The organism is Streptomyces plumbidurans, assembly GCF_019857225.1.
Lineage (GTDB): Bacteria > Actinomycetota > Actinomycetes > Streptomycetales > Streptomycetaceae > Streptomyces > Streptomyces plumbidurans.
This window is the reverse complement of sequence record NZ_JAFJSY010000016.1, coordinates 115,344-171,409: the sequence shown is the minus strand read 5'-3', so window position 1 is coordinate 171,409 and position 56,066 is coordinate 115,344. Positions and strand designations below refer to the sequence as shown.

At 70.5% G+C, this 56,066-nt stretch carries 51 protein-coding genes and 2 pseudogenes (2 of these 53 cut by a window edge); 26 read left to right on the top strand and 27 right to left on the bottom strand.

The features are described 5' to 3' along the window. The 3 genes from paaD to JYK17_RS13720 all read left to right on the top strand — a co-directional run. Positions 1-301, top strand: partial view of a 1,2-phenylacetyl-CoA epoxidase subunit PaaD gene (paaD, locus tag JYK17_RS13730; protein ID WP_128800992.1) — the 3' portion only. Its footprint begins 215 nt before the window's first position; 301 of the gene's 516 nt are visible here — the last part of the coding sequence; its start codon lies off the left edge, out of view; its stop codon occupies positions 299-301. Then, a complete protein-coding gene (paaE, locus tag JYK17_RS13725; RefSeq protein ID WP_128800991.1) occupies positions 301-1,419 on the top strand; it encodes a 1,2-phenylacetyl-CoA epoxidase subunit PaaE in 1,119 nt (372 codons plus the stop codon). Before paaD ends, paaE begins: the two co-directional genes overlap by 1 nt. Positions 1,420-1,508: 89 nt before the next feature. Next, entirely contained in the window at positions 1,509-2,279 is a 771-nt protein-coding gene (locus JYK17_RS13720; RefSeq protein ID WP_222810461.1) for a transglutaminase-like domain-containing protein, read from the top strand. Between the two features lie 31 nt (positions 2,280-2,310). Here the strand turns inward: JYK17_RS13720 and JYK17_RS13715 are convergent, their stop codons facing one another. The 4 genes from JYK17_RS13715 to JYK17_RS13700 form a co-directional block, all read right to left on the bottom strand. Then, the gene (locus JYK17_RS13715) at positions 2,311-4,023 is read right to left on the bottom strand and encodes a DEAD/DEAH box helicase (RefSeq protein WP_222810460.1); all 1,713 of its coding nucleotides are present in this window, start codon (positions 4,021-4,023) and stop codon (positions 2,311-2,313) included. Positions 4,024-4,126: 103 nt separating this feature from the next. Next, entirely contained in the window at positions 4,127-4,330 is a 204-nt protein-coding gene (locus tag JYK17_RS13710) for a cold-shock protein (protein ID WP_108014296.1), read from the bottom strand. A 155-nt stretch (positions 4,331-4,485) separates the two neighbouring features. Beyond that, positions 4,486-5,325, bottom strand: a complete 840-nt coding sequence (locus JYK17_RS13705) for a class I SAM-dependent methyltransferase (RefSeq protein ID WP_222810459.1) — start codon at positions 5,323-5,325, stop codon at positions 4,486-4,488. 13 nt (positions 5,326-5,338) lie between these two features. Further along, complete coding sequence (locus JYK17_RS13700; protein WP_108014294.1) at positions 5,339-5,701, bottom strand: DoxX family protein; 363 nt, start codon at positions 5,699-5,701, stop codon at positions 5,339-5,341. An 82-nt stretch (positions 5,702-5,783) separates the two neighbouring features. Here JYK17_RS13700 and JYK17_RS13695 point away from each other — a divergent pair, with 82 nt between their 5' ends. Further along, positions 5,784-6,638 (top strand): LysR family transcriptional regulator, encoded by an 855-nt coding sequence (locus tag JYK17_RS13695; protein WP_108014293.1) that lies wholly within the window; start codon positions 5,784-5,786, stop codon positions 6,636-6,638. Between the two features lie 99 nt (positions 6,639-6,737). On the opposite strand, the gene JYK17_RS13690 is transcribed toward JYK17_RS13695, so the two are convergent. After that, a complete protein-coding gene (locus JYK17_RS13690) occupies positions 6,738-7,127 on the bottom strand; it encodes a winged helix-turn-helix transcriptional regulator (RefSeq protein WP_108014292.1) in 390 nt (129 codons plus the stop codon). 114 nt (positions 7,128-7,241) lie between these two features. On the opposite strand from JYK17_RS13690, the gene JYK17_RS13685 reads away from it, so the two are divergent. Next, entirely contained in the window at positions 7,242-7,985 is a 744-nt protein-coding gene (locus JYK17_RS13685; RefSeq protein WP_222810458.1) for an alpha/beta fold hydrolase, read from the top strand. Here JYK17_RS13685 and JYK17_RS13680 read toward each other — a convergent pair. The 4 genes from JYK17_RS13680 to JYK17_RS13665 all read right to left on the bottom strand — a co-directional run bounded on the left by JYK17_RS13680 (position 7,975) and on the right by JYK17_RS13665 (position 12,430). Continuing rightward, entirely contained in the window at positions 7,975-8,874 is a 900-nt protein-coding gene (locus JYK17_RS13680) for a carbohydrate ABC transporter permease (protein ID WP_108014290.1), read from the bottom strand. The two genes, JYK17_RS13685 and JYK17_RS13680, sit on opposite strands and share 11 nt — an antisense overlap. Beyond that, complete coding sequence (locus JYK17_RS13675) at positions 8,871-10,034, bottom strand: carbohydrate ABC transporter permease (RefSeq protein ID WP_108014289.1); 1,164 nt, start codon at positions 10,032-10,034, stop codon at positions 8,871-8,873. Before JYK17_RS13675 ends, JYK17_RS13680 begins: the two co-directional genes overlap by 4 nt. 7 nt (positions 10,035-10,041) lie before the next feature. Further along, positions 10,042-11,286: a sugar ABC transporter substrate-binding protein gene (locus JYK17_RS13670; RefSeq protein WP_222810457.1), complete on the bottom strand. Its 1,245-nt coding sequence runs from the start codon at positions 11,284-11,286 to the stop codon at positions 10,042-10,044. 85 nt (positions 11,287-11,371) lie between these two features. After that, a complete protein-coding gene (locus JYK17_RS13665; protein WP_108014287.1) occupies positions 11,372-12,430 on the bottom strand; it encodes a LacI family DNA-binding transcriptional regulator in 1,059 nt (352 codons plus the stop codon). 115 nt (positions 12,431-12,545) lie between these two features. Here JYK17_RS13665 and JYK17_RS13660 point away from each other — a divergent pair, with 115 nt between their 5' ends. Next, positions 12,546-14,675, top strand: a complete 2,130-nt coding sequence (locus JYK17_RS13660) for an amylo-alpha-1,6-glucosidase (protein WP_222810456.1) — start codon at positions 12,546-12,548, stop codon at positions 14,673-14,675. Positions 14,676-14,713: 38 nt separating this feature from the next. Here the strand turns inward: JYK17_RS13660 and JYK17_RS13655 are convergent, their stop codons facing one another. Genes JYK17_RS13655 through JYK17_RS13645 form a run of 3 tightly spaced genes read right to left on the bottom strand, consistent with a single transcriptional unit; the run spans position 14,714 to position 18,070 of the window. After that, positions 14,714-16,075: an MFS transporter gene (locus JYK17_RS13655; protein WP_108014285.1), complete on the bottom strand. Its 1,362-nt coding sequence runs from the start codon at positions 16,073-16,075 to the stop codon at positions 14,714-14,716. Between the two features lies 1 nt (position 16,076). Next, positions 16,077-17,018 (bottom strand): amidohydrolase family protein, encoded by a 942-nt coding sequence (locus tag JYK17_RS13650; protein WP_108014284.1) that lies wholly within the window; start codon positions 17,016-17,018, stop codon positions 16,077-16,079. Between the two features lie 26 nt (positions 17,019-17,044). After that, a complete protein-coding gene (locus JYK17_RS13645) occupies positions 17,045-18,070 on the bottom strand; it encodes an amidohydrolase family protein (RefSeq protein WP_108014283.1) in 1,026 nt (341 codons plus the stop codon). Between the two features lie 175 nt (positions 18,071-18,245). On the opposite strand from JYK17_RS13645, the gene JYK17_RS13640 reads away from it, so the two are divergent. The 3 genes from JYK17_RS13640 to JYK17_RS13630 are packed head-to-tail and all read left to right on the top strand — an operon-like array spanning position 18,246 to position 21,313. Beyond that, positions 18,246-18,908: a response regulator transcription factor gene (locus JYK17_RS13640; RefSeq protein ID WP_108014282.1), complete on the top strand. Its 663-nt coding sequence runs from the start codon at positions 18,246-18,248 to the stop codon at positions 18,906-18,908. A gap of 3 nt (positions 18,909-18,911) precedes the next feature. After that, positions 18,912-20,321 carry a sensor histidine kinase gene (locus tag JYK17_RS13635; protein ID WP_108014281.1) on the top strand — a complete coding sequence of 470 codons (1,410 nt, stop codon included), beginning with the start codon at positions 18,912-18,914 and terminating at the stop codon, positions 20,319-20,321. Continuing rightward, a complete protein-coding gene (locus tag JYK17_RS13630; RefSeq protein ID WP_108014280.1) occupies positions 20,318-21,313 on the top strand; it encodes a TAXI family TRAP transporter solute-binding subunit in 996 nt (331 codons plus the stop codon). The genes JYK17_RS13635 and JYK17_RS13630 overlap by 4 nt, the downstream gene beginning before the upstream one ends. Before the next feature lie 28 nt (positions 21,314-21,341). Here JYK17_RS13630 and JYK17_RS13625 read toward each other — a convergent pair whose 3' ends face one another. The 7 genes from JYK17_RS13625 to mdlC form a co-directional block, all read right to left on the bottom strand. Further along, positions 21,342-22,196 carry a DMT family transporter gene (locus JYK17_RS13625; RefSeq protein WP_108014279.1) on the bottom strand — a complete coding sequence of 285 codons (855 nt, stop codon included), beginning with the start codon at positions 22,194-22,196 and terminating at the stop codon, positions 21,342-21,344. Between the two features lie 125 nt (positions 22,197-22,321). After that, positions 22,322-22,735, bottom strand: coding sequence for a peptidase inhibitor family I36 protein (locus JYK17_RS13620; RefSeq protein ID WP_234548338.1), 414 nt, complete (start codon positions 22,733-22,735; stop codon positions 22,322-22,324). Between the two features lie 20 nt (positions 22,736-22,755). Beyond that, complete coding sequence (locus JYK17_RS13615) at positions 22,756-23,130, bottom strand: peptidase inhibitor family I36 protein (protein ID WP_108014278.1); 375 nt, start codon at positions 23,128-23,130, stop codon at positions 22,756-22,758. 128 nt (positions 23,131-23,258) lie between these two features. Next, entirely contained in the window at positions 23,259-24,482 is a 1,224-nt protein-coding gene (locus JYK17_RS13610) for an FAD-dependent monooxygenase (RefSeq protein WP_108014277.1), read from the bottom strand. Between the two features lie 74 nt (positions 24,483-24,556). Then, the gene (locus JYK17_RS13605; protein WP_222810455.1) at positions 24,557-25,822 is read right to left on the bottom strand and encodes an MFS transporter; all 1,266 of its coding nucleotides are present in this window, start codon (positions 25,820-25,822) and stop codon (positions 24,557-24,559) included. Positions 25,823-25,873: 51 nt separating this feature from the next. After that, positions 25,874-27,328, bottom strand: coding sequence for a benzaldehyde dehydrogenase (locus JYK17_RS13600; protein ID WP_108014275.1), 1,455 nt, complete (start codon positions 27,326-27,328; stop codon positions 25,874-25,876). 130 nt (positions 27,329-27,458) lie between these two features. Further along, the gene (gene mdlC / locus JYK17_RS13595) at positions 27,459-29,039 is read right to left on the bottom strand and encodes a benzoylformate decarboxylase (protein ID WP_222810454.1); all 1,581 of its coding nucleotides are present in this window, start codon (positions 29,037-29,039) and stop codon (positions 27,459-27,461) included. A gap of 101 nt (positions 29,040-29,140) precedes the next feature. On the opposite strand from mdlC, the gene JYK17_RS13590 reads away from it, so the two are divergent. Further along, a complete protein-coding gene (locus JYK17_RS13590; protein ID WP_222810453.1) occupies positions 29,141-30,073 on the top strand; it encodes a LysR family transcriptional regulator in 933 nt (310 codons plus the stop codon). Between the two features lie 47 nt (positions 30,074-30,120). Here the strand turns inward: JYK17_RS13590 and JYK17_RS13585 are convergent, their stop codons facing one another. Further along, positions 30,121-31,092: a threonine ammonia-lyase gene (locus JYK17_RS13585; RefSeq protein WP_108014272.1), complete on the bottom strand. Its 972-nt coding sequence runs from the start codon at positions 31,090-31,092 to the stop codon at positions 30,121-30,123. A gap of 138 nt (positions 31,093-31,230) precedes the next feature. Between JYK17_RS13585 and JYK17_RS13580 the strand changes: the two genes are divergently transcribed. From JYK17_RS13580 to JYK17_RS13570, 3 genes are all read left to right on the top strand, one after another. After that, positions 31,231-31,659, top strand: a complete 429-nt coding sequence (locus tag JYK17_RS13580; RefSeq protein ID WP_108014271.1) for a glutaredoxin domain-containing protein — start codon at positions 31,231-31,233, stop codon at positions 31,657-31,659. Positions 31,660-31,672: 13 nt separating this feature from the next. Then, entirely contained in the window at positions 31,673-32,557 is an 885-nt protein-coding gene (locus tag JYK17_RS13575; RefSeq protein WP_108014270.1) for a GNAT family N-acetyltransferase, read from the top strand. 65 nt (positions 32,558-32,622) lie between these two features. Further along, positions 32,623-33,594, top strand: a complete 972-nt coding sequence (locus tag JYK17_RS13570) for an asparaginase (protein ID WP_222810452.1) — start codon at positions 32,623-32,625, stop codon at positions 33,592-33,594. Positions 33,595-33,828: 234 nt separating this feature from the next. Here the strand turns inward: JYK17_RS13570 and JYK17_RS13565 are convergent, their stop codons facing one another. Continuing rightward, positions 33,829-34,545, bottom strand: a complete 717-nt coding sequence (locus tag JYK17_RS13565; RefSeq protein ID WP_222810451.1) for an HpcH/HpaI aldolase family protein — start codon at positions 34,543-34,545, stop codon at positions 33,829-33,831. Continuing rightward, a complete protein-coding gene (locus JYK17_RS13560) occupies positions 34,542-35,246 on the bottom strand; it encodes a GntR family transcriptional regulator (RefSeq protein WP_128800973.1) in 705 nt (234 codons plus the stop codon). Before JYK17_RS13560 ends, JYK17_RS13565 begins: the two co-directional genes overlap by 4 nt. A gap of 98 nt (positions 35,247-35,344) precedes the next feature. Here JYK17_RS13560 and JYK17_RS13555 point away from each other — a divergent pair. Continuing rightward, a pseudogene (locus tag JYK17_RS13555) lies at positions 35,345-35,659 on the top strand (VOC family protein); the annotation flags it as partial. 153 nt (positions 35,660-35,812) lie between these two features. On the opposite strand, the gene JYK17_RS13550 reads toward JYK17_RS13555, so the two are convergent. The 4 genes from JYK17_RS13550 to JYK17_RS13535 form a co-directional block, all read right to left on the bottom strand. Further along, a complete protein-coding gene (locus tag JYK17_RS13550; protein ID WP_108014266.1) occupies positions 35,813-36,514 on the bottom strand; it encodes a flavodoxin in 702 nt (233 codons plus the stop codon). Between the two features lie 97 nt (positions 36,515-36,611). After that, positions 36,612-37,463 carry an aldo/keto reductase gene (locus JYK17_RS13545; RefSeq protein ID WP_108014265.1) on the bottom strand — a complete coding sequence of 284 codons (852 nt, stop codon included), beginning with the start codon at positions 37,461-37,463 and terminating at the stop codon, positions 36,612-36,614. A gap of 38 nt (positions 37,464-37,501) precedes the next feature. After that, on the bottom strand, positions 37,502-38,530 hold the full coding sequence (locus JYK17_RS13540) for a zinc-binding dehydrogenase (RefSeq protein WP_181362570.1): 1,029 nt from the start codon (positions 38,528-38,530) through the stop codon (positions 37,502-37,504). 64 nt (positions 38,531-38,594) lie between these two features. Then, complete coding sequence (locus JYK17_RS13535; protein WP_108014263.1) at positions 38,595-39,572, bottom strand: aldo/keto reductase; 978 nt, start codon at positions 39,570-39,572, stop codon at positions 38,595-38,597. Between the two features lie 215 nt (positions 39,573-39,787). Between JYK17_RS13535 and JYK17_RS13530 the strand changes: the two genes are divergently transcribed. The 6 genes and pseudogenes from JYK17_RS13530 to JYK17_RS40990 form a co-directional block, all read left to right on the top strand. Continuing rightward, complete coding sequence (locus JYK17_RS13530) at positions 39,788-40,690, top strand: helix-turn-helix transcriptional regulator (RefSeq protein ID WP_108014262.1); 903 nt, start codon at positions 39,788-39,790, stop codon at positions 40,688-40,690. A gap of 84 nt (positions 40,691-40,774) precedes the next feature. Further along, entirely contained in the window at positions 40,775-42,268 is a 1,494-nt protein-coding gene (locus JYK17_RS13525) for a site-specific integrase (RefSeq protein WP_234548340.1), read from the top strand. 77 nt (positions 42,269-42,345) lie between these two features. Beyond that, complete coding sequence (locus tag JYK17_RS13520) at positions 42,346-44,130, top strand: hypothetical protein (protein ID WP_222810450.1); 1,785 nt, start codon at positions 42,346-42,348, stop codon at positions 44,128-44,130. Beyond that, entirely contained in the window at positions 44,127-46,241 is a 2,115-nt protein-coding gene (locus JYK17_RS13515) for a hypothetical protein (RefSeq protein WP_108014260.1), read from the top strand. Before JYK17_RS13520 ends, JYK17_RS13515 begins: the two co-directional genes overlap by 4 nt. Then, on the top strand, positions 46,238-46,657 hold the full coding sequence (locus JYK17_RS13510; protein ID WP_108014259.1) for a hypothetical protein: 420 nt from the start codon (positions 46,238-46,240) through the stop codon (positions 46,655-46,657). The genes JYK17_RS13515 and JYK17_RS13510 overlap by 4 nt, the downstream gene beginning before the upstream one ends. 39 nt (positions 46,658-46,696) lie before the next feature. Beyond that, a pseudogene (locus tag JYK17_RS40990) lies at positions 46,697-46,819 on the top strand (VOC family protein); the annotation flags it as partial. A 130-nt stretch (positions 46,820-46,949) separates the two neighbouring features. On the opposite strand, the gene JYK17_RS13505 reads toward JYK17_RS40990, so the two are convergent. Next, complete coding sequence (locus JYK17_RS13505) at positions 46,950-49,553, bottom strand: PA14 domain-containing protein (protein WP_108014258.1); 2,604 nt, start codon at positions 49,551-49,553, stop codon at positions 46,950-46,952. Between the two features lie 157 nt (positions 49,554-49,710). Between JYK17_RS13505 and JYK17_RS13500 the strand changes: the two genes are divergently transcribed. The 6 genes from JYK17_RS13500 to JYK17_RS13475 form a co-directional block, all read left to right on the top strand. Then, positions 49,711-50,724, top strand: a complete 1,014-nt coding sequence (locus tag JYK17_RS13500; protein ID WP_108014257.1) for a LacI family DNA-binding transcriptional regulator — start codon at positions 49,711-49,713, stop codon at positions 50,722-50,724. A gap of 144 nt (positions 50,725-50,868) precedes the next feature. Beyond that, a complete protein-coding gene (locus JYK17_RS13495; protein ID WP_108014256.1) occupies positions 50,869-51,966 on the top strand; it encodes an ABC transporter substrate-binding protein in 1,098 nt (365 codons plus the stop codon). Position 51,967: 1 nt separating this feature from the next. Further along, complete coding sequence (locus tag JYK17_RS13490) at positions 51,968-53,485, top strand: sugar ABC transporter ATP-binding protein (RefSeq protein WP_222810449.1); 1,518 nt, start codon at positions 51,968-51,970, stop codon at positions 53,483-53,485. Further along, the gene (locus JYK17_RS13485; RefSeq protein WP_108014254.1) at positions 53,478-54,440 is read left to right on the top strand and encodes an ABC transporter permease; all 963 of its coding nucleotides are present in this window, start codon (positions 53,478-53,480) and stop codon (positions 54,438-54,440) included. The genes JYK17_RS13490 and JYK17_RS13485 overlap by 8 nt, the downstream gene beginning before the upstream one ends. A 23-nt stretch (positions 54,441-54,463) precedes the next feature. After that, positions 54,464-55,468 carry an ABC transporter permease gene (locus JYK17_RS13480; protein WP_234548533.1) on the top strand — a complete coding sequence of 335 codons (1,005 nt, stop codon included), beginning with the start codon at positions 54,464-54,466 and terminating at the stop codon, positions 55,466-55,468. Between the two features lie 128 nt (positions 55,469-55,596). After that, positions 55,597-56,066, top strand: the beginning of a protein-coding gene (locus JYK17_RS13475; RefSeq protein WP_504739971.1) for a TIM-barrel domain-containing protein. Its footprint extends 2,674 nt past the window's final position; the window shows 470 of its 3,144 coding nt (coding positions 1-470); its start codon is at positions 55,597-55,599; its stop codon lies off the right edge, out of view.

Genomic DNA, 56,066 nt, shown 5'->3' with positions numbered 1-56,066 from the left:
CGCGGGCTACGAGCGCGTGGAGGTGCGTACGGTCCTGGATCCCCCGTGGTCCACGGACTGGATCACCGCCGAAGGCCGCCGCAAGCTCGCCGAGCACGGCATCGCACCGCCCGGACCGGCACCGCGCCCGTCGGCCGGACCGGTGCCGCTGGTCCTGTCCACCACCCGGCGCGCGGTCCCGTGCCCCCGCTGCGGTGCGACGGACACCGAGGAGACCTCCCGCTTCGGCGCCACCTCCTGCAAGGCGCTGTGGCGCTGCCGCGCCTGCCGGGAACCGTTCGAGTACGTCAAGGAGATCTGATGGAAGACCTGCCGGCATCCGGCACCGCCGCTCCCTCGCCGGTGCGGCGAGCCCGTCGTCGTCCGGCCTTCCATGCCCTGCGGGTCGCGGACGTGCAGCGGTTGTGCGAGGACGCGGTCGCGGTGAGCTTCGACGTCCCCACTGAACTGACCGAGGAGTTCGCCTTCGAGGCGGGCCAGTCGCTCACCCTGCGCCGCGAGATCGAGGGCCGGGACGAGCGGCGCTCGTACTCCATCTGCGCTCCGGCGGGCTCCCGGCCACGGATCGGGGTCCGGGTGGTGCCCGGGGGCCTGTTCTCCTCGTGGCTGGTGAACGACGTAAGGCCCGGCGACACCGTCGAGGTGATGGGCCCGGTCGGCGCCTTCACCCCCGACCTGACCACGCCGGGACACCATGTGCTCATCGCGGCCGGTTCGGGCGTCACGCCCATGGTCTCCATCGCCGAGTCCGTCCTCGCCGCCGACGACCACTCCCGCGTCACGCTGTTCTACGGCAACCGCCGCACCGACTCGGTGATGTTCGCCGACGAGCTCGCGGACCTGAAGGACCTGTATCCCTCCCGGTTCCAGCTCGCGCACGTGCTGTCCCGGGAACCGCGCGAGGCCGAGCTGCTCAGCGGCCGCCTGGACGCCGCCCGCCTGAGCGCGCTCATCGACGGCCTGGTCGACGTCTCCGAGGCCGACCACTGGTGGCTGTGCGGCCCCCACGGCATGGTCCTGGACGCCCAGAAGGTCCTGGCGGAGCTGGGGGTGCCCGAGGACCGGGTTCACCAGGAGCTGTTCTTCGCGGGCGAGGAGCCGTTCGCGCCGGTGCTGCACGAGGAGGGCAGGGCCGACGGTCCTGTCAGCCAGGTCACGGTCGTCCTGGACGGCCGCTCCACCACCTCCGCGCTCTCCCGCGAGTCCACCATCCTGGACGCCGCCTCCCGCGTACGCCCCGACCTCCCGTTCGCCTGCAAGGGCGGAGTCTGCGGCACCTGCCGGGCCCGCATCACCGACGGCGAGGCGGACATGCGCCGCAACTACGCGCTGGAGACCGCCGAGGTCGGCGCCGGTTACGTACTGACCTGCCAGTCGTTCCCCGTGTCGGAGGCGCTGACGGTCGACTACGACTCCTGACGTTCCGCAGCATTGTTGAACGTGTTCAAAACCTCTGTCATGATGCGTCGCACAGATGCACGGGAATCGCGTCGGCGAGAGGACCAGTCATGACGAGCTCGCTTCTCATGCCACGAGGCCGCGTCCGCGCGGGCGTGGACTCGCGGCAGGAGGCGGTGGGGGACACGGCGCCGACGCGGATCCTCGACTGGCAGCATCCGTACGTCACCTCGATGCGACGACGGGTCGGCATGACGGCGGACGTGGGGGACGCGGCGGATCGGGCGCGCCGGACAGCGGACCTGCGCCGGGCCCACCAGTGGATCGCCAAGGCCGTGCAACCGGTCTACTCGGTCCAGGACGAGCGGCCCGTCTCGCAGATACTGCGCCGCGGCCGCGGCTCGTGCAGCCAGCGGCTGGCCGTACTGGAAGCCGTCGCGCGGGCATCGGGAGTGCCGACGCGGGTGCGGGGGCTGCTGGTGGACGGCACGTTCTGGTACCCGCGCTTCCCGCGCCTGCACCAGCTCGTCCCGCACCAAGTGGTCCTGGCCTGGCCGGAGTTCCGGATCGACGCCACGTCCTGGCTGACGGTCTCCGAACTCTTCGGCGGACTCGACGAGTTGAGCGAGAGCGCCGGCGGCGGCTTCACGAACACCGGCAGCGAAACCCTCTTCGAGGCGCTGTCCCGCACCGCCATCGACTGGGACGGCACCACCCTCTGCCCGGCCACGGGCCCCGCCTGCGACCTCTCGGCCTACGTCCTGTCGGACCTCGGCCACTTCGACTCCCGCGACGCCCTCTTCACCCACCACGGCCAAACCCTCTGCCCCATGGCCCGCCTGATAGCCGAACCGGTAGTGGGCCACCGCGCCGCAAGCTGAACCTGCTTGCGGACGCGCGGCGCAGCGGGCTCTAGGTGGCGGAGGTCCGGCGTCCGCCGCCTCGGCGGTCGGAGCCTCGGCCGCCGGCCGCGCCGGCGCCGCCCGTGTTTCCTCCGGACGTGGCGCGTCGGCTCGAGCCGCGGGTGGCCTTGCCGGAGGCGCCGCCCGCTGCCGTGCCGTTCGTGGCCTGGCGCTCCGCGCCACGGCCACCTGCGCCGACGGCACCGCCCTTGGCTCCTGCGGACCTGGCCCGGCGGGTGGGAGTGCCGGTGGCTTCGCCCTTGGCTGTTGCACCCTCGGGGGATCGGCGGCCCGAGCCGCGGCTGCCCGTAGCGGGGGCCGCGGGGGTCCCTGTTCCGCTGCCGTTGCGGCGACGGGCGGATCGCCTGCTCGGGGTGGTACCCGGCTTGCGAGCGGGGCGGGACGTCTTCGGGGGCTCCTGCTGGGGGACCTCGATGGTGACGGCGACGCCGGACGGCTCGCGGGCGCCGGTGATGGTGGCCAGTTCCGTGTCGCTCGATGTGACGCGGGCCGTCCTGGGGCGGATGCCCGCGTCCGACATGAGCCGGGTCATGTCCCGCTTCTGCTCGGGCAGGACGAGCGTGACCACGCTGCCTGAGCCTCCGGCGCGGGCCGTGCGGCCGCCCCGGTGGAGGTAGTCCTTGTGGTCGGCGGGGGGATCGACGTTCACGACGAGGTCGAGATCGTCGATGTGTATGCCCCGGGCCGCCACGTTCGTCGCCACCAGCGCGGTGACCTGGCCGTTCTTGAACTGTTCCAGGGTGCGGTTGCGCTGCGGCTGGGAGCGTCCGCCGTGCAGCGCCGCCGCGCGCACGCCGACGGCCAGGAGCCGCTTGGCGAGCCGGTCGGCGGATCTCTTGGTGTCGAGGAAGAGGAGCACCCGGCCGTCTCGGGCCGCGATGCGTGTGGTGACGGCTTTCTTGTCGGTCTCGTCCAGCACGTGGAGCACATGGTGCTCCATGGTGGTCACCGCTCCCGCGGACGGATCCACGGAGTGCGCCACCGGATCGGTCAGGAACCGCTGCACGAGACGGTCGATGTTGCGGTCCAGGGTGGCCGAGAAGAGCATCCGCTGCCCGTCGGCCCGCACCTGCTGGATCAGCTTGGTGATCTGCGGCAGGAACCCCATGTCGGTCATCTGGTCGGCTTCGTCCAGCACCGTGATGCGTACGTCGCCGAGGACGCAGTCCCCGCGATCCACCAGGTCGTTGAGCCTGCCGGGGGTCGCCACGAGCACCTCGACGCCGCGCCGCAGCGCACCGGCCTGCTTGGTGATGGAAAGCCCGCCGACCACCGTGGCCAGCCGCAGGTTCACCGCCGTCGCGTACGGCGTCAGCGCGTCCGTCACCTGCTGCGCCAGTTCCCGGGTCGGCACCAGTACCAACGCGAGGGGCGCCCTGGGCTCGGCACGCAGTCCGGCCGTGCGGGCCAGCAGCGCCAGCCCGAACGCGAGGGTCTTGCCGGAACCGGTGCGCCCCCGGCCCAGCAGATCACGGCCGGCGAGCGAGTTGGGCAGGGTGGCTGCCTGGATCGGGAAGGGAGTGGTCACGCCCTGCGCGACCAGGGTCTTCAGCAGTCCCGCGGGCATGTCCATACCGGCGAAGTCCTCGACGGCGGGAAGTGCGGGCGTCGTACTTTCCGGCAGCCGGAATTCCCGTTGCGACGACGCGGACGGCTGGGGTGACGAGACGCGTCGGTTCGGCTTCTGGGACCTGCGGGACATGCGGTTGTCTGCCTTCCTGGAAACAGCGCAAACCTGGGAACAGCACAAACCGGGGTCCGCACCGTGACGGTGCGGACCCCGGTGAGCGGATACGCGTCCGCGATCAGGCGGGAACGATGTTCTCCGCCTGCGGGCCCTTCTGGCCCTGCGTGACGTCGAAGGACACCCGCTGGCCGTCCTGCAGCTCACGGAAGCCCTGGGAGGCGATGTTCGAGTAGTGGGCGAAGACGTCCGGGCCGCCGCCGTCCTGCTCGATGAATCCGAAACCCTTTTCGGAGTTGAACCACTTGACGGTTCCCTGTGCCATGACATTCTCCTTCTTATGGCAGAGGCCCCATCCGGAAATGCCGGAAACAAATAATGCGCCTGAAGGATAAACATTCCCGTCAGGCGCACATAGGTTCATGGGTACCACAACTGCAACGTGTGAAACCCTAGCACAATCCCGCCGACGATGCGTGGTCAGCGCTCTCCGGCCCGGAAAAGCGTGAGGTTGAACATCCCGTGCAGCAGCCGGTCGGCCAGAGGCAACAGCAGCCGGAAACGCAGGGGGAGTCCGGCACGGAACGCGCGAGGCGGCCGGGTGACGGAAGCCGCCTCCACCACGCTCATCCCCAGCTTCTCCAACGACCGCGGGTCCTCGCAGGACCAGGCCCACCGGGCCTCCATCTCCTTGCGGACCGCCTGCTCGTGCTGCTTCTCCAGCAGCCGCTGCGGATAGGTGTCCAGGGCCACCAGCGCGCCGGGGAACCGCTGTGCGATGCGGGTGAGCGCCCGGGCCGCCTCGTCCTCCGGGAGATAGACGAGTACGCCCTCGGCGACGAAGAAGTAGGGGCCGGGGCCTTCCTCCACCGTGCGCAGCCATTCCTCGTCCAGCACGGACGCCGCGACCGTACGGCGGCGCTCGCTGTCCGTGAAGTACCTCCGGCGCAGTGCGATCGTGTCCGGAAGATCGAGGTCGACCCAGTGCACCGTGCCGTTGTCCACCCGCTCGAACCGGGTGTTGAGCCCCGTGCCGATCTCGACGACCGTCCCCGCCGGATGCTCGGCGAGGAACGCCCGCACCCAGTGGTCGACGATCGCCGTGCGCAGAACCGTGATCGACGAACCGGGCCCGGGCCCGTACTTCTCCACGGGATAGTCGATCTCGTCGATCATCTCCACGGCCTTCGGATCCCGCAGCAACGGTCGCCTCTTGGCCGTCTCCCGGGCCCGCGCGGCCAAGGGGACGAACAGCGTTTCCTGTACGGCGCCGAGCTCCACCGGATGCTTCCCGCCGCTCGCGTTGCTGGTTCCAGGCATGGTGACCATTAGTTCACAGCCATGCCGTCGACAGCCAGGCGGTCACGGCAGCGGCGAGCAGGAGCGTGATGTTGAGGGCGATCTGCCGGTCCCCGCGGCGCGCGTGCACCCGGGTGGCGCCGATCTGCAGCACCACGAACCCGATGGCGGCGACCAGGGACAGCCAGGCCGCGATTTTGGTCAGGGGCGGGAGGATCAGCCCGATCGCGCCGAGCACCTCGATGACTCCGATGGCCCTGACGGCGGGCATCGGTGTGCTGTCCACCCAGGCCATCATCGGCAGGAGCTGCTCACGGCTCCGGACGACCTTCACGCCACCGCCGTAGAGGTAGAAGAGGGCGAGCAGGCCGGCGATGATCCAGTACGCGACGTTCATGACTCCCGATTGCACTGCCGCAGGGCCGCGGGTGTCCAAGACCCGTTCCGGGGCCCCGATACCGTACGGGTATCGTCGCTGTATGGAGCTACGTTCGCTGCGCTATTTCGTCGCGGTCGCCGAGGAACTCCATTTCGGCCGGGCCGCCGCCCGCCTCCATATGAGTCAGCCGCCGCTGAGCCGCGCGATCAAGCGGCTGGAGGCCGAGATCGGCGCCGCGCTGTTCGACCGGTCCGCCGCGGGAGTGGGGCTCACCCCGGTGGGGTCGGTGCTGCTCGACGAGGCGCGGGCGCTGCTCGACCACGCCGAGCGGGCACGCGTACGGGTCGCCGCTGCGGCCGGCGCCGCGACCCTCACGGTCGGCTTCCTGGGCGACAGCACCGACCCCGCGGCGACACGGCTGGCCGCCGCCTACCGCCGCCGGCACCCGCACGTGGAGGTCCGTATCCGCGAGACCGACCTGACGGATCCCCTGTGCGGTGTGCACGCGGGACTGGTCGACGTCGCCCTCACCCGCGGACCGTTCGACGAAACCGGCCTGACCGTAAGGGAGTTGCGTACCGACCCGGTGGGCGCGCTGCTGCGTGCGGACGATCCGCTGGCCCGCCGGGACGTGCTCGAACTCGCCGACCTGGCCGACCGGCGCTGGTTCGTCTTCCCCGAAGGCACCGATTCCCGTTGGCAGTTGTACTGGAACGGCGGGCAACCGCGCGAAGGCCCGGTCGTGCGCGCCGTCCAGGAGTGCCGGCAGTCGGTTCTCTGGAACGGCACGGTCGGCATGACGCTCCTGAGCCACCAACCGGCCCAGGGGCTCGTCGTGGTCCCGGTGGTCGACATGCCGCCCAGCCGCGCGGTGGTGGCATGGAAAGAGGGCGACACCGATCCGCTGATCCGCTCGTTCGTCGAGACCGCGAGCGCGGCCTACGGCTCCGGGTGATTTGAGCGGCGTCGCAATGTCCGCAGGGCCTCGACCGGGTGACGGTCTGTCAGGCTCAACTCGATGCCGGGATACGCCTGCGGGTCAAGATAGGAAATATCAATCCGGGACACGGTCGCGGGCATCGTATGTGGCGCGGGCGGCGTCGATGTGGGCCAGGTGCTCGATGCTCCACTTCAGCAGGGGCGCGGTGGCCTCGCGGAGCGTTCTGCCCATCGGAGTGAGTTCGTAACTGACGTGCGGCGGCATGACGTTGCGGACGGTCCGGGTGAGGATTCCGTCGCGTTCCAGACCGCGCAGGGTGACGGTGAGCATGCGCTGGCTGATGCCGTCGATGGCCCGCTTGAGTTCGGTGAAGCGGCGCGGGCCCTGGCTGAGGTTGCGTACGACGAGCAGGGACCACTTGTCCCCGACGATGTCGAGCACCTCGCGGGTCCGGCAGGCGTCCTGCTGCTCGCCGGATCCCGGCGCGCTCTCCGCTGTGCTCATGGTTACCTCCTGGGAACCGGGGCACCGAAAAGTGCCTTATTGATCTATGCGCGGCAGGTGCACCACGATGAGGACGGTTCTCAAAGAGTACCGAGGAAGGAAAGGTAACCGTCCATGTCGACGTATCTTCTGGTGCACGGAGCCTGGCACAGCGGCCGGTGCTGGGAGCGGGTCGTCCCGCTGCTGGAGTCGGCCGGGCACCGGGTGTTCGCACCGTCGCTGACCGGCTACGGCGAGCGGGCCCATCTGCTCGGCCCCGAGGTCGGACTCGACACGCATGTCGAGGACGTCGTCGCACTGATTGGCGAGCAGCAGCTGACCGATGTGGTCCTCGTGGGACACAGCTACGCGGGGCTGGTCATCTCGTCCGTGGCCAACGAGATCCCCGAGCGGATCGCGGAGCTGGTGTACCTCGACGCCATGTTCCCCCGGCACGGCGAGACGGCAGTCGACGTCCAGCCCATCACCCAGCAGCTGATCGATCTCGCCGCACAGTCCGACAGCGCATGGCGCATACCGCCGCTGCCCGAACGGCCCGCCCCCTTCGGTCTGTTCGGGGTCACTGACCCGGCGGACCTCGCATGGCTGCGCTCGATGCTCTCGGACCAGCCGGTGCGCTGCCTGCAGCAGCCGGTGCGGCTGGACAACCCGGCCGCCGACGCGATCCCGCGCACCCACATCCACTGCGTCGGCGGACAGCCGGAGGGCATCACCCGGCGGCCCGTACCGCCGGTACAGCCCAACGGCACACCGGCCCAGGTGTGGGAGCTGCCGACCGGGCACGACTGCATGATCACGATGCCGGCGGAGCTGAGCGACCTGCTGCTGAAGCTCGCCCCCGAACGGGCTATTCCTTGACCGCCCCGGCGTTGGCGCCTTGGACGAAGTAGCGCTGGAAGCAGAAGAACAGGGCGGCGACGGGGAGCGTGGCCAGGAGGGCCGCGGCCAGTTTCAGCGGGTACTGCGTGCCGCCGCCGAGACCACCGGAGACAAGGCGGGCTAGGCCGGTCGTGAGGGTCTCGTACCGACTGGACTGGGTGGCCACGAGGAAGTGCGTGAACTCGTTCCAGGAGCCCTGGAAGGAGAGCACGGTGAGGGTCAGCAGCGCGGGCCGGGCCATGGGCAGGACCACCGACCAGAAGATGCGGAAGACACCGGCGCCGTCGACCCGGGCGGCCTCTTCCACCTCACGCGGGATCGACTCGAAGAACTGCTTCATGATGAAGATCCCCGCCGCGTCGACCAGCAGCGGCAGGATCATGCCGGTGTAGGTGTCGAAGAGGCCGAAGGTGTTGAGGACCAGGAACTTGGGGATCAGCAGGGCCACTCCGGGCACCGCCATCACCGAGAGCACGAAGGCGAACAGCACGCCGCGGCCGCGGAAGCGCAGCCGGGCCAGGGCGTAGCCGGCCATCGAGTCGAACAGCACCCGCCCGGCGGTGACGACGACGGCGACGAAGGCGGAGTTGCCCAGCCAGCGCAGGAAGGGCACCCCCTCACCGGCCTGGCTGAGCCCGAACAGGCGCTGGTACGCGGCGGTCGTGGGCGTGGTCGGGATCAGGCCCAGCGGATGGGCGGCCGCGTCCGGGTCGGTCTTGAAGCCGGTGACCAGCTGGAGCACGAACGGCACCACGTAGAGCAGACCGAGGGCGATCACGGCCGCGTAGCCGAGGATGCGCAACGGCGGGGCGAAACGGCCGAGTACGGGGCGTCCCGGGCTCCGGACGGCCGAGTTCTGCGTGCTCATCGGCTCCTCCGGAAGCGGGGCGCGCGTTCGCGCAGCGCGAGGCGCTGCAGGGCGGTCATGGCGAGGATCAGGGCGAGCAGGATGAAGGCGATGGCCGCGCCCTGGCCGTAGTCGGCGTCGCCGAAGGCGCTGCTGTAGGAGAGGAAGGCCGGGGTGAGGGTCGTGTTGCCCGGGGCGCCCTGGCTCATGACGTAGACCTGGTCGAAGACCTGCCAGGTGGCGATCAGGCCGAGGGTGAGGACCAGGAAGAGGACGGGCCGCAGGGCGGGCAGGGTGACGTGGCGCAGCAGTTGGCGGCGGTTGACGCCCTCGATGGCCGCCGCCTCCTCCAGTTCGCGGGGGATGTCCTGCAGTGCGGCGAGGAAGATCAGCATGAAGGTGCCGGAGGTCGTCCAGACGGCGAGCAGGATGATGGTGCACATCGCGACCGACGGTCCGGACAGCCACTCGAACCAGGACAGCCCCATGAAGGAGTGGTCGGCGAGCACGCCCGAGGGGTGGCCGGTGTCGACCAGGCCGAGGCCGCCGAGGAGCAACGACAGGACGCCGCGAGGGTCGTTGAACCAGTTCGGGCCCTTCACCCCGACCCAGGACAGCGCGGTGTTGACGGCGCCGCTGCCCTGGAAGAGGAAGAGGAAGATCGTGGACACGGCGATGGAGCTGGTGACCGAGGGGAAGAAGAACGCGGTGCGCAGGATGCTCCGGCCGCGCAGCATCCGCTGGTTGACGATCAATGCCAGGGCCAGCGCGAGGATCGTCTGCAGGGGCACCGTCAGCAGGACGTAGTACAGGTTGTTGCGCAGGGCGGTCGCGAACAGGGTGCGGTCCAGGCCGTCTTGCGTGAGCAGGGCCCGGTAGTTGTCGAGCCCGACGAACTCGGTCTGTCCGTTGAACGGGTTGGACTGTCCGTCCCAGTGCAGCAGGCTCACCCACAGCGCCATCAGGATCGGCAGGACCAGGAACAGGCCGAGCACGATCACCATGGGGCTGACGAACAGCCAGCCCCAGCGGCCTTCGGCGCGACGCCCCACGCGCGGTGCGGACTTGGGGCGGGGCGTCGCGCCCGGGCCGGCGGCACCGGGCGCGTCAGGTGTGCCCGGCCGGCCGGCCGTCGAAGGGGCGCCGCCCGCCGTCACAGGGGTGGTGTCTTGGCGTGGCATCGGTGGTTCAGTCGCCCTTCGTGAGGGCCTGTTCGCCGTTGCGCTGGAGGTCGGCGAGGATCTTCTCGGGGTCGGTGCCGGCGAGTGCCGCGAGGTCGGTGTTGAACTGGGTGAGGACCTTGTCGAACCCGGCCACGGTCACCGGGCCCTGCGCGTAGGCGCCGGCGTCGACCCAGGCCTTGGCGGCGGGGTTCTTCGCCGCGTACTCCGCGAGGGCGCTGGTCCGGGACGGCATCACCCCGAACGCGGCGGCGTTCTTGACCTGTTGGGCACGGGTGGTGAGGTGTTCGATCAGGTCCACGGCGGCCTTGTGGTGCGCGCTGTCCTCGGCCACGCCCCAGCACTGGCTGAAGGCGAGCGTGCCCTTGCCCGCGGGACCCGCCGGCAGCGGGACCACGGCGTACTTCACCTTCGGGTAGTCCGCCTGCATGCCCCCGGCGAGCCAGTTGCCCTCGATGGTCATGGCGGCCTTGCCCTTGCCCAGGGCCTCACCGCCCCAGTTGGTGTCGACCTGGGTGGCGTACTTCATGGAGCCCGACTTCAGCAGCGAGCGCACATAGGTGAGGGCCTCGGTGTTCTGCTTGCTGTCGGCGGTCATCTTCGTCTGGTCGCCGTTGGTGATCCAGCCGCCGGCCTCCTTCATGAAGACACCGACGCGCGCGTACTCACCGTTGACGACCAGCCCGGTGACACCGCCCTTCGTCAACTTCGTCGCCACCGACTTCAGTTGGGCCCACGTGGTCGGATAGTCCGCGGCGGTCAGCCCGGCCTTCTTCCACAGATCCGAGTTGATGGCGAGGGCGAGGGTGGAGGTGTCCTTGGGCAGGCACACCAGCTTGCCGTCGTAGGTGAAGGAGGTACGCAGCTGGGCGGCGAAGTCGTCGGTGTCCTTGACCTGGTCGCCGTAGGGGTAGAGGGAGTCGGCCTTGGCGTAGTTGGCGAACTGGTCCGAGTTGACGTAGAACGCGTCCGGCGGTTTGTGCCCCGCGAACGACTGGGCGAGCTGCTGGTTGATGTCCTTGGCGACGTCCACGGTCACGGTGTTGCCGGACTGTTTGGCCCAGGCGGTCGCCGCCTCCCTGACGGCCTTCGTCTCCGCGTCTCCCGAAGAGGCGATCAGAACGGTCAGATGCTGCTTCGCATCGGAGTCCTGGGCCGTCTTCTGATCACTGCCGAAACTCGACGAGCAGCCGGTGGCGGTCAGGAGCGCCGCGGTGGTGACGAGGGCGGCGGCAGCCGTGCGGTGGGGCATGGAATCCTCCGAGGATTCGGGGAGTGCGGTACGTGAGGCCTGTTCACGGGCGCGGCGGGCGGGGGACCGCCGCTCAGGGGGGCGCCTATCGGGCTGCGCCGTGCGGTGCGGCTGCGGTGCTGTCGCGTACGACCAGGGACGGTTCGAGCAGAAGCCGCTCGGGCGGTGCGTCGGGGGAGGCGATACGGTCCAGCAGCAGCCGTACGCACTCCCGGCCGACCTCCTCCAGCGGCTGGGCGAGGGACGTCAGGGTGGGTGAGAGGAGCTCGGCGGCGGGCGAGTCGTCGAAGCCGACGACACTGACGTCGCGGCCCGGCAGGGCGCCTCGCTCCCGCAGCATCTGATAGCAGCCGAGAGCCAGCATGTCGCTCGCGGCGATGACGGCGGTCGCCCCCGCGTCCAGCAGGGGCTTGACGGCCATGCGGGCCGCGTCGGTGTCGTTGACGCTCTGTCCGCGCCGCCCGCGGGTGGACAGGCCGTGCCGGCGCATCGCGCGCTGCCAGCCCTCGGCGCGGTCGTCACCGGCGCCGGAGACGCCGCGCTCCCAGCCGAGGAAGGCGATCTTGCGATGGCCCCGGGCGACCAGATGCTCCACGGCGGCGTCCGTGCCGGAGGCGCCGTCGACGTCGACCCAGTCGCCGATCTGCCGTCCCGACCACATCCGGCCGAAGCCGACGAAGGGCACACCCCGCTTGGTCAGCCAGGCCTGACGCGGATCACCCCGCTCGGTGCCGCTGAGCACGAAGCCGTCGACCTCGTGCTGGCCCAGCAACTCCTCGTAGCCGTCCAGGGCCGGGCCGCCGGACGGGGAGGCGAACAGCAGGATGCGGTAGCCGGCCTCGTCGGCCGCCTGGGAGAGCGCGTGCAGGAAGCGGTCGAGCACCGGGCTGCTCGACAGCGCGGGCTGGATGCCGTAGCCGATCAGTCTGCTGGAGCGGGTGCGCAGGGTCTGGGCGGCGCGGCTCGGGCGGTACCCCATCTCGTCGATCGCCCTGCGCACCCGCTCCAGGGTCTCGGGCCGAAGCATGTCAGGGGAGTTGATCGCGTTCGAGACGGTCTGTGCGGAGACCCCGGCCCGGCGGGCGACCTGGGTGAGCGTCACCGGACCGCCCTTGGCGGCGGACGGGTTGCTGGAGCGAGGCATACGGTCTCCGGCGTTCACTTGCAGCGGTGGTTTTAGCGTTCCAAAAGCATTGCGAGCGCTCTGACAAGTCACTTAATGTCTTTGGAACGTTCGAATGCTGAGAGGTTCTACTCCTTTGGACTCCACTGTCAAGCCCCAGGACACCGACGCCTCGACGGCCACGGCGGGCTCCGCGGCCGAGGGCCTGCAGCCGTTCCTGCACGACGCGGTGGTCACGCTGCATGCGCCGAGCCTTGCGATCTCGTCTGCGGACGGGCAGTTCAGAGGGGGTGTGGACGGCTTCTACCACGGAGACCGCAGAGCACTGTCCGAACTCACCGTCGCCGTCGAGGACATCGCTCTCGCACCCGTGCAGGGCGCGTTGAGCGGTGCGGACCGGGCGGACTTCAGGGCGGTCCTGCGCGGCCTCGGCGAGACGAGCCCGGATCCGGCGGTCGCCCTGCACCGGCGCCGGGTGACGGGGGCCGGACGGATGGAGGAGGTCGTCGAGATCACCAACTCCGGTGTCCGGCACGTCGGTCTCCGGCTGACGGTGACCGCCGGAACGGACCTCGCCGCCATGGAGCAGGTGAAGTCCGGGCGGCCCCCGCGGGTGCTGACGCCGCAGGCCCCCGACACCGACCGCATCAAACTCTCCTGGGCGGCCGAGGACTTCACCGTCCAGCTGACCAGCGAACCCGCACCGGACGCGGTTCATCTGCCGGCGGGACGGCTGTCGTACGACATCGACCTGCCGCCGGGCACCTCGTGGAGCGTGACGCTCCGCTGCGCCGCGGCTTATGCGGACGGCGATCGGTTCCCCGCCCCGCCCGACAATCAACTCCCTTGGCGCACACCCGCGTTGCGCAGCGCGGATCGCGTACTCGACCGGTGGCTGACCCGGTCGCTGGCCGACCTTGACCGGCTGCGCCTGACCGATCCCCGCTCGCCCGACGCGGAGCGCCCGGACACCTTTCTGGCCGCCGGTGCGCCCTGGTTCCTGACGCTCTTCGGCCGCGACTCGCTCTGGGCCGCCCGCATGCTGCTCCCGCTCGGCACCGATCTCGCCGCGGGAACCCTGCGCACGCTCGCCCGCCGCCAGGGCGCCGCGACCGACCCGGTCACGGAGGAGCAGCCGGGCAAGATCCTGCACGAAGTGCGCCGGGAAACCCTGAAGTCGGGGGACCGCCTCGCGCTGCCGCCCGTGTACTACGGCAGCGTCGACGCGACCCCCCTGTGGATCACCCTCCTGCACGACGCCTGGCGCTGGGGCCTCGACCCCCGGGAGGTCGAGGCGCTGCTGCCGCACGCCGAGGCGGCGCTCGATTGGATGCGCACCCAGGCCGACGCGAGCGGCGACGGCTTCCTCAAATACGTCGACCACAGTGGCCGCGGCCTGTCCAACCAGGGCTGGAAGGACTCCTACGACTCCATCCGCTACCGCGACGGCCGACTCGCCGCCGCCCCGATCGCCCTGTGCGAAGTGCAGGCGTACGCCTGCGAAGCGGCCCGCGGCGGGGCCGCGTTGCTGCGTGCCTTCGGCCGGCCCGGGGGCGATGCGTGGGAGGAGTGGGCGGAGCGACTGGCCGAGCGGTTCCGCAAGCGCTTCTGGGTGGAGGACGAGCACGGCCCCTACCCCGCAGTCGCCCTGGACGGCGACGGCCGCCCGGCGGACGCGGTGACCTCGGGCTTCGGTCATCTTCTCGGCACCGGACTGCTCGACGCCGACGAGAGCGCCTTGCTGGCCGCCCGGTTGACCCGCCCCGACCTCGACGCGGGCCACGGCCTGCGCACGCTGAGCGGCGACGCGGTCGGCTTCAACCCCTTCGGCTACCACACGGGTTCCATCTGGCCGCACGACACCGCCATCGCCGTGCACGGCCTGGTCAGATCCGGGTTCCCGGATGCCGCCGCCTCCCTGGCGCAGGGACTGCTGACCGCGTCGGTCGCCTTCGACTCCCGTCTTCCCGAACTGTTCGCCGGGCACGGCGGCGAGAGGGGTTCACGGCCCGCGCCCTACCCGGCGTCCTGCCGCCCGCAGGCCTGGGCGGCCGCCTCCTCCGTCCTCGTACTCCGGTCCGCCCTCGGCCTCGACGCGGACGTCCCCGCCGGAACGGTCACGGTGGCGCCCGCCTTCGCCTCCGCCTACGCACCCCTGACGGTGACACAACTCCAGCTCGGGCAGGGTCGGTTGGACGTCTCGGTCGCAGTTGACGGGATGGTGGACGTGAGCGCGCCGGAGGGGCTGAGCGTGGTCACGCGATGAAAGCCGGTCCGCCACCGAAGCCTCAACGCACCGCGTCGCTACGGCACTTGCACGACCTCCTGGTCCGCCTTCCGCGTGACCCCGCGCGCCTGGCGGGTCAGGGGACCGAAGACGGCCAGGGCCACGGCGCCGAACAGCCATGTTCCGGCGATGAAGTAGAAGACGCTGTGATATCCGTGGTTCTGGTAGAGGCCCGCGACGATCAGGGGACCGGCGGCGTTCGACAGCCGGCCCAGGCCGTAGGACATGCCGGTGCCCAGCGATCGGCCGCGGGTGTCGAAGAGTTCGGGGGAGTAGGCGTAGGCGAGGGCGGTGTAGCCGCGCTCGAACATGTTGACCAGGAAGCCGAAGACGACGATCAGGACCGGGTTGAACGTTAGCCCGTACAGCAGGCCGCACAGGGCGATGACGATGCCGAACGCGGCCAGGCACCACTTGCGTTCGAAGCGGTCGGTGACCAGCGCCGCCAGATACGAGCCCAGCGGCGCGCCGACCGTGGTGAGCGCGACGTAGAAGACGGACTTCTGGACGCTGAAGCCCTCCTTGGCCAGCAGGGTGGGCGCCCAGCTGGAGTAGCCGAAGAAGCCGACGGTCTGGGTGACCCACAGCACGGTGAGCAGCAGGGTCGGGAAGAGGTACTTCTTCTGCAGCAGAAGCTTCAACGGGGCGCGGGTCGTGGGTGCTTCGTCCACGGGGGGTTCCGGCTCGGGCAGGGGCCCCTTCTCCGCGGCCACGCTCGTCTCGATCTCCCGCAGCACCTCGTCCGCCTTGGCGTACTCGCCGCGGCTCTCGAACCAGCGCGGGGACTCCTTCAGCCGCCGGGTGAACACGACGAGCAGGATGCCCAGGGCTCCCCACAGGTAGATCAGCCGCCACGACCAGTCGTTGAGCGGCACGACCGCGCTCGCGACGAGATTGGTGGCCGGGGTGCCGCAGATGCCGATGACGATGGCGTACGCCTGGAACTTGCCGCGTACGGCAGCGGGGTAGAGCTCGTTGACGTAGATGACGGCGACGACGGTCATCGCGGCCAGGCCCGCCGAGGTCAGCACGCGGAACACGCCGAGCGAGACGATGTCCCAGGAGAACACCGACGCGAACGAGAAGACGCCGAACCACAACGTGGTCACCATCAGGGCGCGTTTGCGGCCCCACCGGTCGGCCATGGTGCTCGCGACGATCGACCCGAGGAACATGCCGACGAAGGACATCGAGGTGACGTAGGCGACCTGGTCGATCGTCACGCCCCACAGCTTGATCAGTTTGGGCGCAGTGGTGGCGAAGGTGTTGATGTCGGCGAACTCGAAGAAGTACGCGAAGGACACGGCGAGCAGCGTGACCTTGTGGAAGCGGCCGATGGGCAGCCGGTTCAGTCTGTTGAGGGCGTTGGAGTGCTGCATCTCAGGCCACCTCCGTGGTGGGTTCGCCGGGCCAGTACAGGCGCATCGGGTTGTCGACGAGCAGCCCGCGCCGCTGTTCGGGGGTGACGGCGATCTGCGGCACCTGGTCGACCAGGAGCCCGTCGTCGGGCATGTGGTCGGTGAGATTGGGATGGGGCCAGTCCGTGCCCCAGAGCACGCGGTCGGGGAACTCCTCGACGACGCGGCGGGCGAAGGGTACGACGTCGGCGTAGGGGTGCCGTTCGCCGTCCAGGGCGGCGGGGCCCGTCACGCTCAGGCGCTCGGGGCAGGTCACCTTCACCCAGACGTCGTTCGCGGCGACGAAGCGCAGGAACCGGGAGAACTCCGGTCCGCCCACGGGCCGGGTCACATCGGGCCGGCCCATGTGGTCCACCACCAGCGGCGTGGGCAGCGAACCGAAGAAGTCCTCCAGGTCGGGCAGGTCGGCACTCTCGAAGTACAGGACGATGTGCCAGCCCAGCGGGGCGATCTTCTTCGCGATCAGGCTCAGCGCGTCCTCGGGCGAGGCGTCGACCAGCCGTCGTACGAAGTTGAAGCGCACGCCTCGTACGCCCGCGTCGTGCAGGTCCAGCAGTTCGCGCTCACCGACGTCCGGGCGGACGGTGGCGATGCCGCGGGCCCGGCCGTTCGACGCCTGGAGGGCGTCGACCATGGCGGAGTTGTCGGCGCCGTGACAGGTGGCCTGCACGATGACGTTGCGGGCGATGCCCAAGTGGTCGCGGAGCGTGAACAGTTGCTCCTTGCTCGCGTCGCAGGGCGTGTACTTGCGTTCCGGAGCGAAGGGGAAGGCGGCCTGCGGGCCGAAGATGTGGCAGTGGGTGTCGACCGTGCCGGGCGGCAGCGCGAACACCGGCGAGGACGGGTCGGCGTACCAGTCCAACCAGCCTTCGGTCACGGGGGAGTTGGGGACAGCGGTGGGCACGGGTTTCTCCTTCGGGGGTGGGAAGGTCAGCGGCCCTGGCGCTTGAGCAGGGCGTCCAGACGCGGGTACACGGCGCGCGCGTTGCGTTCCTGGACCGCGGCCAGCGCGTCCGCGCTCAGCCCGGCCTGCTCGACGTAGCGGCGGGTGTCGTCGAAGTGATGGCCGCTGCACGGGTCGATGTCGCGGACGGCGCCGATCATCTCCGAGGCGAACAGGACGTTGCGGGTGGGGACGACGCCGAGCAGGAGGTCGATGCCGGGCTGGTGGTAGACGCAGGTGTCGAAGAAGACGTTGCCGAGGACGTGCTGCTCCAACTCCGGTTTGCCGAGCGCCATCGCGAGCCCGCGGAAGCGGCCCCAGTGGTAGGGCACCGCGCCACCGCCGTGCGGGATGATCAGCCGCAGGGTCGGGAAGTCGGCGAACAGATCGCCCTGCACCAGCTGCATGAACGCCGTGGTGTCGGCGTTGAGGTAGTGCGCGCCGGTGGTGTGGAAGGCCGGGTTGACGCTGGTGCTGACGTGCACCATGGCCGGGACGTCGTACTCGACCAGCTTCTCGTAGAGGGGATACCAGGAGTGGTCCGTGAGCGGCGGGGCGCTCCAGCGCCCGCCGGAGGGATCGGGGTTGAGGTTCACCGCGACCGCGCCGAACTCCTCGACGCAGCGCGTGAGTTCGGGCAGGCAGGTGGCGATGTCGACGCCGGGTGACTGCGGCAGCATCGCGGCCGGGGCGAACCGCTCGGGGTACAACAGGCTGACGCGGTGACAGAGTTCGTTGCAGATGGCCGCCCACTCGGCGGACGTCTCGAAGCCGCCGATGTGGTGCGCCATGAAGGAGGCGCGCGGCGAGAAGACCGTGATGTCGATGCCGCGCTCGTCCATCAGCCGCAGCTGGTTCGCCTCGATCGTCTCGCGCAGCTCGTCGTCACCGATGCGCAGGTCCGCGCGGGCGGGGGCGGCGGCCGGGTCGGCGAGCGAGGCGATCTGCCGCTCCCGCCAGGCCGCCAGGGCCGGGGGAGCGGTCGTGTAGTGGCCGTGGCAGTCGATGATCATTGCTGCATCCGTTCGCGGTCCGGTACGTCGGCATGGACGGCTGCAGACTCACTCCGCGCCGGACAGGCCGAAAGGCGCCCCGGCGCGGAACTAACGTGCCCTTAACATTCGCGACCCCCTCCTGACCTCGTGGTCTACATTCGGGGCCACGACCACAGGCGAAAGGAGGTGGCGTATGCAGCTGCTGCTGGCCGAGGACGACGACGGGGTGGCCGCAGCCCTCGTGGAGGTCCTCTACGACCACGGTCACGACACCCGCCGGGTCGGACTCGGCAAGGACGTCATGACCTACCACCGAAGCGCCGACCTTCTGCTGCTCGACCTGGGTCTGCCCGACATCGACGGCCTGGAGGTGCTGCGCGGACTGCGTGCGGTGAGCGATCTGCCCGTGGTGATCCTCACGGCGCGCGGCGACGAACGCTCGGTGGTGCGCGGGCTGCGGCTGGGGGCCGACGACTACCTGGTCAAACCGGTACGGCTGACCGAGCTGCTCGCCCGTATCGACGCCGTCACCCGGCGGATCCGGGCCCAGGGTGCCAAGCCCGGTGTACGGGCCGTCCGCACCGACGACGTCGAGATCGACCTCGACGCCCGGCGCGTCCGGGTCGCCGGGACCGAGGTCGAGCTGACCGCCAAGGAGTTCGACGTCCTCGCCGTGCTGGCGCGCCGGGCGGGCACCGCGGTCAGCCGCGAGCAGCTCCTCGACGAGGTGTGGGGCGACGCCCGCCACACCACCTCCCGCTCCCTCGACGTCCACCTCACCCAGCTGCGCGCCAAGCTGGGACGGCCCGAGCTGCTGACCACGATCCGCGGCTTCGGCTACCGCTTCGGGGACTGAGGCGTGCGTACCCGCGTCCAGGCCGTGCTGCTGCTGTTCGGGATCCTCGCGGCGGCCGCCTTCGCCGTCCCGCTGCTGCTGTTCACCGCCTCGGACCGCACCCAGCAGCTCGTGCTCGCCCGCAGCGCCGACCTCGACCGCTTCGCCTCCCTCATGGACCAGGCGACGCGGACCGGCGACACCTCCCAGGTCGTCGCCGAGGCCCGCCGCTACACCCAGCTGTACGGGGAAGCACTCGTCGTGACCGACATCCGCGGACGCCACGGCCCTGTCGTACAGACCGGCGGCATGCGGGCCGATCAGCCCGGCGTCGCCCAGCTGATCGACGCGGCGCTGCGCAACCAGAGCGCCCGCCCCGCGGCGGCGCTGCGCCCCTGGTCGCGGGGGCACCGGACGTTCGCCGCGCCCGCCGGGACCGGAACCCAGGTCACCGGCGCCGTCGTCCTGCGCGCCTCGGTCACGACCGCCGCCGCCGACATCACCAGACGCTGGGCCGCTGTCCTCGCCGGGACGGCGCTGGTCGCGCTGGCCTGCACGGCGCTGGCCCGCGTCGCGACCCGCTGGGTGGTCAGCCCGCTGCGCCGCCTCGACCGGGCCGTCGGACAGCTCGCCGCGGGCCTGCCACCGGAACAGACCCGCGCCTCGGGCCCGCCCGAGCTGCGCCAGCTGGCCACGGGCTTCAACCGCATGGCGCGCACGGTGATCGCCGCCCTGGAACAGCAGGGCCGGCTCGTCGCCGACACCTCCCACCAGATGCGCAACCCCATGGCGGCGCTACGGCTGCGGGTGGACGCCCTGCACACCCACCTGCCGCCGTCGGCCGAGCGCACCTACACCGGAGTCACCACCGAGCTCGACCGCCTGGAGACGCTCCTGGACGACATGCTCGCCCTCGCGACCGCCGAGCACCGGGCCGGGGAGCTGACGGTGACCGACGACGCGGACGCCCGCTGCGACGCCGCCGAGGTCGCCCTGGCTCGGCACCGGCTGTGGCAGCCCGTCGCCGACCGGGCCGGAATCCGCCTCACCACCGACGCCGACGGCCCCGTACCCGCCCTGTGCACGGAGCGTGAGCTGGCCCAGGTGGCGGACATCCTCCTGGACAACGCCATCAAATACGCGGGTCAGGGCGCCGAGATCACCCTGTCCTGCACCGCCGAAGGCGGCTGGGCGCGGCTCACCGTGACCGACACCGGGTCCGGCCTGACGGCCGAGGAACTGACCCTGGCCACGGAGAGGTTCTGGCGCTCGGCCCGGCAGAGCGGCACGACCGGCACGGGCCTGGGACTGGCGATCGCCCAGCAGTTGCTCGCGGGCCGCGGAGGCCGGCTGGAGCTGGGGCAGGCGCGGCCGCACGGGCTGCGGGTCACGGCGTTCGTGCCGCGCGCCGCAGGCGACGGCGGTGCGCGATGACCGGGCCCCTCCTCGACCGCCGTACCGCGATGCGCACCGCCGCAGGCGTGGCGGCCGCGGCGGCCCTCGGCGGCCTGCTCGTCGGCGACGCCTCACGGCAGGGCACCGGCCCGAGCGGCATACTGCGCCTTGCGACCGGCGAGCCCACGGCGTTCTACGCGGCCTTCGGACGCCTCCTCGCCGACGAGATCGAAGCGGCCTACCCGGATCTGCACTGCCGTATCCGCACCACCGCGGGCAGCGTCACCAATCTGAAACTGCTGCGCGACGGCCACGTCGATCTCGCACTCGTGCTCACCGACACCGCGCGCGAGGCCCAGGGCACCTCGCTCTTCCCGCGCCCGGTACCGCTGCGGGCGATCGGCAGGCCGTACGAGACCTACCTCCAGTTCGCGGTCCGCGAGGACTCCTCCGTGGTCAGCGTGTCGGGCCTGGCCGGGCACACCGTCTCCCTCGGCGCCGTCGGTTCGGGGGCGGCCCTGCTCGGCGAACGGCTGCTGCGCGCCGCGGGCCTGAAGCCGGGCATCGATGTTCCCGTACGCCATCTGCGGCTGGCCGCCGCGGCCGACGCCGTCCGAGCCGGTACGGTCGAGGGTCTCCTGGTGGCGGGCGGTGTCCCGCTGCCCACCCTCACGGCCCTCGACAAGAACCCCGGCCTGCGCTTTCTGCCGCTGACCGACCTGCTGCCCCGCCGCGGCCACGACGAGGGCCTGGCCGCCGCCGGCCTGGAAGAAGTGACGTTCCCCGAGAGCGCCTACAAGCGGGCAGGCGGAGTCGCCACAGTCGGAGTCTCCAACCTCCTCGTGTGCCGCCCCGACCTGAACGTCCAGGTCGCCGAGGCCGTCACACGGCTGCTGGTGCTGCGCGCGAGCGAGCTCGTGCCGGGCAGTGCGGTCGGGGCCCAGTTCCTGGACGTGCGCAGTCTGATCGGTACGGGGAGTGTGGCGTTGCATCCGGGGGCGGTGCGGGCGTATCGGGCGTTGCATGGGTAACCGCGTGTCACGTGGCACGCGATTGGTGTCAGTGGTCGGTTGCAGTGATGTTCTGCACCGCTCGGCTCAGGAGGAGCACGCCCGTGATGATCAGTAGGGCGCCCAGGATCACGGGGAGCAGCCACCAGCCTGTGCGGATCTTCTCGTCGAACAGGACCATGCCCAGCGCCAGGCTCACGGTCGCGTCGCCGATGGTGAGCGCGGGCTGGGACGCGGCGAGGGGGCCGACCTGGAGGGCGTTCTCCAGCAGGAGCACCGCGGTCACGCCGGCCAGTGCGAAGCCGTAGGTCTGCCAGGCGGTGAGGAAGGCCGTGAAGCCCTGGTCGGCGAAGGTGCCCGACGCGGACTTCAGCAGGGCGGCCGTCAGGGCGTTGCCGATGGCGGCCGCTGCTCCGAGGAGAGCGGCTCGCAGGGCCGGCGGACGCCTTCGGCCGGCCGCCAGTACGGCCGCGGCCATGGCGCCCAGGCAGGCACCGAGTGCCGGGATCCAGCGCGTCAGGGGTGCCTGGTCCGTGGCGCCGTGCGGGGCGGCGGACGCGAGGGCCAGCGCGAGGCCGGCCACCACCCCGGCCACTCCCCACCAGCCCAGCCCCGGCAACCGGCGGTGCATCAGCGGCGCGGCGACGAGCAGGGCGAAGGGCAGTTCCAGGATGAACAGGGGCTGTACGAGGGCGAGGGGGCCGTTGACCAAAGCCAGGCTCTGGAAGACGGCGGCGCCGATCACCCCGGCCATGCCGATCACCCAGGCGGGCCGCCGCACCAGTTCGGCGAGCAGGCGCAGCCCGCTCTTGCTTGCGGTGGCGGCCGCCTTGCGCTGGAACGCGGTGCCGACGGCGTTGCTCGCGGCTCCCGCGACGGCGAAGACCGCGGCGAACTCGATCATCAGCCCTCAGCCTACGCAGCCCCCGGCCGTCCGGCACACGGGACTACGGGACGGCCTGGAACGGTGCCCGTCCGGAAGCGTTTCCGGACGGGCACCGCGACCCGCTCAGCACATCGGTCGGGGCCTCAGCACTCTCCGCGCCACACGACCCGGGTGATCGTGAGTCCCGCCTCGGCGTTGGCCTTGTAGCGGCCCGGACCGGGGTTGTAGTGGAAGCAGTCGGTCGACGGCTCCCCGCCCAGGTACGAGGTCACATCGACGTGGTCGGCACCCGGGTACCGCACCCCGTTGTTGAAGATGGAGCCGACGCCCAGACTGCCGGACCAGTTGCCCGCCACCTTCAGCAGGAGCCGTCCGGTCTGGTTGGCACCGCTGTATGCGCAGAAGTAACCCTTCCCGCAGCCGGGCGGGTTGGCCTCCGCGGAGGCGGCCGGTGCGGTGGCGAGGACGCCGGTGAAGGCCACCGCGAGAGCGCCCGCCCCCAGTGTGCCGAGTCGCCCGCCGTTCAACACGGAGGGCACGGCGAACACGGCACGCATGGTGCGCTTCCCCCCTGTGCTCAGCACTCGCCGCGCCACTTGACCTTGACGATGCGGGTGCCCGGAGCGGCATTGCCCTTGTAGACGCCGGGACCCGGGTTGTAGTGGAGGCAGACGGTCTCCCCTCCGCCGTCGACGGCGTACGTCATGTCGACGTGGTCGGCGCCCGGGAAACGGACGCCGTTGTTGAACGCGGAGCGGAAGGCCACGCTCCCGGTCCAGTTCCCGGCGGTCTTCAGGACGAGTTGGCCGGTTTCGTCGGGGCCGCTGTAGGCGCAGAAGTATTCCTTCGGGCAGCCGGGCGGATTGGGCTCCGCCGAGGCCCCCGGCGCGGTCGCCAGGACGGTGGTGAAGGCGGCCGCCGCCACCGCACCGAAAGCAGCACGTTTACGCATGCCGTGGTTCCCCCTGTTGGTCGGTACTGCGCATTGCTTGGTCGCGTGCGTCTTCAGACTGCCCGGACATCGGCGCCACCGGCCAGGTGATTCGATCCTCGTCGAAAGCCGCCGTGCTCCGCCGAGGTTCAACCCGCTGACGGCGAACCTGTGTCGGCGAGCGCCGCCTCGGCGTCGTAGCCGTAGATCCAGCCGTTGTCGACCAGCGGGTCGGAGGCCGTGAGGGCGGCGTCGCGGGAGCGCTGATCGGGGCCGTCCGGCAGGTGGTTGAGGTCGCGGCGGGCGTGAGAGACCTGCTGGAGGCGGGTGGTGCGGTCGATGCGGGCCGCTTCGTACCGCTTCAGTGCCCGCTCGGGCTCGTCCGGGGCGGCGGCCAGACAGCGGGCCAGCACGGCGGCGTCCTCGACGGACTGGGCCGCGCCCTGGGCGAAGAACGGGAACATGGGGTGCGCGGCGTCGCCGAGCAGCGTGATCGGGCCGCGGCTCCAGTGCCGCAGCGGCGCGCGGTCCAGCAGGGCCCAGCGGCCCGGGACCCCGCCGGCGGTGATGAGGTCCCGCACGCGGGCGTCCCACCCGGCGAACTCGGCGAGGAACTCCCCGGTGGTGGCGGTGGCGCTCCAGGACTCGTCGGTGAAGTCCCCGGCCGGGGCGAAGGCGACGACGTTCACCGCGCTCCCGGCGGCGATGGGGTAGTGCACGAAGTGCCGTCCGGGTCCGAGCCAGAGGGTCTGGGCGGGGCGCAGGGCGAACGCGGGCGCGGCGCCGGCGGGCACGACGGTGCGGAAGGCGCACATCCCGGAGTACTCCGGCCGCACGGGCCGGGTGACCGCACCGCGGACGACGGAATGGAGACCGTCGGCGCCGATGACGACGTCGGCCTCGACGCGGCTTCCGTCAGCGAAGTGCAGCACCGCACCGTCCGCGGCCGCCTCCACGGCCGTGCACCGGGCGCCGAGACGGACCCACTCGGCGGGCACGGCCGACTTCACGGCGTCCAGCAGATCGGCCCGGTGGACGACGTACGTCCGCTCGCCGTAGAGCCGCTCGCACACGCCGGTCAGCCGCTCGACCGACAGCACACCGCCGTCCGCCCAGCGGCGGAACTCCCAGCCCCACTCCAGCGGTACGGCCCGTCGCAGAAAGTGGTCCATGACGCCGAGACGGCGCAGCAGTCGTACGGCATTGGGTGCCATGACGAGCCCGGCGCCCACCTCCCTGAGGGCGGGCGCCTGCTCGTACACGGTGGCGGTCAGACCCGCGCGACGTACGAAGGCGCAGGCGGCGAGGCCGCCGATACCGCCGCCGACGATGGCGATGCGTGGTGCGCGCGTGCGGTCGAGTCTGTCCGACATGGAGCCTCTCCTCCGGCGCGAAGTCGTGCGCGAGGGTCAACGTCCTTGCAGCATCCCGAAGTTCTCGCGCTGTGTCAGACGGCGGGTTCCGCCGCCTCGACGGGAGCCCCGGCCGCCCGGACCGGAAGGGTGAGTACGGCCAGGAACGCGGCGACGGCGACGGCGGCGAAGAAGTAGAAGCCCCAGGGGTGGCCGATGCCGGCGGCGACGAGTGCGCCGGTGACGGTCGGGCCGACGATGGATCCGATACGGCCGATGCCGGAGGCGGAGCCGAGTGCGGTGCCGCGGACGGCCGCCGGGTAGTAGTGGGTGACGTAGGCGTAGACCAGCACCTGTGCGGAGAAGACGAACACGCCGGTGAGGAAGACGACGGTGTCGAGCAGCAGGTCGCTGTGCATCTTCACGCTGAGGCAGGCCAGCATGACCACCGAGAGGGCGAACCAGCCGAGTGTGGTGAGCTTGATGCCCCGCCGGTCGGCGACGAAGCCGCCCAGCACCAGGCCGACCACACCGCCGACATTGAGGACGAGCAGCTGGGTGACGGCCGTGGGGACGGGGTAGCCGGCGTCGTTCATCAGCTTGGGCAGCCAGGTGTTGAGGCCGTAGACGAGCAGCAGACCCATGAACGAGGCGACCCAGACGCCGATGCCCGCGCGCAGGTAGGCCGGCTTGAGCAGTTCGGTGAAGGGGACGCGCTGGGAGGCCGGCGCCTGCTGGGCGCGGACGTAGGCCTCCGACTCGGGCAGCTTGAACCACTGCAGGACCGCGATGCCCAGGCCGGCGACGCCGAGGACGTAGAAGAGGACCTGCCAGTCGCCGGTGACCTGTAGGGCCAGCAGGGAGGTGATGACGGCACCGGTGTGGTAGCCGGTCATGGTCAGTGTGCTGGCGCGGGCCCGGCGTGCGGCGGGCATGTGCTCGGCCATCATCGTCAGTGAGGCCGGCATGCACGCGCCGAGGCCGATGCCGGCGACGAGCCGCAGGGCGGCGAACATCGCGACGGAGGAGGAGAGCGGCACCAGCAGGGTGAGGACGGAGAACTCCACCACCGAGCCGATGAGCAGCAGTCGCCGTCCGAACCGGTCGGCGAGCGGACCGACCGCGACGGCGCCGATGGCGACACCGACTAGGGACAGCGTGGCGACGGTGGTGGCGTCGCCGGCCGTCATGCCGAGGTGACGGGTCTTCAGGAGGGTGGGGATGATGGCGCCGAGGACGACGAGGTCGTAGCCCTCCAGCAGGACGGTGATCCAGCACAGGACGACGGTCCAGGCGGTGCGGCCGTCGGAGCCTCTGCTCGTGGTGGTGCCGGGTGCGTCGGCGGATGTGGTGTTGGCCATGGAGTTCCCTCTGGAGCGGCTGCGGGGGACGGGGTGGGGACGGGGGAGGTTTCAGAACGGGTAGTCGGCGATGTCGGGGCGGACGGTGACCCACTGGGTCTCGGTGAAGGCCTCGACGTTGGCGGTGGGGCCGCCGAACCGGGAGCCGGTGCCGGAGGCCTTGACGCCGCCGAAGGGGGCGTTGGGCTCGTCGTCGACGGTCTGTTCGTTGATGTGGACCTTGCCGGAGTCGATCCGGTCCGCGAGCTTCATGGCGGTGCCGACGTCGCCGAGGATGCCGACGGACAGTCCGTACTCGCAGTCGTTGACGATCCGCGCGGCCTCTTCGAGGGTGGCGAAACCGATCACGGGCGCCACGGGTCCGAAGATCTCCTCGCGCCAGGCCGGCATGTCGGTGGTGAGGTGGGTCAGCACGGTGGCCGGGTAGCAGGCGCCCGCGATCTCGCCGCCAGCGGCCAGGGTCGCACCCGCCGCGACGCTGTCGGTGACGATGCCGTGCACCCGCTCCAGCTGCCGCCGGTCGATGATCGGGCCGAGCGCCACGTCCTCCTGCGCGGGATCGCCGACGGGCAGCGCGCGGGCCTTTTCGGCGAGTACGGCGCTGTACTCCTCCAGCAGCGACTCGTGCACGATGTGGCGGCCGGTCGTCATGCAGATCTGCCCCTGGTGCAGATACGAGCCGAACGCGCCGGCGGAGGCCGCCTTGTGCACATCCGCGCCCGGCAGCACCACCAGCGCGTTGTTCCCGCCGAGTTCGAGGTGGGCCCGCTTCAGCAGCCGGCCGGCCTGCTCACCGATGGCCCGCCCGACCGGGGTGGACCCGGTGAAGGAGACGACCCGTACCTCGGGTGCCTCGACGACCGCCTGGCCGACCGAGCCGTCGCCGGGGAGCAGGTGCAGCAGGCCGGAGGGCAGTCCGGCCTCCTCGAAGACGCGGGCGATGACGACACCACCGCTGACCGCGGTGCGCGGGTCCGGCTTGAGCAGCACCGCGTTGCCGAGCGCCAGCGCGGGCGCCACCGAGCGCAGACCGAGGATGAGCGGGAAGTTGAACGGCGCGATCACGCTGACCACACCGGCCGGGCGGCGCCGGGCGAACGACCAGCGGGCCTCCTCCGACGTCAGCACCTCACCCTGGGGATGCGTCGGCAGCGCCGCGCACTCGAAGCACTCGCCCAGGGCCAGCTGCACCTCGAACGACGCCTTCGAGCGCACCGAGCCCGCCTCACGGATCAGCCAGTCCTCGATCTCGGCGGCATGTTCGGTGAACAGCTCGCCCGCGCGGCGCAGCACGGCCGCGCGCCGCTGCGGAGGGGTGGCCGCCCACTCCCGCTGTGCCTCGGCGGCCCGGGCGGCGGCGCGGTGCACGTCCTGCGTCGTGGCCAGGCCCACGGTGCCGAGCCGGGAACCGGTCGCGGGCTCGGTGACCGTGTGCTCGCGGGTGGCGTCGTTCCAGCCGTCGCCGAAGAGCTTCTTGCTCCAGACGGCGCTGTTCAGGAGTGTCATCGAATTCCCTTCCGTCACCCGAGGGGTGGTGAGTTCTGCGAGGAGGGGCGTGCGGTCGAGGCGGGCCCGTCAGGAGGGCGCGCGAACGTGACGGGCCTGTCAGGAGGGGGCGTGCGATGTGACGGGCCGGTCAGGACGGTGTGGTGAGCGCGGTGTCGACCTGGATCAGCCGCGGGCCGTCCGGGAGTTGGGACAGAACGACCCGCAACTCCTCCACGCCGTCGACGTGTTGGGCGGCCACCCCGTACCCCTCGGCGATACGGGTGAAGTCCAGGCCCGGGATGTCCATGCCCGGCGCGTCCGGCACGCCGAGGAGGTCGCCGAACCAGCGCAGCGCGCCGTACGTGCCGTTGCGCAGCAGCACCACGGTCAGGGGCACGCGGTGCTGTGCGGCCGTCCACAGGGCGGTGATGCCGTAGTTGGCCGAGCCGTCCCCGATCACGCCGACGACCGGCCGGTCGGGCTGGGCCAGGGCGACGCCGACCGCGCCGGGCAGGCCGAACCCGAGACCGCCGGCGGCCGGGAAGTAGTACGAGCCGGGCCGGCGCAGATCCATCTGGCGCCACCAGGAGGAGTTCGTCGAGGTCGACTCCACCACGTAGGCGGTGTCACCGGGCAGTTCGTCGCGCAGGGCCGCGAAGACCTCCTCGGGGTGCAGCCGCGGCGCCTCCGCGGTGAGCGGTGCGGGCACGGATCGGTAGTCCCCGGTGGGCGTGTTGGGCGCGTCGAGCGCCTTCAGCAGCAGGTCGATCACCGCGCCGGGTTCGGCGACCAGCGCTTCGCCCATCGGCGCGCGTGCGGCGGCCGAGGCGTCCTCCGTGACCTGGATCAGCCGGGTGCCCTCGGGCAGGTACCGGCCCGGAAGGTACTCGTGGTAGCGGAAGACCGGAGCTCCGAGCACCAGCACGAGATCGTGGCCCTCGAAGGCCCGCGAGACGGGCTCGATCCCGGCGGGCAGCACCCCCCGGAACTGCGGATGCCGATTGGGGAAGGGCAGCCGGAACAGCGAGGGCGCCGCCCACACCGGACAGCCCAGCCGCTCGGCGAGCCGTACCGCGTCGTCGAAGAGCCCGGCCGTGTCGATGTCACCACCGAGCACCAGCGCGGGCCGCCGTGCCGTGACGACCGCCTCGGTGAGCAGCCGCGCCTGCTCCCCGCTGGGCACCGCGGCACGCTGCACCTGCCGGTCCAGCACGGCCGACGCGTTGTCGTCGGCGTCCACGTCCCAGTCGTCGTAGGGGACGGAGAGATAGGTCGGCCGGCGCTGCAACTCGGCCTCGAACACGGCCTGGGCGAGCGCGCGGGGCACATCCTGGGCGCACGCCGGTTCCGCGGCCCAGCCGACCAGCGGCTTCATCAGGGACGGAGCATCGACATTGGAGAGGTTGGCCTCCGGTCCGATGGCCGGCCGCACCTGCTGACCGGCCACGACCACCAGGGGCGTGCGCGCGGCGACGGCGTTGGTGAGCGCGCCCATCGCGTTGCCGGAGCCGGAGGCGGCATGCAGATTGACGAGCACCGGGCGGCCCGTGGCCTGTGCGTACCCGTCGGCCATTCCCACCACGGCACCCTCGTGCAGCCCCAGGACGTACCGGAAGCCGTCCGGCAGGTCGGCGAGGAAGGGCAGTTCGTTGGAGCCGGGATTGCCGAAGACGGTGGTGAGTCCCCGGCGCTCGAGGAAGTCATGGGCGACGCGACGCACGGTTGGCACGGGCAGCTTCCCTTCCCTTCGAAGTGATGCAGCACACGCTAGGCACCGGCCGACATGCCGACCAATAAATGTTGTCGGGCTGCGATATAGAGTGGCTCGATGTGGGGAGTTTCGATCTCAACCTCGCGCGGGTCTTCGTGCTGCTCTACGAGACCGGCAGCGTGACCGCCACGGCCGAAACGCTGCACGTCACGCAGCCGACCGTGAGCTACAGCCTGGCCAAGCTGCGCCGTCACTTCGACGACGAGCTGTTCCGCCGCACCGGTCGCGGCCTCACTCCGACCGCGGGCGCGCAGCGGCTGTACGAGCCGCTGCAGAGGGCCCTTGCCGTCATCGACACGGCGACCGGACAGGGCGACGACTTCGACCCGGCGACCATGTCGGGCCGCTTCACCGTCGCCCTCTCCGACCTCGGCGAGGCGACGCTGCTGCCCCGGCTCGCGGCGGCGGCCCGCGAGCGCGCGCCCGGGGTGTCCTTCACCGTCCGCCCGCTGGACGTGGACGACGCCGAGAGCCAACTGCGCCGCGGCGAACTGGACGCCTTCATCGCCACACCCGTCCTCACCTCGCACCGCACCGTGCGCATCCCGCTCTTCCACGAGCGCTACGTCGGCATGGTCGTCGCCGACCACCCCCGCGTCCGCGGTGCGTCGGTCACGCTCGCGGAGCTGATGGCCGAGCGGCACACGACGGTGTACGGCCCCAGCGGCCATGTCGTGCCGCGGGCCCTGCTCGCCACCCACGGCCTGCTGGACCGGGTGGCCGTCGAGGCCACCCGCTTCTCGATGCTGCCCTACCTGCTGGAACGCACCGACCTCATAGCGATCGTCCCCGAGTACGTCGGCGAGGTGTTCACCGCCTCCCATCGCCTCCGGCTGGTACGGCTGCCCTTCGAGACCGAGCCGATCGAGGTGGCCCTCTATGCCCGGCACGAATCGTCACGGAGCCCTTCGCAGCGCTGGCTGGTCGCCTTCATGTCCGAGGTGCTGGGCGAACTGGTCAGCCCGGCGCAACTGCCGCCGAGCAGCGGCTGAGCGAGTACTTGGGGGGAGTCGCCAACAGGCAGGCCCTGTGCGGGAGTTCAGCGGCCGTCCGGTCCGACCCAACGACCATAAGCATCCTTGTCGACATTGCTGCCGCACACGATGGTGACCACATGCCGGCCGGCGAAGCGGGCGCGGTCTTCGAGGAGCGCGGCGACGCCGAGCGCGGCCGACGGTTCGACGACGAGTCCGGCGCGGTCGAGGAGCAGCCGCATACCGGCCACGATCGATGCCTCCCGGACCAGTACGGCGTCGTCGGCGACGGCGAGGAGGTCGTCCAGGACGGCCGGGATGGGACGCCGGCCGGCGACGCCGTCGGCGATGGTATCGGTGAACTCGGTGGTGACGACGCGTCCTTGGCGCCATGACCGGGTCATCGCCGGTGCGCCCAGCGGCTGCACGCAGATCACCTCGACGCCCGGCGCCAGGTCCTTCATCACATGGCCGACACCCGTGGCCAGCGCCCCACCGCCGAGGGCGATCAGGACGGCGTCGAACGACGCCTGAGAGTCGGCCAGTTCGAGACCGATCGTCGCCGCGCCCTCACAGGTCTCGACGTCCAGGCTGTCCTCGACCAGCCGGATGCCGTCGTGCAGCGCGATGGCCGCCGCCCGCTCACGGGCCAACTCATGGTCGCCGTCGACCAGTTCCAGCCTGGCGCCCAGGGCACGGATGCGCTCCAGCTTGGCCGCCGTCGCGTGGCGCGATGCCACGACGGTGACATCGAGCCCCCGGCCGCGAGCCGACCACGCGAGAGCCTGCCCGAGGTTGCCCGCACTGGCGCACACCGCGGCCCGTGAGCCGCTGTCGGCAAGGAGGCTCGTGACCAGTTCGGTGCCGCGAGCCTTGAAGCTGCGGACCGGGTTCGCCGTTTCGAGTTTGATGCTCACGGCGCACCCGAGGTCGGCCTCCAGCGCCTCGCATCGATAAAGCGGCGTGTCGAGAAACACCGGGTCGATCACCCGGCGAGCGGCCCGGATCCGAGCGGTGTCCAGACGCGTCTGCGGCATGACACCGCAGCGTAGCCGGTGACCTGCACGGGAGGACGGCCTGGTCGGGCACGGCGAGATCCGGGTCGGCGACACCGTCGCCGGTGGGCGCAGCAGCGCCCCGGTCCGGCCGACGGAGTGACGGTAGCCTGCGTCATCATGATGCGCGCTTGGACCTTGCCGATGTTCTACCTGCTCTGCGGATCGGTCGCCGGGGTGGGGCTGATCCTCACGGGGAGCCCCGGCCTGGGCGCGGTGCTGCTGGTGGTGTTCGTGCTGCTCGGCGCCGCCCACTCGCCGCTGGTCTTCCCGAGGTCCATCGGCGCGCTGGAGGCGCAGCGCCGCAGTGCCGTCGACGGTCGGCCGGTCGTGTTCTGGCGGCCGGGTTGCGCGTACTGCATGCGGCTGCGCATGCGGTTGGGGCTCCGGGCCCGTCAGCTGTACTGGGTCGACATCTGGCGCGACCCGGCGGGAGCCGCGGCGGTGCGAGAGGTCAACGACGGCAACGAGACGGTGCCCACGGTGTTCGTGGCGGGCCGTCCGCACGTCAATCCTGACCCCGGGTGGGTGCGCGAACGGCTCTCGTGAGAGATCATGCGGCATGCGCCCGGATGACTGGCACGTGGACGAACGGCCGCCGTACGACTGGCAGTTGACCGAAAACATCGACGAATTCCGCACCCGCGCCGTTGACTTCCTGCGCTCGCGGCCGGCCTTGCACACCACACCACTGACGACCATCGAGAAGCTGCGCGTGCGCGCCGACGCATACGGCCCCGAACCCCCGCTCTTCGGCCTGCTGGAGTCGGCCGGTGAGGTGAGCGCCATCTGCTACCTCCTCGCCACCCGCCGAGTGACCCTCACCGCGCTGTCCCACGAGCAGGCCGACACCCTCGCCGCACGCCTGGCCGCGCTGGGCCGCCCCCTCTCAGGTGTCACTGCGGACGACGACACCGCCGCCCTCTTCGCCGAGGCATGGCAGCGGCGCACCGGGGCAACGCCGGTGGCGCACTGGTGGGGCCGTCTGCACCGGCTCGGCACGCTCACGCCGCCCGAGCCGCGTCCGGCCGGTCGGGGGCGCGCGGTGGAGGCGAGCGACCAGGAGCAACTCATCCGGTTCTGCAACGAGTTCGCCGCCGACGTGGGGGAGCCCGCCACCCTGGACGCCGACTCCTGGCCCGACTCGCGCTTCGCCGACAAGCACTTCACCTTCTGGCAGACCCCGCAGGACACCCCGGTCTCCATGGCCGGATCGACGTCGATGATCGCCGGCATGATCCGGGTGGACCCCGTCTACACCCCGGCCCACCTGCGCGCACGCGGCTACGCGGGCGCCGTCACCGCCGAGGTGACCCGGGCCGCGCTGGCCGCGGGCGCGACGGACGTCGTCCTGTTCACCAACCCGGCCAACGCCACCAGCAACGCCCTCTACCGACGCATCGGATACGTCCCGCTGGCCGACTTCACCGGGTACCGGTTCTCGTAGGACACACTGGCCGCCGTTGTATACATGGGCCTGACGCAGCCACCCATGAGGCGCAAGGAGGGTGAATGGCCCACACCGTCACCGTGTTCACACTCGGTGGGACGATCTCCGCCGCACAGGGAGGCCCGGGGCGTCTGTCCGGCGCCCAGGTGCTGTCCGAGCTGACGCTCCCCGACGACGTCGAGATCCGGCTGCGGGACTTTCGGCGGGTCCCCAGTTCGGCGCTGACCGTCGACGACGTGGCGGAGCTCGCCGGGCTGATCGACGAGGCCGGTGCCGACGGTTCGGGCGCGGTCGTCGTCCAGGGCACCGACACCATCGAGGAATCCGCCTTCCTCCTGGACCTGTTGTGCGCGCACCGCGAGCCCATCGTGGTCACCGGCGCCATGCGACGCCCCGACGCACCCGGCGCGGACGGTGCGGCGAACCTGTCGGCGGCCATTGCGGTGGCCGGCGACCCGCGGTTCCGCGACACGGGTGCCGTAGTGGTGATGGCGGACGAGATCCACGCGGCACGGCATGTGCGCAAGGCGCACACGACGTCGGTCGCGACGTTCGCCTCGCCGGGTGCAGGGCCGCTCGGCACAGTGACGGAGGGGCGGCCGCGCATGCTGCTCCGGCCCCCGGCGCACACCGTGCCCGGCCCGCTGCGCCTCGACCGCGCGGTGCGCGTCGCGCTGGTCACGCTGTCGCTCGGGGACCGAGGAGAACTCCTGGACGCGGTGGACGACCGCTTCGACGGGCTCGTCGTGGCGGCCTTCGGCGCGGGACATGTCCCGGCGTGGCTGGTCGAGCCACTGGAACGCCTCGCCGCCCGCATGCCGGTGGTCCTCGCCTCCCGCACGGGCGCCGGACCGCTCCTGAGCAATACGTACCTCGGGCCCGGGTCGGAGTACGACGTCCTGGGCCGGGGCCTGATCTCCGCCGGCCCGCTGGACGCCCCGAAGGCACGGCTCCTCCTCCACGCCCTACTGGCCGACGGCGCGGACCGCGCACGCGTCGAGAAAACCTTCGCGGGCCTGACGGGGGAGCGCTGAGCAGGGTCGGTCCGGCTGCCTTCCGGGCACGTCGAGGCCTGTTCGGGCAGGCCCCCCCCTCGTCCTGGTGGCGGCGAGAGGAGTCGGCCCCGACCGTCTCGAAAACCGCCAGGCGCGCCGGCCAGTAAGCGGCGACCGCATCGCGCCCGGTGGCCGCGCTGCTCTCGTACGGCGTCCCGGCCCGCAGCGCCGACCGCAGCGTCCGTATCGGCCTGCCCGTTCGGGAGTGAAAACCTAGCCAAGCGCCCCCACCCCGTCGATCAGCAGATCCCGGTCCGAGCGGGCCGCCAGTACCTCGAACCCCATGCCCGCGAGCTGCCGGGCCCGTGCGGAACTGCCCGCGTACACACCGGGGATGACGTCATGGGCCCGGCACGCGGAGACGACGGCCCGCAACTCGCCCTTGTCTCCCGCGACGAGGTCGTCGAGCGGGACGCCGAGCGACAGGGCTAGGTCGTAGGGTCCGACGAAGACCATGTCGACCCCCGGCGTCGCGGCGATCTCGTCGACGCGGTCGAGCCCGGCCCGGGTCTCGACCATGACGCCGCACACCACATGGCGGTTGGCCTCCTCGACGCCGACCTCCGCGCGCCCCCAGTACGGGGCGAACGGCCCCCAACTGCGGCTGCCGACCGGTGGATAGCGTACGGCCGCTGCCGCGCGAGCGGCCGACTCGGCGCACTCGATCATGGGGACGATGACCCCTCGCGCCCCGGCGTCGAGTGCGCGGCCGATCTCACCGGCGTCGAGCGAGCGCACACGCACCAGGACGTCGGCCGCGGTCACGGCACGAAGCGCGTCGCGCATCGACTGGTCGTCGTAGAAGCCGTGTTGGGCGTCGAGACCGATCCACCCCGGGTTGCCGTGGCTGACGGCCTCCGCCGCGGCGGCCCCCAGCACCGACCACACCCCTGTGCCCGATGCCGGGGTCCATGTCGTCGTTCGGGTCACGCGTGCGTCTCCTCGTGTGCGGTGTGCGGGCCGGAACCCGGCTCGGCGGGACCGGTGATCACGTCCACGGCTTGGCGCCGGTGCCGGGCGAAGAGTTCGAGGGCGGTGCCGGTGTCGCGGGCGCGCAGCGCGGTGAGCAGTTCCAGGTGCTCGCGCGGGATGCGGTCGAGATAGCCCCGGGTACTGCGGCCGATCCGGGTCAGCAGGAACAGATGCACCTGGCAGCGGATGCCGTCCCATGCCTCGGCCAGGCGCCGGTGACCCGTGGCGGCGAACACCGCGTCGTGGAAGGCGATGTCGCAGCGCACCATCTCGTGCGCGTCGACGGCCCGCTGCATCATGCCGGCCGTCCTCGCGATGGACGCAAGGTCCTCGTCCGAGGCGTGTGCGATCACCTCGCGGACGGCGAGGTCCTCCAGCGCACCGCGCAGACTGTCCAACTCGGCCACGTCGTCCGCGGTCAGCGAGGTCACCGTCGCACCGCGGTGCCAGGCGCAGTGGACCAGCCCCTCCCGTTCCAGCAGGCGAAGGGCCTCGCGCACCGGACCGCGGCTGACGTCCATGTCACCGGACAACTCCACCTCGCGCAGCTGCGCACCGGGGGCGTATGTCCCGTCGAAGACGGCCTCCCGGATACGGTCGGCGACCTCGTCTGCGAGACCCCGGCGCCGGGCGGGCGCCACTCGGCCCCGTTCGCTCATCGTCTTCGGCCCCCTCGGTCTTCACCCCTGCGATGTAGGAATGTTAACTTTCACATCGCTCTCGATGTAAACATTCCAACAATTTGGAGGGCGGTCCCGTGAGCGTTCTCGACTCCCCGATCCCGCGGTTCCATCTCGCCATGCCGGTCGACGACCTGGCCGCCGCCCGCCGGTTCTACGGCGACGTGCTGGGCCTGGAACAGGGCCGCAGCGCGGACACCTGGGTGGACTGGAACCTGCACGGCCACCAGTTCGTCACCCACCTCGCCCCGGAGCGCGGACAGCGCATCCACAACCCGGTCGACGGTCACGACGTCCCGGTGCCGCACTTCGGGCTGATCCTGACGATCGCCGAATTCCACGCGCTCGCCGAGCGGTTGCGCGCCGCGCGCGTCGAGTTCGTCATGCACCCTTGTGCATAAGCGGTCAGTGACCGGTTTCGAGAAGGGCATTACCTCGAGGCTGGGTTGGTGTACCGAGTCGCCCCACCAGCGCCGCGGCAGATCCACTGAGGCTGCGGCGAATGTGCCGCCATCCGGTCGAGCCATGGTGTGCTCGGCGGGTGGTCACTGGGCGGGCAACCTGATGCGTCGCAGCCATGCCTCGACTTCGGTGTCGGCGTCTTTGACTTCTTCGCCGCGTACCGCGAGGCCCTCGGCGATGGTTGCGCCGGGGCAGGAGGCGGCGTAGTCGCGTGCGGTGGTGCCCAGGCCGCTCATGGCGTAGGTGGTGACCGAGTGGATGGTCTTGCCGCGGAAGTCGAGGGCTTCGGTGAACGTCGTCATGATCATGGGTGCTCGGACGTTCCAGATGGGGCTGGCCAGGAGGATGGTGTCGTAGCTGTCGAGGGTGGGCAGGCGGCCTTCGATGGCCGGGCGGGCGTCGGTGTCCTGCTCGCGGACGTTGCGCTTCACAGTCGCGTCGTAGTCGTGCGAGTAGGGGTCAGCGGCCTGGATGCGGTAGGTGTCGCAGGCGATGCGGTCGGCGATCTTCTCGGCGAGCACCTCGGTGTTGCCGACCTTCAGGTCGGTGCGGCCGCCATAGTGGTAATTCTCGCCCGAGCGGGAGAAGTAGGCCAGCAGGACTCGTTTCACGTTGCTTCTGGTCGTCGTGGCGGACTGGGAGGCGGTGGGGGTGCCGGACCTCGGTGAGGAGGGTGAGCAGCCCGCGAGGTGGGTCGCGCTCAAAGCGGCGGTTGCGGTCAGCAGGGCGCCGCGCAGAACGGTGCGCCGGCCCGGCAGGGCTCCGAGGTGCTGCGGCGGGATCATGGTGGGTGGCTCCCGGAGAACAGTGGGTGCCGGGCGGGTGCCCCGGGCATTCGCCTCGAGGGCACGTGCGGCCGGCGAGGGGCAGTGAGTGAGGCGTTCAGCTGTCCAGACGGCGCCCCGCGAGCCACTTGACCATCTCGGGGTCGTGGTGGTCGAAGAACAGGGAGGTGCCGGTGTCGAGGGTGGCGATCTGGGCCATCTGCTCGTCGGTGAGCTCGAAGTCGAAGACGTCGATGTTCTCGGCCATGCGCTCGGCGCGGACGGACTTGGGGATGGCGATGACGCCGCGCTGGGTGAGCCAGCGCAGGACGACCTGGGCGACCGACTTGCCGTACTCCTTGCCGATCTCGGCGAGCAGGGGGTTGGTGAACAGGTCGTTCTTGCCTTCGGCGAAGCCGCCCCAGGACTGGATCTGCACCCCGTGCTCACGCATGAGGTCCTGGTAGTCGGCGCGCTGGAAGAAGGGGTGGGTCTCGATCTGGTTGACCTGCGGGGTGATCTCGTTGTTGAGGATCAGGTCGATCAGCCGGTCGGGGTAGAAGTTGGCGACGCCGATCGCCTTCGCGAGGCCCTCGCGGTTGAGGGATTCCATGGCGCGCCACTGGCCGTAGACGTCGCCGAAGGGCTGGTGCATCAGGTACAGGTCGAGGTGGTCCAGACCCAGCTTCGTCAGGGACGTCTCGAACGCGCGGCGGGTGTTGTCCTCGGCGGGGGCGTCCTGGACCCACAGCTTGGTGGTGACGAACAGCTCCTCGCGCGGGACGCCGCTGGACTTGATGGCACGGCCGACGGCTTCTTCGTTGCCGTAGGCGGCGGCGGTGTCCAGCAGCCGGTAGCCGGCGGCCAGGGCCTCGGAGACGGCGCGCTCGGTGTCCTCGGCGGGGATCTGGTAGACGCCGAAGCCGAGGAGCGGCATCTCGACGCCGTTGTTGAGGGTGACGGTCTGCATGAGCGGGATGTCCTTCGCTGGAGGGCGCGGGCGGGTGGTCAGGGGCGGACGAGGGCCTTGAGGACCTGGCGGTCGGCCATGGCCTGGTAGGCGTCCGGTGTCCGGTCAAGGGTGAATTCCTGGTCGAAGACGCGACCGGGGGTGATGGCGCCGTCCAGGACGTCGGGCAGCAGTTCCGGGATGTAGGCGCGGGCGGGGCTGGCGCCGCCGGTCAGGGTGATGTTGCGCATGAACTCGGCCGGACCGATCGGTCCCTGCTCGTACTGGGGCACGCCCAGGCGGCTGATGGTGCCACCGTCCAGGACCGCGCCGAGCGCGGTCTCGAGGGCCGGGCGGGTGCCGACGGCCTCGATGACCTTGTCCACGCCGCCGGTCAGCTCGCGGATGCGGGCGATGCCCTCCTCGCCGCGCTCGGCAACCACGTCCGTGGCGCCGAAGTCACGGCCCAGACCGGTGCGGGCCTCGTGGCGGCCGGCGAGCACGATCCGCTCGGCACCCAGCCGCTTGGCGGCGATCACCGCGCACAGGCCGACCGCCCCGTCCCCGACCACCAGCACCGCATCACCGCGGCCGACGCCGGCGGTGACGGCACCGTGGTGGCCGGTGGTCATCACATCGGAGAGCGCTAGCAGCGACGGCAGCAGCGCGGAGTCGGCTGCCACCGGCAGCTTCACCAGGGTGCCGTCCGCGTACGGGACGCGGACGGCTTCGCCCTGCCCGCCGTCCACGCCGTCGAAGCCGTACCGGCCGCCGTTACGGCACGAGATATGCAGGCCCTTGGCGCAGTAGTCGCAGGTGTTGTCGCTGTAGGTGAACGGGGCGACGACCAGATCACCGGCCTTCAGGCCGGTCACGTCCTGACCGGTGTCCTCCACCACGCCGATGAACTCGTGCCCCATGGGGCGGCCGGTGCCGGTGGCGGGCATCGACGCGTACGGCCACAGGTCGCTGCCGCACACACAGGACGCGACGACGCGCACCACGGCATCAGTGGGCTGGACGATCTTCGGGTCGGACCGGTCCTCGACGCGGACGTCGCCGGCTCCGTACATCACTGCTGCACGCATGAAAGGTGTTACTCCAAACGAGGGGCGGGGGCGCCACGCGAAGCGCAGCGTGCCGGGATTGGGGTCAGCGTTCGAGCATCTGCGCCTGGGCCGCAGTGTGGGTGTCGCCAGCGGCGGGCGGCAGGCTGGAGAGCTTGTCGAGCTGCTCGGCGGTCAGCGTGACGGCATCGGCGGCGGCGTTCTCCTCGACCCGGCTGACGCGCTTGGTGCCGGGGATGGGGGCGATGTCGTCGCCCTGAGCGAGCAGCCAGGCCAGCGCCACCTGACCGGGCGTGGCACCGGCCTCGTCGGCCAGGGCCTTGACCTCATCGGCGAGCGCCAGGTTGTGCTGGAAGTTCTCGCCGGTGAAGCGCGGGTTGTCGCGACGGAAGTCGTTCTCGTCGAACTGATCGGTGGAGCGGACGGTGCCGGTCAGGAAGCCGCGGCCCAGCGGGGAGAACGGCACGAGACCGATGTGCAGCTCCCGCAGGACGGGCAGGACACGGCCCTCGATGCCGCGGGTGAACAGGGAGTACTCGGACTGCACCGCGGTGACCGGCTGGACGGCGTGGGCCCGGCGGATCGTGTCCGGGCCGGCCTCGGAGAGCCCGAAGGCGCGGACCTTGCCCTCGTCGATCAGCTCCTTCACGGCGCCGGCGGTCTCCTCGATCGGCGTGTTCGGGTCCACCCGGTGCTGGTAGTACAGGTCGATGTGGTCCGTGCCCAGGCGCTTCAGGGAGCCCTCGATGGCGGTGCGAATGTTGGCCGGGCTGGAGTCCAGGTTCCACGCGCCGTCGCCGCCGTGCGAGACCAGGCCGAACTTGGTGGCCAGCACCACCTTGTCCCGCCGGCCCTTCAGCGCCCGCCCGAGCAGTTCCTCGTTGGTGTAGGGGCCGTAGATCTCGGCGGTGTCGATCAACGTGACGCCCAGCTCCAGCGCCCGGTGCACGGTCCTGATCGACTCCATGTCATCGGTGCCCGAGCCGGTGTAGCCGTGGGACATGCCCATCGCGCCCAGCCCGATCCGGGAAACCTCCAGGTCACGCAGCTTGATGTACCGCATCTCGCCCTCTTCCGATCATGGTGTTACCTGGTCTCTCACTGTCGCCCGGCCCGGCAGGTCGTGCCGGTTGAAGGCCGGGCGGCGCGAGGGGCCGACGTCTTCCTCATTCACCTTCGCCCGGAACGCTCGGGTGTGGCAGGGCGGGCTCTTCGGGGGTAACGACAGGGCCCCCCTCCCGCCCGCGTAGCGGGTGCCCGGCGGGTGAGACTGGAGTCATGACTTCGACGAGCGCGCACAGCGAGGGCGCCGAGCTGGGCCGCTTCCTGCGCGCCCGCCGCACCCAGACCAGCCCCGAACACGTCGGCCTCACCGCAGGTGCCGGTATCCGCCGTACCCCGGGGCTCCGCCGTGAGGAGCTGGCCACCCTCGCCGGGATCAGCATCGACTACTACGTGCGCCTGGAACGCGGCAAGGAGACCCGCCCCAGCCCCGCCGTCCTCGACTCCCTCGCCCGCGCCCTGCACATGGACGACCAGGAGCACCAGCACCTGCGTGAGCTCGCCGCGCGTGCCGCCCGCTACGCGCCCGAGCCGCCGCCGGCCCCGAGCCGCACCGTGCGCCCCCACCTGAAGCTGCTGCTGGAGTCTCTGCGCCCGAACCCCGCGTACGTGATCAGCCGCAGCATGGACATGCTGGCCTGGAACCCCGGCGGCCTCGCCCTGTACGCGGGCCTGGACGACTGGCCGGCCAAGCACCGCAACCTGGCCCGCTACCTCTTCCTCCACCCCGCGGCCCGCGACCTTTTCACGGACTGGGACCGGCAGATCACCGGCTGCGTCGCCCGGCTGCGCGCCGTCGCCGGCACCGCACCCGATGCCCCCGACCTGACCAACCTGGTCGGCGAGCTCCTCCTCAAGAGCCCCGACTTCGCCCGGTTGTGGGAACGCTACGAAGTGACCGGACGCAAGCCTGCTCACAAGACGTTCCGGCACCCCCAGGTCGGAACGCTCACGCTGACTTCGCAGTCCCTGCACGTGGAAGGCACCCCTGGCCAGCGCATCGGCGTCTATACCGCCGAGCCCGGTAGCCCCGACCACGATGCGCTGCTTCTCCTCGACATGACTGCGCCGCCTGCCGCCGGCCCCACGCAGCGGGACGCAGCGCGTCGACAGAGGTGAGTGCCCGGCCGTACTGCGGCAGGAGCGAGTAGTCGGCCACTGACCGGTTAGGGTCCGCGGGTGTTGAGCAGACCCAGGTGGACGGTGCACTTCGTGAGCCGCGACTTACCCGTGCCCACGACGACGCCTTCCTTCCTGGACGTGGTGCACGGTGACCTGGTGGCGTGGCTGGATGAGGAAGGGCTGCCAGACGGCCTGCCGTTCCTGCTGTCGCCGCGGTTCGAGTACGACGTCGCGCTCAACGCGTACTTCCTTCAGGCGAATCTGACGGCTCCGTGGAACAGCAACGCCAATCGGGCCAGAGCTATGGCCCGGTTCTTCACGTTCCTGCATACCGCGCGCGGTGGGAAATCGTGGAGGGCTGCTACTAAAGCGGATCATCTGGCGTTCCATCAGTGGCGCCGCCGGGATGAGACGGGACCTTGCGTCGAGGGCAGCACCTGGAATCACGAAGTGGCGCTGGTCAACCAGTTCTACGCGTGGGCGGTGCGGCAGGGACACGTCGCGGCGGTCCCGATCCCGCATCGCGCCGCCCGGCCCGCGCCGACGGGGTCGGTTCTCCGGCCCACCGGTCCCTCCACGGTTCCGGCGACGTACGCGCATGACGAGAACGGGGAGCGCATCGAGTGGATGCCGCCGGCGACCTACCGGCTCTGGCGGGATGTGGGGCTTCGCGGCTACGGCCCGGACGGACTGCCCGCGGACCGGTTCCGCGGCCGGTGGGCGGCCCGCAACGCGACGTTCAGCGACCTCATGGTCCGCACGGGGCTGCGGCTGACTGAGCAGGCCAGCGTCACCGTCTTCGAAATCCCCACCAGCACTGCCCTGGGCGGATACCAGCGGTTCTGGCTGCCCGGGGTAATCGCGAAGAATTTCTCCGCCCGGTGGGTCTACCTCCCGCACAGCATCGTCCAGGAGGTGATCGCCTACGTGGAGTGGGACCGGGCCGAGGTGGTCGAACAGGCCCGGGCAGCGGGCCGCTACCAGCGCATCCGCCGGCCCCTGGTCATCGCCGACCCGTCCCGCCCGCATGTGGTGCACCGGCTCAGCGCCGGCGGTGTCCACCGGATGCGGCTGCAAGACCTGTCGCCGGCCGAGCGGCGGCGGCTTCTGCGGGAAACCGAGGACGGCCTGGAACCTGCGATGCTCTGGCTGAACGAGAACGGGCTGCCGATGTCCGTCTCCGGCTGGCAGGCGATGTTCTCCACGGCCAACGACCGCTGCCACAAGGCCGACGTGCTGGTCGAAGCACACGCCCACCTCCTGCGGCACACGTTCGCGGTGGTCACCCTCGAACAACTCCAGCGGGCCCACATCGCTCAGCTCGCCGAACTTAACCCCCAGCAGCGCGGGCACTACACCCGCATCTTCGGCGACCCGCTGGACTGGGTCCGCCGCAGGCTCGGACACCGGTCGATCCTGACGACCTTGATCTATCTGCACGCCCTCCAGGAGCTGGAGATGGAAACCCGCATGGCCTTGGTGCCGGACACGTGGGACGACCCGAGAGACACCCCGCTGGCCCAGCTCGGCGACGATGCCGTCCCGGCCGACGCTGACCAGGAAGCGGTTCGGTGACGCGCCGGGGCCGCGGCAGCACGGGACCAGGCCGTCCGTCGGCCTCGCCGGCGGGCGAGTACGACCCGCCGGGCCCCGTGGGAGCAGATCCTGCGGGCGCGACCGTGGTCTTCTTCCACGGTGATGACGGCCGCCGCGACGTCTTCGACATGGCCCGGCTGCCGCTGCCAGGCTGGTGGATGCCGCTGGCCGGAGCCTTTGCCCAGCGGACAGGCCCCGGCGGCGGACTGCGCACCCGAACTTCAGCGGCGGGCACGTGGTGGTGCCTGGGTCGCTGGATGCGGTTCCTGGCCGGACTTCCCACCCCGCCCGCCGATCCCGGCCGGCTCACCGCCGCCCATGTCGAAGGGTTCGTACGGTTCCGCACGACCCAGGCGGGCGAGGAAACCGCGTTCAAGGACGTGCAGGACATCAAGCTCCTGCTCGACATGGACGCGATCGTCTCGCTCCTGGCGCCCGAAGCCCGGGACTCTCTGGTCCGGCGTCAGCCACGATCCCGCAGCTTCGGCCAGGCCGGCTACTCCGACGGCGAGTTCAAGCGGCTGCTGTCCGCGGCCCGAGCCGACGTTGCCCGAATCCGCGGCCGGATCGCGAGCGGCGAAGAACTCGTACGCCGGCACGACGACGGCGCCGGCGATGAAAAGGGCGCCCTGCTGGCCGACATGGCTACCAGTGGAAGGGTTCCGCGCCTGAGCGACGACGGTCGTCACGACCACCTGACGCGACGGATCGAGCTGGCCCAGCACTTGTTTCTGCACCTGCGAGACCTCGCGCCGCTGATGGTCCTGCTGTGTGCTCTCACCGAACGCAACGGCGAAACAATCAAGGAACTGCCCGCACAGCACAAGATCCTTGACGGCCGGGCTGTCGAGCTCACTCTCATCAAACGGCGTCGCGGCCCGCGGCGATGGTTCGAGACGGTCACCTGGGAGATTGGTCCCCCGCACCGAGCCCTGCACACCCCCGGCGGTCTCTACCTGCTGATCCACAAGCTGACAGCCCGCAGCCGGGCGTTTTGCGGCTCGGACCGGCTCTTCTGCGCCTGGCGCAACATCCTCGAGCTCGGGGGCGACGATGTTGCCGAGCACCACCCGCCGTTCGCGGTCAAGCTCTGGGGCGAGGTGAAGCTGTCGAAATGGGCCGGGGACCGGCGGCGGCCCCTGCTGGCCGATGCCTCCGAGGGCCACGAGGCGAAGCCGCTGCAGGTGACCTTCAACCGCATCAAGACCAGCACCGAAGTCCGCCGCACACGACGGCTGGGCGGACATCTGCCGTCGGCCGCGAAGTCAAACACCATGCAAGTCCTCTTCCGCAACTACCTGGGTGGCGACCCCGTCATCGTCGAGTGGGCCCACCAGGTTCTCGGCGAGGCGCTCGTCGACGCCGAGCAGGCCGCACTGCGCGCTCACGAGCAGGTGCTGACCTCCGCGGGCGGCCCCTTGCGGGTGGTCACCGGCCCGGCCGACGCCGAAGTGGTGCAGCGCGAGGCGGGCCTGGATGCCGAGTCGGCCCGGCGCGCGGTTGACGGCGAACTCGACACCGCCTGGACCGCCTGCGGCAACCACGTCCACCCGGCGACCGGGAAGACCTGCGAGGCATCCTTCCTGGCCTGTTTCCACTGCGGGAACTGCCTGGTCACCCGTGATCACCTACCCCGGCTGCTGGGGCTCATGGACGCCCTGGCCGAGCGTCGCCTGACGATGAACGAGGACGAGTGGTGGCGGCGCTACGGGCCGGCCTGGGCCGCGGTCCGCCACGACATCCTCGCGAAGTTCAGCCCCGCGGAACGACAGCACGCAGAGCGGGCCAAGCCGACCGACGTCCTGCTGGATCTGGTCGAAGAACCCTGGGAGCAGATGTGACCGCCCTCGCCCGCAGCGTCGCGCTTCCCGGCGACGACGTCTTCGTCCTCCACGACCGGCCCCTGCGGGACGGCGTCGCCCTGGAGGACACCTCGCAGTTCGGCGACGCCGTCTGGCGGCTGCAGCCCGCGATCCACAAGAGCAGCGGCCGCAACCTGATCCTGAACTTCGACCGCTTCCCGGCCCGGTTCCGACCGGTCGCCAAGCAGCTGGCTTACGCCATGCTGTCCGGGCCCCTCCCGCAAGGAGAAAGGCGCTGCAAGGTTGAGGGAGTACGTTGCGCGTCCACCGAACTCTTCCGCTTCCTGACCTGGCTGGACGACCAGAGCGAACCCCGGTGTCAGCAGCTGGGCACACTGACCGGCGCCGACCTTCTCGCCTACCAACGGCACCTTGTCGGGCTGTTCCCGGGTTCAGCGGCACAGCGTGAAACGTGCCGTGCGAAGGTCCGGCTGTTCTGGCGCTGGAGGCACAACCTCAGCGATCGTCTCTCCTTCGACCCCGTTCACATCGACGGGTGGGGCGAACCCGATACCCGCGGACAAACGCGAAGTGAGAACCGCACCAGCCGCATCCCTGAAGCCGTTCTCGGCCCGCTGTTCGTCTGGGCCCTACGGTTCATCGACCTCTTCGGTCCCGACATCGTCGCCGCCGACCAGCAGTGGAGGAAGACCCGGTTCGTCGGGGTCTACCAGCGGCTTCCGGAACGGAAGTTCCACAGGTCCACCGGCAACCTGCCCCAGGCGATCTCCGATCATCTGGAGGAGTACGTCAGCAGCGGCCGGCCGCTGCCGGGCTGGCGGGGAACGCCAAACCGCAAGGTCCTCGCCCAGCAGATCGGATGCAGCCGAAAGTCCCTGGATGACCCCGTCTACCAGGTGCTCATCGACCAGGCAGAGGCCAAGGTCGGGGTCAGCGAGAGCGCCGCCTTCGACATTCCGATCCTCGGCTCGCTCGACGGCCGACCCTGGATCGACGACATCGTCACCCACCCAGAGCAGCCCAACAGCCTGGCCGTCCTCGCCCGGCATCTCCAGGCTGCTACCTATGCCGTGATCGCGTACTTGAGTGGGATGCGAGACTCAGAGGTCAAGGAGCTCCGGCGCGGCTGCCTGCGGACCGAGCGGGACCCCGACGGGCGCCCCTACCGCTGGAAGGTCGACGGGATCGCCTTTAAAGGCGAGGACGACCCGAGGGGCGTGCCGGCGACCTGGATCGTGGGCGAACCCGTCGCACGGGCCATCGCGGTCATGGAAGCGCTCCAGCCGCCCGGCACCGACATCCTGTTCACCCGGCTCCCGCACGGATACGGAACCCGCCACCGTGTCCGCGACGCGAGCGCCATGCTCAACAGCACCACCAACGAAAATCTCAACCTCTTCATCGACTGGGTGAACGCCTACTGCGACAAGCAGGGACGCGCCGACGGCATCCCCGCCGTCAACGGCAGAATGTTCCGGCTGATGACGTCGCACTTCCGGCGGACCCTGGCCTGGTTCATCGCTCGCCGGCCAGGCGGCTCGATCGCCGGAGCCCTGCAATACCGTCACCACGGCATCCAGATCTTCGAGGGCTATGCCGGCACCAGCGACTCCGGATTCCGCGCGGAAGTCGAGAGCGAACAAGCTCTCGCCCGCGGTGAGCACTACCTCGCCATGGTCGACGCCCACGAACACACCGAACTGACCGGCCCAGCAGCCGCCGAGGCGGCCCGCCGCCTCGAAGGCTTCGGCCACCGAACCCGCTTCCAGGGAATCGTCGTCACTGACGAACGCCGCCTGAAACGGATCATGGAACGGGAAGACCCCGCCGTCTATCCCGGCACCTACATCACCTGCGTCCACGACCACAGCAAGGCACTCTGCGAACGAGCCCGCAAAGGCCGCTTCGAAGGGCTGCCCGATCATGGCCACTGCCAACCCCTCGCCTGCCAGAACGTCGCTCTGACCAGCAGCAACACCGAAGCCTGGCAGTCCGAACTCGACCGCATCGACCGACGCCTGGCAGCACGACCGCCGCTGCCGCCCCTCATGCAGCACCGCCTCGCGTCACGACGGGCCGAGATCACCGCGTTCCTCAGTCGCAACACCAGCACGCCGGAGACCGCATGACCCGCCGCGTTGACGCACCCCACGAATCCCAGGTCCGGGCGGCACTGGACGAACTCCGCCAGCGAGCGGGCGACAACGGCACCCAGCCGAGCGTCCTGGCCCTGGCCAGCAAGTTCGGCATGAGCAACACCACCTTCCGCCGCCACTTCCCCGACATCGCACAGGAGATCGCCGCCCTCCGAGCAGCACCGCCGACGCCAGGAGCACCAAGCGAACCGACCCGCTACGACAGGCTCGTCGCCCGAAACGCCAAGCTCAAGCGTCACAACCGCGAGCTCACCGAGACCTTCACCCTCGCCGCCTGCCACATTCAGCGAATCACCTTGGAAAACCAGAAGCTGAGAGAGGCACTCGAAGCTGCCACGGGCGTCGCTCGCCTGACCCCACTCCCGTCCAGGCGGTCGGCAAGCAGCTGAGGAAGTGGTCAACGGTCAACCGCAAACCCTGGCCACAACGAGCCCTACGTCCGCTTCGAGGGCGAAAAGGGCGAGCAGTGGACGATGTTCTTCCACGACCCGGCCGGAAACGCCCTGGAGTTCAAGGCGTTCGCCGACGATTCACAGGTATTCGCGGCGTGACCGCGACAACAGTGCGGTTCGCCCGCCGCTCCAACGGCGGGCGAACCGCACCCTTTTGCCCGATCCCTCACGGATCAGCGATGGACACTCGGCGTGGCGCGGGGGGGCGTTCGCCGAGCCCGGGCGGGTGTCAGGCGCACCCGGCCGGTGTGGCCCGTGAGGCGTCGGAGATCAGCGCCTGCTGAGCCGCCTTGAGCCGTTTGACGTCAGGCTTGACGACCTTGCGGTCGTACGTCATCAGGCCGTTGAGCTCACCTTCGACATCCGTGATCTGGGTGTAGACCGCGCCGTTGCTGCCCTTGCAGGCGAGCGCGTGGACCTCGTCGAGTTTGGCGAGGTAGTCGTCGGTGTAGGTGGCCGGGTCGACGTCGACGTAGGACTGCTGGACCGACCAGGCGTGTCCCGGCACCGCGAGCCCGAGACCGCCGTACTCACCGCTGACCAGGGCCCGTTTGCCGTCCGGCTGCGGTGGCAGGGCGGGACTTGGGTAGCCGTGTTCGTCCAGGATGTCGCCGGTGCCGCCGTCGGCCCCGAGGTTGATCCCGGACATGGAGTTGACCAGCCGGGTCGGGTCCCAGGACTTGGCCTGGTCGGCGATGCGGGCCATGTCGTACTGGCCCCAGCCCTCGTTGAAGGTGACCCACATGATGACGGACGGGCTGCTGATGTGCTCGTCGATCATCTGCTTCATCTCGCGCTCGTACTCGGCGCGCGCGGCGGTGGACGGGTTCACCCCGGCGGTCATCGCCGGCATGTCCTGCCACACCATCAGGCCCAGTCGGTCGGCCCAGTAGAACCAGCGGTCCGGTTCCACCTTGATGTGCTTGCGCACCGCGTTGAAGCCCATGTTCTTGTGCATCTTCAGGTCGTACGCGAGCGCCTCGTCGGTCGGCGCCGTGTACAGGCCGTCCGGCCAGAAGCCCTGGTCGAGCGTGGCCATCATGAAGATCGGCTTGCCGTTCAGGACGGTGCGCGGAACGCCGTCGATCTTCTCGACCTTGATCGAGCGCATCCCGAAGTAGCTGCCGACCCGGTCGGCCCCGACGCTCACCTTGAGGTGGTAGAGGAAGGGGTCGTCGGGCGACCACAGATGCGGCTTGCGCAGGTGCAGCGTCAGGGCCTTGCCGGTGCGGCCGGTGACCGTGGCGACCCTGCGCTTGCCCTCGTACGCCGTCGCCGTGACCGGCACGCCGTCGCGGACGCCCTGCGGCTCGACGGTGAGCGTGCTGTCGTCCACGTTCGGGGTGAGCTTGAGCTGGTCGACGTGGTCGGCGGCCACCGGCTCCATCCACACCGTCTGCCAGATGCCCGAGGTCGGCGTGTACCAGATGCCGCTGGGATCGAGGCGCTGCTTGCCGACCGGCGGGTTCTCGCCGTTCGCCGAGTCGGTGGGGTCGTAGACGCCGACGATCAGCTCCTGGGTGCGGCCGGGCTTCAGCGCGTCCGTGATGTCGGCGCTGAACTTGTCGTAGCCGCCCTGGTGTTCGGCCACCTTGGTGCCGTTGACGTACACCTCGGCCCGCCAGTCGACCGCGCCGAAGTTGAGCTGCAGCCGCTTGCCGGAGCCGACCTTCCAGCCGGCCGGCACGGTGAAGGTGCGCCGGTACCACATGCGGTCCTCGTGCCGCTCCAGACCCGACAGCTGCGACTCGACGGGGTAGGGGACGAGGATCTTCTCGCCGAGGTTCTTGCCCACGGGCGGCTGCTCTCCCGCCTTGGCGGCGGCGAACTGCCAGGAACCGTTGAGGTTCTTCCACGAGTCACGGGTCAACTGCGGCCGCGGGTACTCGGGGTGGGCGTTGGAGGGCGAGACGTCGTCGGCCCACTTGGTGCTCAACTCGTACGTGGACTTGTTGGCGCCGCTGCTCCAGAAGGATTTGACAACGTTGCCGTCCGTGCCGGTCAGACCGCCCTGGCCGTCGTAGCGGACGTCGGCGAGGCCGGACGCGGTGCCGGTCTTGTTGCCGACGACGGGCTCCTTGAGCGAGACCAGCAGCCTGTGCGGGTCGGCGGAGTCCAGCCGGGCCGTGCCCAGGGGCCAGGTGGCGCCCCCGATCACCGCGTCGAGGTGGTCGGCCAGATCGGCCGGCGGCGCGCCGAGCGGCTGCGCGAACTGGAGCACGAGCGTACGGCCGCTCGCCAGGACGTCGGTGGAGATGGCACCGTCGTAGTCATAGCCGTCCGGCAGACGGAACGCGGACTGCGGTACGGCGGTCTTGCTGCCGCCCGGCGGGGTCCAGCGCAGGTGGAGGTTGGAGCCCCCGTAGTGCTCGAAGTACTCGACCTTGATGTCGTAGGCCTTGCCCGCGGTCAACTCGACGGGCTGGCCGGTCTGTTCGGTGTCCCAGTCGTCGACCCAGTGGTCGATGACCAGTTTCCCGTCGACCCACAGGCGGAAGCCGTTGTCGCCGATGATCGAGAAGGTGGTGGCCCCGGTCTTCTCCGGGACGACCTTTCCGGTCCAGCGGACGCTCACGTCGTCGGACTGCCCGGTGGCGAAGTTCAGTCGTGGTTCTAGGGTGTCGAAATCGAGGTTGGGGTCGAACCCGGTGGCCTTGAGCTTGTCGAAATCGAAGGCGCCGGGTGCCGACTGCGTGTAGTACTCGCCCTTGAGGCCGTGGACCTCGACGGGATCGTCTGCCGCGCTGGCGGCAGGCGTCACGGCAAGGCCCGCGGCACCGAGGGCCGCGGCCACGAACAGGGCGAGGCGTTGGCGGATCGGTCTGATGCGCACGAATCCTCCTTGGCTGAGGAAGGGTGGCGGCTCGCTGCTTCAGTCTGTACAACGTTGGAAGGAACGGCAGTTGGCATAAGAGCACGGCTCCCGGCCTCTGTCCAGGGGCATGACAAATCCCCGAGGATGAGGCACCCATCGATGCTGAGGAGATCCCTTGCGGGCCAGCCTGAAGGACGTGGCGGAACGCGCGGGCGTTTCGATCAAGACCGTGTCCAACGTTGTGAACAACTATCCGCACGTCACCCCGGCCATGCGGGCCCGGGTGCAGGCGGCGATCGACGAGCTCGGCTACCGGCCCAATCTGACCGCGCGCCATCTGCGGGGCGGCCGTACGGGGATCATCGCGCTCGCCGTACCCGAACTCGGCAACCCCTACTTCGCCGAGCTGGCCGGCGCCGTGATCGACGCGGCCGCCGAGCACGAGTTCACCGTCCTGCTCGACCACACCCGCGGAGACCGCGAGCAGGAGATCCTGGTCAGCCAGGGGTTCAGGGGCCGGGTGATCGACGGGCTGATCCTCAGCCCGCTGGCTCTGGAGGCCGAGGATCTGCAGGGCAGGTCCGACGACGTGCCGCTGGTGCTGCTCGGCGAGCGCGAGTACGACCTGCCCTTCGACCACATCGCGATCGACAACGTGGCCGCGTCCCGGTGCGCGGTGCGTCATCTGCTCGGCCGCGGCCGGACCCGGATCGCCTACCTCGGTGTGCGCACCGACTCCGTGAACCGGCCCGCCCACCTGCGACTGGACGGCTGGCGCGCGGAGTTGGCGGCGGCCGGGGTGCCCGCGCCGGACAGCCTGGTGGTCCCGGTCGGCGGGTGGGACCGGGACGACGGGGCGCGCGCGATGGCCGAGCTGCTGGACTCCGGCGTGCGCCCGGACGCCGTCTTCGCCTTCAACGACCTGATCGCGATCGGGGCGATGCGGGTGCTGCACGAGCGGGGGCTCAGGGTGCCCTGGGACGTGGCGGTGGTGGGGTTCGACGACATCGCCGAGGGGCGGTTCGGCGCCGTCACCCTGACCACGGTCTCACCGGACAAGCAGGCGATCGCCAAGATGGCCGTCGCCTCGCTGCTGCGCAGCCTGTCGGGCCGCGAGGAGCCCGGCGGACGTGAACTCACCGCCGCCTTCGAGCTCGTTGAGCGCGAGAGCACTCTGGGCCGGCGATGACGAGATTTCGGACGGAGCTCTTTACACGGCCCTTCCAACGATGTAAAAACCTCCTCTGAACGACGTGCCACACCGAGTTGACCGCAAGAGCCAGCCTCCCCGAGAGCGCTCTCAGCTCCGGGGCCGCGCCGTTTGGGGACACCCATGAAGCCCATCGCAGTTGTCCGTCGCACCTCCGCAAGACACCTCCTGGCCGCCGGCCTCGTGGCGAGCCTCGCGCTCGCGACCGGATGCACCAAGTCCGAGGACGACTCGGACAAGAAGCCCTCCGCCTCGAAGCAGGACGACGCGGGCCAGGTGGTGGCCTCGCCCGCCGCGGGCTCCGGACCGACCTGCACCATCGATGCCTACGGCGCCAAGAAGCTCGACCTCAAGGGCGCCACCGTCGGCTTCTCCCAGTCGGAGAAGGAGGCCAACCCCTTCCGGATCGCGGAGACCGCCTCCATCAAGGCCGAGGCCAAGAAGCGCGGCATCAAGCTGCTCACCGCCAACGCCCAGTCGCAGTTCTCCAAGCAGATCAGCGACGTCCAGGACCTGATCGCGAAGGGCGCGAACCTGCTGGTCATCGCCCCGCTCAACTCCGACGGCTGGGAGCCGGTACTGCGCACCGCGGCCGCCAAGCACATCCCGATCGTCACGATCGACCGCAAGATCAACGCCACCGCCTGCAAGGACTACGTCAGCTTCATCGGCTCCGACTTCATCGAGCAGGGCAAGCGGGCCGCGGACCAGATGATCGAGGCGACCGGCGGCAAGGGCAAGATCGCCATCCTGCTCGGCGCGGCAGGCAACAACGTCACCACCGAGCGCACCAAGGGCTTCGAGGACCGCATCAAGGAGAAGGCCCCCGGCCTGAAGATCGTCTCCCGGCAGACCGGTGAATTCGCCCGCGAGAAGGGCCAGTCGGTCACCGAGAACCTCATCCAGTCCAACCCCGGCATCACCGGCATCTACGCCGAGAACGACGAGATGGGCCTCGGCGCCGTCAACGCCCTCAAGGGCGCGGGCAAGAAGCCCGGCGACGTCAAGATCGTCACCGTCGACGGCACCCGCAACGCCGTGCAGCAGATCGTGGACGGCTGGATCTCCGGCGTCATCGAGTCCAACCCGCGCTTCGGGCCGCTCGCCTTCCAGACCCTCGACACCTTCACCAAGGGCGACAAGGTCAGCCAGGACATCGTTATCAAGGACAGCGCCTACTCCAAGAGCAACGCCCAGTCGGACATCGGCAAGGCCTTCTGACGTGCTCTCGGTCAGCCACCTGTCCAAAACCTTCCCCGGCGTGCGCGCCCTGTCCGACGTGGACTTCACCGCGCGCGCCGGGGAGGTGCACGCACTCGTCGGCGAGAACGGCGCGGGCAAGTCGACGCTCATCAAGGTGCTCACCGGCGTGTACCGGCCCGACGCCGGCGAGTTGACCTACGACGGCGAACCGGTCCGCTTCGGCACGCCCCTGCAGGCCCAGCAGGCGGGCATCTCCACCATCTACCAGGAGGTCAACCTCGTCCCGCTGATGAGCGTGGCCCGCAATCTCTTCCTCGGCCGCGAACCCCTCGGCAGGCTGGGCCTGATCGACTTCCGGCGCATGCACCGCGAGGCCGACGAGGCTTTGCGCGGACTCGGCATCCGCGTCGACGTGCGCAGGCCCCTGCGCGAACTCGGCGTCGGCGCACAGCAGATGGTCGCACTCGCCCGCGCCGTCGCCGTCGACGCCCGCGTCGTCATCATGGACGAGCCCACCTCGTCCCTCGAACCACGCGAGGTCAAGACCCTCTTCGGGGTGATCCGCATGCTGCGCGAGCGCGGCGTTGCGGTCGTCTACGTCAGCCATCGCATGGACGAGCTGTACGAGATCTGCGACACCGTCACCGTCCTGCGCGACGGACGCGTGGTGCACACCGGCCCGCTCGCCGAACTCGACCGGCTGCGGCTGGTGGCCATGATGCTCGGCCGTGAGATCGGCGAGGTGCGCGAGGAGGGCATGACCAAGTTCACCGGCTCGCACGACACGGAGGCCGAACCGGTCCTGCGCGCGGAGGGGCTGACGGTCAGTCATCGGCTGCGGGACGTGTCCCTGGAGGTCCGGCCCGGGGAGGTCGTCGGCCTCGGCGGACTGCTCGGTTCCGGCCGCAGCGAAACCGCGAAGGCCATCGCGGGAGCGCTGCCCACCGACGCCGGACGGGTCGTCGTCGCCGGCGTACCGGTGCGGGCGGGCTCCACGGCCGCCGCGATCCGCGCCGGCATCAGCCTGCTGCCGGAGGACCGCAAGGCCGAGGGCATCGTGCCCGGACTGTCGGTGCGCGAGAACATCGCGCTCGCCGCGCTGCCCGCACTGTCCCGCTTCGGCCTCGTCGACGACACCCGCATCGACGCCATCGTGGAGACGTTCATGAAGCGGCTGCGCATCAAGGCCGCAGGCCCTCATCAGAAGGTCGGCGAACTCTCCGGCGGCAACCAGCAGAAGGTCCTGCTGGCCCGCTGGCTCGCCCTGCACCCCAAGGTGCTGCTGCTGGACGAGCCGACCCGCGGCATCGACGTCGGCGCCAAGGCGGAGGTGCAGGCCCTCATCGACGAACTCGCCGACGACGGACTGGCCGTACTCCTGATCTCCTCCGACACCGAGGAGCTGATCGAGGGCAGCGACCGCGTGGTGGTGCTCAAGGACGGTGCCGTCGTGCGCGAACTGACCGGCGACGCCGTCACCGAGGACGCCCTGATGCGCGCCATCGCGGCCGTACCCGCTGGAGGGAGCGATGACTGAACTCGCCCTGTCGCGCGGCTCGTTGGACCGCGATCGGCTGCTGCGCCTGCTCCAGGACTACGGCGTCTACGCCGGCGTACTGGTGCTTCTGCTCTTCAACTTCGCCTTCACCCCGCACTTCGTCTCCACGGAGAACTTCCGCACCCAGGCCGTCCAGGTCGCCCCCGTCCTCATCGTCGCGCTCGGCATGGCACTGGCGATCGGCACCGAGGGCGTCGACCTGTCGGTCGGCTCGGTAATGGCCCTGGCCACCTCCCTGCTGTCGCTCTACCTCGGCTACGGCCCCTGGATCGCGGCCCTGACCGCGGTGATCGGAGGCATCGTGGTCGGCGTCGCCAACGGCGCCCTCATCGCCTTCGTCGGCGTCCAGCCCATCGTCGCCACCCTCGCCCTGATGGTCGCCGGACGCGGACTGGCCCTCGTCCTGCTGCCCCAACTCAAGGACGTACGCGACCCCGGCCTGGCATCACTCGGCTCCGGCGACGTCCTCGGCGTGCCGTACCTGGTGCTCATCGCAGCGGTGCTCGCCGTCCTCGTCGCCTTCGTGATGCGCCGCACCACCTTCGGTCGGCAGGTCCTGGCCATCGGCGACAGCCGCCCGGCCGCCCGGCTCGCCGGACTCCCGGTGCGCCGGGTCCTGATCGTGGTCTACGTCTGCTCCGGCGCCCTCGCCGCGATCGCGGGCGTCCTCGCCACCGCCCGCCTCACCGCCAGCGACCCCACCTCCCTCGGCAACCTGATGGAGCTCTCCGCCATCACCGCCGTGGTCGTCGGCGGCACCCCGCTCACCGGCGGGCGGGTGCGCATCGGCGGCACCGTCGCGGGCGCCGTGCTCATCCAGCTGCTCACGACCACGCTCATCAAGCACGATCTGCCGCCGTCGTGGACCCAGATCGCCCAGGCCGTGGTGATCGTCCTCGCCGTCTACGCGGCCCGGGAACGAGGCAGGCGATGACCACGCAGACCGAAGAGGCCGGCATGCCGGCCGACACCGCGAGCCCCAAGGACGACGACCCCGGGCGCACGAACCGCTCCGAGCGGCTGAGCGCCCTCGCACAGCAGCACGGCGCGCTGGTCACCCTCGTGATCGCCATGGCCGTGGCGTCGCTGAGCTTCGACACCTTCCTCACCGGCGACAACCTCGAGAACATGGCGCTGTCCTCGGCGTTCCTCGCGGTGGTCGCCCTCGGCATGACCTTCGTGATCATCACCGGCGGCATCGACCTGTCGGTCGGCTCGCTGTTCGCCCTCGGCGGCGTCCTCGCGGCCTGGGGCTCGCAGTACGGCACCGTAGTGGCCCTGCTGCTGCCGCTCGCCGTGTGCGGGCTGATCGGCCTGGTCAACGGAGTGCTCATCGCGCACGTCCGGCTGGCGCCGTTCATCGTCACCCTCGCGGCGATGCTGGGCGCCCGCGGCATCCTGCTCGCCATCACGGACGAGGGCTCGAAGACCTACCTCGTCGACAAGGACTCCTTCTTCGCCACCCTCGGGCAGGGCTCACTGCTCGGCATCGGCGTGCCCGTGTGGATCACCGTGGCGCTGTTCGTGCTCGGCGCCGTCGTGCTGCGCGGGACCCGGTTCGGACAGTACGTCTACGCCGTCGGCGGCAACGAGGACGCGGGAGCCCTGATGGGCGCGCCCGTGGCCCGTACGAAGATCTCCGTCTACACGCTCTCGGGCCTGTGCGCCGGGCTGGCCGGCGCGCTCAACGCGGCCTGGCTGGTGTCCGGCGTGACCATTCTCGGCAGCGGGATGGAGCTGGAGGCGATCTCGGCGGTCGTCATCGGCGGCACCCTGCTCAGTGGCGGTTTCGGCTTCATCAGTGGCTCCCTCGTCGGAGTGCTGCTGCTGAAGGTCATCCAGAACGTGATCAACCAGATCGGCTCGCTCGACTCGGCCTACCAGCAGGTCGTCAGCGGGGCGTTCCTGGCCGTGGTGGTCGTTGCCCAGACTTGGCTGGGCCGGAGACGGAGAGTGCTGTGAGACCTTTTTCGTCCAGATACCGACGGGCGGCGGCTGTCGTCGCGTCCGGTGCGGTGGTGGGAATGTGCCTGGTGAGCCCGGGCATCGCGACGGCGGGCACCGCACACCAGCGGCCCCACCGTGCCACCGTGACCGTCGAGGACGCCCGGTTCGAGGTGCTGTCACCGACGTTGATACGGACCGAGTACGCCGGAGACGGTCATTTCGAGGACCGGCCCACCTTCAACGCGGTCGGCCGGGACTCCTTCACCCCGCCCCAGTACACCTCGTCGGTCGACGACGGCGTCCTGACCATCACCACCAGCGCCATGACGCTGCGCTACCGCGTGGGCTCCGGACCCTTCGACGCCGACAACCTGACGACCTCCTTCAAGGCGGGGCAGAGCCCGGTGCTCGCCGCGCCCTGGCAGCACGACGTGTGCGCCGTCGGCGCCCTGTGCGAGGCGGAGGACCAGCGCTACGACGGTCCCGGACTCGCCACCGACCACGGCGGGTTCACCGGGAAGGGCTTCCTCGCCGGCTTCGAGGTCGACAACAACTCCCTTGCCGCCGACGTCCGTACCTCGTCCGACGGCACCTACGACCTCGCCGTGCGCTA

Excerpts from the sequence above, each read along its gene's own strand:
- paaE (WP_128800991.1), top strand. The coding sequence starts at position 301 with ATGGAAGACCTGCCGGCATCCGGCACCGCCGCTCCCTCGCCGGTGCGG.
- JYK17_RS13720 (WP_222810461.1), top strand. The coding sequence starts at position 1,509 with ATGACGAGCTCGCTTCTCATGCCACGAGGCCGCGTCCGCGCGGGCGTG.
- JYK17_RS13715 (WP_222810460.1), bottom strand. The coding sequence starts at position 4,023 with ATGTCCCGCAGGTCCCAGAAGCCGAACCGACGCGTCTCGTCACCCCAG.
- JYK17_RS13710 (WP_108014296.1), bottom strand. The coding sequence starts at position 4,330 with ATGGCACAGGGAACCGTCAAGTGGTTCAACTCCGAAAAGGGTTTCGGA.
- JYK17_RS13705 (WP_222810459.1), bottom strand. The coding sequence starts at position 5,325 with ATGCCTGGAACCAGCAACGCGAGCGGCGGGAAGCATCCGGTGGAGCTC.
- JYK17_RS13700 (WP_108014294.1), bottom strand. The coding sequence starts at position 5,701 with ATGAACGTCGCGTACTGGATCATCGCCGGCCTGCTCGCCCTCTTCTAC.
- JYK17_RS13695 (WP_108014293.1), top strand. The coding sequence starts at position 5,784 with ATGGAGCTACGTTCGCTGCGCTATTTCGTCGCGGTCGCCGAGGAACTC.
- JYK17_RS13690 (WP_108014292.1), bottom strand. The coding sequence starts at position 7,127 with ATGAGCACAGCGGAGAGCGCGCCGGGATCCGGCGAGCAGCAGGACGCC.
- JYK17_RS13685 (WP_222810458.1), top strand. The coding sequence starts at position 7,242 with ATGTCGACGTATCTTCTGGTGCACGGAGCCTGGCACAGCGGCCGGTGC.
- JYK17_RS13680 (WP_108014290.1), bottom strand. The coding sequence starts at position 8,874 with ATGAGCACGCAGAACTCGGCCGTCCGGAGCCCGGGACGCCCCGTACTC.
- JYK17_RS13675 (WP_108014289.1), bottom strand. The coding sequence starts at position 10,034 with ATGCCACGCCAAGACACCACCCCTGTGACGGCGGGCGGCGCCCCTTCG.
- JYK17_RS13670 (WP_222810457.1), bottom strand. The coding sequence starts at position 11,286 with ATGCCCCACCGCACGGCTGCCGCCGCCCTCGTCACCACCGCGGCGCTC.
- JYK17_RS13665 (WP_108014287.1), bottom strand. The coding sequence starts at position 12,430 with ATGCCTCGCTCCAGCAACCCGTCCGCCGCCAAGGGCGGTCCGGTGACG.
- JYK17_RS13655 (WP_108014285.1), bottom strand. The coding sequence starts at position 16,075 with ATGCAGCACTCCAACGCCCTCAACAGACTGAACCGGCTGCCCATCGGC.
- JYK17_RS13645 (WP_108014283.1), bottom strand. The coding sequence starts at position 18,070 with ATGATCATCGACTGCCACGGCCACTACACGACCGCTCCCCCGGCCCTG.
- JYK17_RS13640 (WP_108014282.1), top strand. The coding sequence starts at position 18,246 with ATGCAGCTGCTGCTGGCCGAGGACGACGACGGGGTGGCCGCAGCCCTC.
- JYK17_RS13630 (WP_108014280.1), top strand. The coding sequence starts at position 20,318 with ATGACCGGGCCCCTCCTCGACCGCCGTACCGCGATGCGCACCGCCGCA.
- JYK17_RS13625 (WP_108014279.1), bottom strand. The coding sequence starts at position 22,196 with ATGATCGAGTTCGCCGCGGTCTTCGCCGTCGCGGGAGCCGCGAGCAAC.
- JYK17_RS13620 (WP_234548338.1), bottom strand. The coding sequence starts at position 22,735 with ATGCGTGCCGTGTTCGCCGTGCCCTCCGTGTTGAACGGCGGGCGACTC.
- JYK17_RS13615 (WP_108014278.1), bottom strand. The coding sequence starts at position 23,130 with ATGCGTAAACGTGCTGCTTTCGGTGCGGTGGCGGCGGCCGCCTTCACC.
- JYK17_RS13610 (WP_108014277.1), bottom strand. The coding sequence starts at position 24,482 with ATGTCGGACAGACTCGACCGCACGCGCGCACCACGCATCGCCATCGTC.
- JYK17_RS13605 (WP_222810455.1), bottom strand. The coding sequence starts at position 25,822 with ATGGCCAACACCACATCCGCCGACGCACCCGGCACCACCACGAGCAGA.
- JYK17_RS13600 (WP_108014275.1), bottom strand. The coding sequence starts at position 27,328 with ATGACACTCCTGAACAGCGCCGTCTGGAGCAAGAAGCTCTTCGGCGAC.
- JYK17_RS13585 (WP_108014272.1), bottom strand. The coding sequence starts at position 31,092 with ATGCCGCAGACGCGTCTGGACACCGCTCGGATCCGGGCCGCTCGCCGG.
- JYK17_RS13580 (WP_108014271.1), top strand. The coding sequence starts at position 31,231 with ATGATGCGCGCTTGGACCTTGCCGATGTTCTACCTGCTCTGCGGATCG.
- JYK17_RS13575 (WP_108014270.1), top strand. The coding sequence starts at position 31,673 with ATGCGCCCGGATGACTGGCACGTGGACGAACGGCCGCCGTACGACTGG.
- JYK17_RS13570 (WP_222810452.1), top strand. The coding sequence starts at position 32,623 with ATGGCCCACACCGTCACCGTGTTCACACTCGGTGGGACGATCTCCGCC.
- JYK17_RS13560 (WP_128800973.1), bottom strand. The coding sequence starts at position 35,246 with ATGAGCGAACGGGGCCGAGTGGCGCCCGCCCGGCGCCGGGGTCTCGCA.
- JYK17_RS13550 (WP_108014266.1), bottom strand. The coding sequence starts at position 36,514 with ATGATCCCGCCGCAGCACCTCGGAGCCCTGCCGGGCCGGCGCACCGTT.
- JYK17_RS13545 (WP_108014265.1), bottom strand. The coding sequence starts at position 37,463 with ATGCAGACCGTCACCCTCAACAACGGCGTCGAGATGCCGCTCCTCGGC.
- JYK17_RS13540 (WP_181362570.1), bottom strand. The coding sequence starts at position 38,530 with ATGCGTGCAGCAGTGATGTACGGAGCCGGCGACGTCCGCGTCGAGGAC.
- JYK17_RS13535 (WP_108014263.1), bottom strand. The coding sequence starts at position 39,572 with ATGCGGTACATCAAGCTGCGTGACCTGGAGGTTTCCCGGATCGGGCTG.
- JYK17_RS13530 (WP_108014262.1), top strand. The coding sequence starts at position 39,788 with ATGACTTCGACGAGCGCGCACAGCGAGGGCGCCGAGCTGGGCCGCTTC.
- JYK17_RS13510 (WP_108014259.1), top strand. The coding sequence starts at position 46,238 with ATGACCCGCCGCGTTGACGCACCCCACGAATCCCAGGTCCGGGCGGCA.
- JYK17_RS13495 (WP_108014256.1), top strand. The coding sequence starts at position 50,869 with ATGAAGCCCATCGCAGTTGTCCGTCGCACCTCCGCAAGACACCTCCTG.
- JYK17_RS13485 (WP_108014254.1), top strand. The coding sequence starts at position 53,478 with ATGACTGAACTCGCCCTGTCGCGCGGCTCGTTGGACCGCGATCGGCTG.
- JYK17_RS13480 (WP_234548533.1), top strand. The coding sequence starts at position 54,464 with ATGCCGGCCGACACCGCGAGCCCCAAGGACGACGACCCCGGGCGCACG.